51 protein-coding genes and 2 tRNA genes are annotated in these 57,671 nt (G+C 71.8%); 31 read left to right on the top strand and 22 right to left on the bottom strand.

Features of this window, described 5'->3' with window-relative positions:
- Positions 1-306: 306 nt before the first annotated feature.
- On the top strand, positions 307-960 hold the full coding sequence (locus tag ACGFZ2_RS29545; protein ID WP_393459196.1) for a hypothetical protein: 654 nt from the start codon (positions 307-309) through the stop codon (positions 958-960).
- A gap of 91 nt (positions 961-1,051) precedes the next feature.
- Positions 1,052-1,750 carry a class F sortase gene (locus ACGFZ2_RS29540; RefSeq protein WP_393269116.1) on the top strand — a complete coding sequence of 233 codons (699 nt, stop codon included), beginning with the start codon at positions 1,052-1,054 and terminating at the stop codon, positions 1,748-1,750.
- Positions 1,751-1,897: 147 nt separating this feature from the next.
- Here the strand turns inward: ACGFZ2_RS29540 and ACGFZ2_RS29535 are convergent, their stop codons facing one another.
- Positions 1,898-2,752 carry a phosphotransferase family protein gene (locus ACGFZ2_RS29535; RefSeq protein WP_393459194.1) on the bottom strand — a complete coding sequence of 285 codons (855 nt, stop codon included), beginning with the start codon at positions 2,750-2,752 and terminating at the stop codon, positions 1,898-1,900.
- 645 nt (positions 2,753-3,397) lie between these two features.
- On the opposite strand from ACGFZ2_RS29535, the gene ACGFZ2_RS29530 reads away from it, so the two are divergent.
- Positions 3,398-3,874: a MarR family winged helix-turn-helix transcriptional regulator gene (locus ACGFZ2_RS29530; RefSeq protein ID WP_393269125.1), complete on the top strand. Its 477-nt coding sequence runs from the start codon at positions 3,398-3,400 to the stop codon at positions 3,872-3,874.
- A gap of 108 nt (positions 3,875-3,982) precedes the next feature.
- Here the strand turns inward: ACGFZ2_RS29530 and ACGFZ2_RS29525 are convergent, their stop codons facing one another.
- The 6 genes from ACGFZ2_RS29525 to ACGFZ2_RS29500 all read right to left on the bottom strand — a co-directional run bounded on the left by ACGFZ2_RS29525 (position 3,983) and on the right by ACGFZ2_RS29500 (position 7,769).
- Positions 3,983-4,399: a nuclear transport factor 2 family protein gene (locus ACGFZ2_RS29525; RefSeq protein WP_393459191.1), complete on the bottom strand. Its 417-nt coding sequence runs from the start codon at positions 4,397-4,399 to the stop codon at positions 3,983-3,985.
- Between the two features lie 102 nt (positions 4,400-4,501).
- Positions 4,502-5,488: a DUF817 domain-containing protein gene (locus ACGFZ2_RS29520; RefSeq protein WP_393459188.1), complete on the bottom strand. Its 987-nt coding sequence runs from the start codon at positions 5,486-5,488 to the stop codon at positions 4,502-4,504.
- 103 nt (positions 5,489-5,591) lie between these two features.
- A complete protein-coding gene (locus tag ACGFZ2_RS29515) occupies positions 5,592-6,083 on the bottom strand; it encodes a hypothetical protein (protein ID WP_393459185.1) in 492 nt (163 codons plus the stop codon).
- A gap of 101 nt (positions 6,084-6,184) precedes the next feature.
- A tRNA-Pro gene (locus ACGFZ2_RS29510) sits at positions 6,185-6,256 on the bottom strand.
- A gap of 10 nt (positions 6,257-6,266) precedes the next feature.
- A tRNA-Lys gene (locus ACGFZ2_RS29505) sits at positions 6,267-6,339 on the bottom strand.
- A 20-nt stretch (positions 6,340-6,359) separates the two neighbouring features.
- Complete coding sequence (locus tag ACGFZ2_RS29500) at positions 6,360-7,769, bottom strand: hypothetical protein (protein ID WP_393459182.1); 1,410 nt, start codon at positions 7,767-7,769, stop codon at positions 6,360-6,362.
- A gap of 323 nt (positions 7,770-8,092) precedes the next feature.
- Here ACGFZ2_RS29500 and argS point away from each other — a divergent pair, with 323 nt between their 5' ends.
- From argS to ACGFZ2_RS29470, 6 genes are all read left to right on the top strand, one after another.
- Positions 8,093-9,811 (top strand): arginine--tRNA ligase, encoded by a 1,719-nt coding sequence (argS, locus tag ACGFZ2_RS29495; RefSeq protein ID WP_393459179.1) that lies wholly within the window; start codon positions 8,093-8,095, stop codon positions 9,809-9,811.
- Positions 9,812-9,900: 89 nt separating this feature from the next.
- Positions 9,901-10,914, top strand: coding sequence for an S-methyl-5-thioribose-1-phosphate isomerase (gene mtnA / locus ACGFZ2_RS29490; RefSeq protein WP_393459176.1), 1,014 nt, complete (start codon positions 9,901-9,903; stop codon positions 10,912-10,914).
- 35 nt (positions 10,915-10,949) lie between these two features.
- Entirely contained in the window at positions 10,950-12,908 is a 1,959-nt protein-coding gene (locus ACGFZ2_RS29485) for a bifunctional aldolase/short-chain dehydrogenase (RefSeq protein WP_393459173.1), read from the top strand.
- A 514-nt stretch (positions 12,909-13,422) separates the two neighbouring features.
- Positions 13,423-14,322, top strand: a complete 900-nt coding sequence (locus tag ACGFZ2_RS29480; protein WP_393459170.1) for a hypothetical protein — start codon at positions 13,423-13,425, stop codon at positions 14,320-14,322.
- Between the two features lie 455 nt (positions 14,323-14,777).
- Positions 14,778-15,413, top strand: a complete 636-nt coding sequence (locus tag ACGFZ2_RS29475; RefSeq protein ID WP_393459167.1) for a hypothetical protein — start codon at positions 14,778-14,780, stop codon at positions 15,411-15,413.
- 176 nt (positions 15,414-15,589) lie between these two features.
- Entirely contained in the window at positions 15,590-16,114 is a 525-nt protein-coding gene (locus tag ACGFZ2_RS29470) for a hypothetical protein (protein WP_393269151.1), read from the top strand.
- A 36-nt stretch (positions 16,115-16,150) separates the two neighbouring features.
- Here the strand turns inward: ACGFZ2_RS29470 and ACGFZ2_RS29465 are convergent, their stop codons facing one another.
- The 6 genes from ACGFZ2_RS29465 to ACGFZ2_RS29440 all read right to left on the bottom strand — a co-directional run bounded on the left by ACGFZ2_RS29465 (position 16,151) and on the right by ACGFZ2_RS29440 (position 21,595).
- Complete coding sequence (locus ACGFZ2_RS29465; protein ID WP_393459164.1) at positions 16,151-16,402, bottom strand: hypothetical protein; 252 nt, start codon at positions 16,400-16,402, stop codon at positions 16,151-16,153.
- Positions 16,403-16,417: 15 nt separating this feature from the next.
- A complete protein-coding gene (locus ACGFZ2_RS29460; RefSeq protein ID WP_393459161.1) occupies positions 16,418-17,908 on the bottom strand; it encodes a mannitol dehydrogenase family protein in 1,491 nt (496 codons plus the stop codon).
- On the bottom strand, positions 17,905-18,966 hold the full coding sequence (locus ACGFZ2_RS29455; RefSeq protein ID WP_393459158.1) for a dihydrodipicolinate synthase family protein: 1,062 nt from the start codon (positions 18,964-18,966) through the stop codon (positions 17,905-17,907). The genes ACGFZ2_RS29460 and ACGFZ2_RS29455 overlap by 4 nt, the downstream gene beginning before the upstream one ends.
- A 72-nt stretch (positions 18,967-19,038) precedes the next feature.
- Positions 19,039-19,695 (bottom strand): SGNH/GDSL hydrolase family protein, encoded by a 657-nt coding sequence (locus ACGFZ2_RS29450; RefSeq protein ID WP_393459155.1) that lies wholly within the window; start codon positions 19,693-19,695, stop codon positions 19,039-19,041.
- Between the two features lie 15 nt (positions 19,696-19,710).
- A complete protein-coding gene (locus ACGFZ2_RS29445; protein WP_393459153.1) occupies positions 19,711-20,718 on the bottom strand; it encodes a Gfo/Idh/MocA family protein in 1,008 nt (335 codons plus the stop codon).
- A gap of 13 nt (positions 20,719-20,731) precedes the next feature.
- Positions 20,732-21,595 (bottom strand): Gfo/Idh/MocA family protein, encoded by an 864-nt coding sequence (locus ACGFZ2_RS29440; protein WP_393269165.1) that lies wholly within the window; start codon positions 21,593-21,595, stop codon positions 20,732-20,734.
- Positions 21,596-21,810: 215 nt separating this feature from the next.
- On the opposite strand from ACGFZ2_RS29440, the gene ACGFZ2_RS29435 reads away from it, so the two are divergent.
- The 8 genes from ACGFZ2_RS29435 to ACGFZ2_RS29400 all read left to right on the top strand — a co-directional run bounded on the left by ACGFZ2_RS29435 (position 21,811) and on the right by ACGFZ2_RS29400 (position 34,765).
- Positions 21,811-22,770: a dienelactone hydrolase family protein gene (locus ACGFZ2_RS29435; protein ID WP_393459150.1), complete on the top strand. Its 960-nt coding sequence runs from the start codon at positions 21,811-21,813 to the stop codon at positions 22,768-22,770.
- Positions 22,767-23,771: a hydroxyacid dehydrogenase gene (locus ACGFZ2_RS29430; RefSeq protein WP_393459147.1), complete on the top strand. Its 1,005-nt coding sequence runs from the start codon at positions 22,767-22,769 to the stop codon at positions 23,769-23,771. The genes ACGFZ2_RS29435 and ACGFZ2_RS29430 overlap by 4 nt, the downstream gene beginning before the upstream one ends.
- 261 nt (positions 23,772-24,032) lie before the next feature.
- On the top strand, positions 24,033-25,259 hold the full coding sequence (locus tag ACGFZ2_RS29425; RefSeq protein WP_393459144.1) for an ABC transporter substrate-binding protein: 1,227 nt from the start codon (positions 24,033-24,035) through the stop codon (positions 25,257-25,259).
- 67 nt (positions 25,260-25,326) lie between these two features.
- Positions 25,327-26,262, top strand: a complete 936-nt coding sequence (locus ACGFZ2_RS29420) for a carbohydrate ABC transporter permease (protein ID WP_393269176.1) — start codon at positions 25,327-25,329, stop codon at positions 26,260-26,262.
- Entirely contained in the window at positions 26,259-27,143 is an 885-nt protein-coding gene (locus ACGFZ2_RS29415; protein ID WP_393459141.1) for a carbohydrate ABC transporter permease, read from the top strand. The genes ACGFZ2_RS29420 and ACGFZ2_RS29415 overlap by 4 nt, the downstream gene beginning before the upstream one ends.
- Positions 27,144-27,239: 96 nt before the next feature.
- Positions 27,240-29,312, top strand: coding sequence for a hypothetical protein (locus ACGFZ2_RS29410; RefSeq protein ID WP_393459138.1), 2,073 nt, complete (start codon positions 27,240-27,242; stop codon positions 29,310-29,312).
- Between the two features lie 84 nt (positions 29,313-29,396).
- A complete protein-coding gene (locus ACGFZ2_RS29405; protein WP_393459135.1) occupies positions 29,397-31,874 on the top strand; it encodes a hypothetical protein in 2,478 nt (825 codons plus the stop codon).
- Entirely contained in the window at positions 31,871-34,765 is a 2,895-nt protein-coding gene (locus tag ACGFZ2_RS29400) for a hypothetical protein (RefSeq protein WP_393459132.1), read from the top strand. Before ACGFZ2_RS29405 ends, ACGFZ2_RS29400 begins: the two co-directional genes overlap by 4 nt.
- On the opposite strand, the gene ACGFZ2_RS29395 is transcribed toward ACGFZ2_RS29400, so the two are convergent.
- Genes ACGFZ2_RS29395 through ACGFZ2_RS29385 form a run of 3 tightly spaced genes read right to left on the bottom strand, consistent with a single transcriptional unit; the run spans position 34,670 to position 38,805 of the window.
- Positions 34,670-36,241, bottom strand: a complete 1,572-nt coding sequence (locus ACGFZ2_RS29395) for a DUF4127 family protein (protein ID WP_393459129.1) — start codon at positions 36,239-36,241, stop codon at positions 34,670-34,672. The two genes, ACGFZ2_RS29400 and ACGFZ2_RS29395, sit on opposite strands and share 96 nt — an antisense overlap.
- Positions 36,242-36,274: 33 nt before the next feature.
- A complete protein-coding gene (locus tag ACGFZ2_RS29390; protein ID WP_393459126.1) occupies positions 36,275-37,573 on the bottom strand; it encodes an enolase C-terminal domain-like protein in 1,299 nt (432 codons plus the stop codon).
- Positions 37,570-38,805: an AGE family epimerase/isomerase gene (locus ACGFZ2_RS29385; RefSeq protein WP_393459123.1), complete on the bottom strand. Its 1,236-nt coding sequence runs from the start codon at positions 38,803-38,805 to the stop codon at positions 37,570-37,572. The genes ACGFZ2_RS29390 and ACGFZ2_RS29385 overlap by 4 nt, the downstream gene beginning before the upstream one ends.
- A 103-nt stretch (positions 38,806-38,908) precedes the next feature.
- Here ACGFZ2_RS29385 and ACGFZ2_RS29380 point away from each other — a divergent pair, with 103 nt between their 5' ends.
- The 3 genes from ACGFZ2_RS29380 to ACGFZ2_RS29370 all read left to right on the top strand — a co-directional run bounded on the left by ACGFZ2_RS29380 (position 38,909) and on the right by ACGFZ2_RS29370 (position 41,944).
- Entirely contained in the window at positions 38,909-39,883 is a 975-nt protein-coding gene (locus tag ACGFZ2_RS29380) for a LacI family DNA-binding transcriptional regulator (RefSeq protein ID WP_393269196.1), read from the top strand.
- A gap of 79 nt (positions 39,884-39,962) precedes the next feature.
- Positions 39,963-40,736 (top strand): 6-phosphogluconolactonase, encoded by a 774-nt coding sequence (locus ACGFZ2_RS29375; protein WP_393269198.1) that lies wholly within the window; start codon positions 39,963-39,965, stop codon positions 40,734-40,736.
- Positions 40,733-41,944 carry an N-acetylglucosamine-6-phosphate deacetylase gene (locus tag ACGFZ2_RS29370; protein ID WP_393459120.1) on the top strand — a complete coding sequence of 404 codons (1,212 nt, stop codon included), beginning with the start codon at positions 40,733-40,735 and terminating at the stop codon, positions 41,942-41,944. Before ACGFZ2_RS29375 ends, ACGFZ2_RS29370 begins: the two co-directional genes overlap by 4 nt.
- Before the next feature lie 90 nt (positions 41,945-42,034).
- Here ACGFZ2_RS29370 and ACGFZ2_RS29365 read toward each other — a convergent pair whose 3' ends face one another.
- Complete coding sequence (locus ACGFZ2_RS29365) at positions 42,035-42,790, bottom strand: GAF and ANTAR domain-containing protein (protein ID WP_393459117.1); 756 nt, start codon at positions 42,788-42,790, stop codon at positions 42,035-42,037.
- 247 nt (positions 42,791-43,037) lie between these two features.
- On the opposite strand from ACGFZ2_RS29365, the gene ACGFZ2_RS29360 reads away from it, so the two are divergent.
- The gene (locus ACGFZ2_RS29360; protein ID WP_393459114.1) at positions 43,038-43,400 is read left to right on the top strand and encodes an STAS domain-containing protein; all 363 of its coding nucleotides are present in this window, start codon (positions 43,038-43,040) and stop codon (positions 43,398-43,400) included.
- Positions 43,401-43,579: 179 nt separating this feature from the next.
- On the opposite strand, the gene ACGFZ2_RS29355 is transcribed toward ACGFZ2_RS29360, so the two are convergent.
- Together ACGFZ2_RS29355 and ACGFZ2_RS29350 are read right to left on the bottom strand one after the other, a co-directional pair.
- Positions 43,580-43,993: an MmcQ/YjbR family DNA-binding protein gene (locus tag ACGFZ2_RS29355; RefSeq protein ID WP_393269208.1), complete on the bottom strand. Its 414-nt coding sequence runs from the start codon at positions 43,991-43,993 to the stop codon at positions 43,580-43,582.
- Between the two features lie 93 nt (positions 43,994-44,086).
- Positions 44,087-44,851 (bottom strand): hypothetical protein, encoded by a 765-nt coding sequence (locus tag ACGFZ2_RS29350; RefSeq protein WP_393459111.1) that lies wholly within the window; start codon positions 44,849-44,851, stop codon positions 44,087-44,089.
- A 203-nt stretch (positions 44,852-45,054) separates the two neighbouring features.
- Here ACGFZ2_RS29350 and ACGFZ2_RS29345 point away from each other — a divergent pair, with 203 nt between their 5' ends.
- The 3 genes from ACGFZ2_RS29345 to pdxY all read left to right on the top strand — a co-directional run bounded on the left by ACGFZ2_RS29345 (position 45,055) and on the right by pdxY (position 48,825).
- Positions 45,055-46,494 (top strand): sugar porter family MFS transporter, encoded by a 1,440-nt coding sequence (locus ACGFZ2_RS29345; protein WP_393459108.1) that lies wholly within the window; start codon positions 45,055-45,057, stop codon positions 46,492-46,494.
- Positions 46,495-46,977: 483 nt separating this feature from the next.
- Complete coding sequence (locus tag ACGFZ2_RS29340) at positions 46,978-47,808, top strand: hypothetical protein (RefSeq protein WP_393459105.1); 831 nt, start codon at positions 46,978-46,980, stop codon at positions 47,806-47,808.
- A 165-nt stretch (positions 47,809-47,973) separates the two neighbouring features.
- Entirely contained in the window at positions 47,974-48,825 is an 852-nt protein-coding gene (pdxY, locus tag ACGFZ2_RS29335; protein ID WP_393459102.1) for a pyridoxal kinase PdxY, read from the top strand.
- A 114-nt stretch (positions 48,826-48,939) separates the two neighbouring features.
- Here the strand turns inward: pdxY and ACGFZ2_RS29330 are convergent, their stop codons facing one another.
- Positions 48,940-49,338 carry a hypothetical protein gene (locus tag ACGFZ2_RS29330; RefSeq protein ID WP_393459099.1) on the bottom strand — a complete coding sequence of 133 codons (399 nt, stop codon included), beginning with the start codon at positions 49,336-49,338 and terminating at the stop codon, positions 48,940-48,942.
- An 88-nt stretch (positions 49,339-49,426) separates the two neighbouring features.
- On the opposite strand from ACGFZ2_RS29330, the gene ACGFZ2_RS29325 reads away from it, so the two are divergent.
- From ACGFZ2_RS29325 to ACGFZ2_RS29315, 3 genes are all read left to right on the top strand, one after another.
- Positions 49,427-50,284 (top strand): GyrI-like domain-containing protein, encoded by an 858-nt coding sequence (locus ACGFZ2_RS29325; protein WP_393459096.1) that lies wholly within the window; start codon positions 49,427-49,429, stop codon positions 50,282-50,284.
- Positions 50,281-51,270: a BtrH N-terminal domain-containing protein gene (locus tag ACGFZ2_RS29320; protein ID WP_393459093.1), complete on the top strand. Its 990-nt coding sequence runs from the start codon at positions 50,281-50,283 to the stop codon at positions 51,268-51,270. Before ACGFZ2_RS29325 ends, ACGFZ2_RS29320 begins: the two co-directional genes overlap by 4 nt.
- 138 nt (positions 51,271-51,408) lie before the next feature.
- Complete coding sequence (locus tag ACGFZ2_RS29315) at positions 51,409-52,065, top strand: SGNH/GDSL hydrolase family protein (protein WP_393269229.1); 657 nt, start codon at positions 51,409-51,411, stop codon at positions 52,063-52,065.
- 161 nt (positions 52,066-52,226) lie between these two features.
- Here the strand turns inward: ACGFZ2_RS29315 and ACGFZ2_RS29310 are convergent, their stop codons facing one another.
- A complete protein-coding gene (locus tag ACGFZ2_RS29310) occupies positions 52,227-52,472 on the bottom strand; it encodes a hypothetical protein (RefSeq protein ID WP_393459090.1) in 246 nt (81 codons plus the stop codon).
- Positions 52,473-52,638: 166 nt separating this feature from the next.
- Here ACGFZ2_RS29310 and ACGFZ2_RS29305 point away from each other — a divergent pair, with 166 nt between their 5' ends.
- From ACGFZ2_RS29305 to ACGFZ2_RS29295, 3 genes are all read left to right on the top strand, one after another.
- The gene (locus tag ACGFZ2_RS29305) at positions 52,639-53,121 is read left to right on the top strand and encodes a GNAT family N-acetyltransferase (protein WP_393459087.1); all 483 of its coding nucleotides are present in this window, start codon (positions 52,639-52,641) and stop codon (positions 53,119-53,121) included.
- A gap of 54 nt (positions 53,122-53,175) precedes the next feature.
- Entirely contained in the window at positions 53,176-53,820 is a 645-nt protein-coding gene (locus ACGFZ2_RS29300; protein ID WP_393459084.1) for a hypothetical protein, read from the top strand.
- Between the two features lie 130 nt (positions 53,821-53,950).
- Positions 53,951-55,273 carry a hemolysin family protein gene (locus ACGFZ2_RS29295; RefSeq protein ID WP_393459081.1) on the top strand — a complete coding sequence of 441 codons (1,323 nt, stop codon included), beginning with the start codon at positions 53,951-53,953 and terminating at the stop codon, positions 55,271-55,273.
- Between the two features lie 33 nt (positions 55,274-55,306).
- Here ACGFZ2_RS29295 and ACGFZ2_RS29290 read toward each other — a convergent pair whose 3' ends face one another.
- Complete coding sequence (locus ACGFZ2_RS29290; protein WP_393459078.1) at positions 55,307-55,717, bottom strand: PaaI family thioesterase; 411 nt, start codon at positions 55,715-55,717, stop codon at positions 55,307-55,309.
- Positions 55,718-55,796: 79 nt separating this feature from the next.
- On the opposite strand from ACGFZ2_RS29290, the gene tyrS reads away from it, so the two are divergent.
- A complete protein-coding gene (gene tyrS / locus ACGFZ2_RS29285; RefSeq protein WP_393269245.1) occupies positions 55,797-57,083 on the top strand; it encodes a tyrosine--tRNA ligase in 1,287 nt (428 codons plus the stop codon).
- Positions 57,084-57,671: the final 588 nt, after the last annotated feature.

Genomic DNA, 57,671 nt, shown 5'->3' with positions numbered 1-57,671 from the left:
CGGAAGCGGTTCCTCAGTCGTCGCGATCAGCAGGCCGGCGGCTCCCCCGCCAGCGGTGCGTAGGTGCCACCGCGAGCCGCGCAGGTGGCAGCGCCACCGGGCAGCATCTAGCCGCTACCGGACCCAGGCGGACAGACCGGTCCTTACGCCCCAGAGAATGTGAATCAACTACTTATAGCACCTCAAGTGCTACATGTTGCGAAACCCGGAAAAGACCTCTTGTTTCACATGAATCGGCCTAACGTTCGTCATGGCTCGTCCTCCTGAGCCGACCAGAAGGGAGTGAGGAACATGTCGATGAGGTTTTTGACCAAGCTCGCCGGCGGGGTGGTGCTGGGCAGCGCCGCCCTGCTGCTCGCTGCGCCCGCCACCGCGCTCGCCGCGACCGACGAAGGTCCCAAGGAGCCCACGGCCTCGAACCAGGGGCAGGCGAAGAAGAAGTCAGACGACAAGCCGAAGACCTTCAGCCTGCACGACAAGAAGGGTAACGGGGTCACTTGCGCCACCAACAAGCAGATCAACGAGCAGAACATCACCCAGATCATCAAGGACAACACCATCACGAACAGCATCGTCACCTTCAACCTGTCCGCAGCGCAGTCAGCGTCGAACGACAACAGAACCCAGCCAAACAACATCGTCGTCTGCATCCGCGACCTCGACGTGGAGGTGGATGTCGAGACCGATCTGCTCGCCGACCTCCTCGGGATGGTCGAGGCCGGTATCGGCAAGGCTGGTTCGTCGGTGGGCCAGCCTGCCGGCGCCAGCGGCGCGTACGCGGGTCCGGACGGAGCCTGGGTGTTGCCGAAGACGGCCGGCGTCGCGGCCGGTGACGGTGGCGCGCTCTCCGGCACCAACACCGGTGCTCTGACGGCGGCCGGTGCCAGCATGATGGGCGTTGGCGTGCTCGGTGGCATCGCACTGCTGCGTCGGCGGTCCGCCAATGGCACTGTCGCCTAGGGCGGCCAGGAGCGCCAGCGGCCGCCACGGATTCCCGTGGCGGGCCGCTGGCCTCGTCCTGGTCGTCCTCATCACGCTTGCCGGAGCAGGGTTGATCACGCTCGCGGCCACGGCTCCTGATCCGGTCGGGCCGCCGCAGCCCGACCCCGCCGCCGCACCGCAGTCCCTGCTTTCACCGTTGGCGGACGAACCCACCACACCAGAGCCGACGCCGAGCGAAGCCAACGCGTCGCCGGCGACCCACGGCGAGGCGCACAGTGCTCGCGGCCGCCTCAAAGCCGATCCCGGGTCCACGGCGACCCGCCCGTCTCCCGCGCCGAAGATGGCCGGGATGCCGCGATCGCAGCCCACCCGCATCAGGATCCCGCGGATCGGCGTCGACGCGCCGACGGTTCCGCTCGGGCTGGACCGGAACCAGCAGATCGCGGTCCCACCGCTGGATCAGCCCAAGACGGCCGGATGGTACAAGCTGGGACCAAGCCCCGGCGAGGTCGGGACCGCGGTGGTGGTGGGCCACGTCGACTCACGCGCCACGGGTCGGGCGGTCTTCTTCCGCCTGGGCGCGCTGAAACCCGGAGACACCATCGAGGTGCCCCGCCAGGACGGCAAGAAGGCCCGCTTTGTCGTCGACGGGGTGGCCCGCTACCCGAAGAAAAAGCTCCCGCTGAGCCTGGTCTACGGTCACACCGGCAAGGCGCAGCTCCGCGTGATTACCTGCGGTGGCGCCTACGACAAGGCAGCGAAGTCGTACAAGGACAACATCGTGGTGTTCGCGACGCTGGCGCCCTGACCACCACCGTTCGCTGTGTTGGTGGCACGCCGGCCTCAGTGGCGGCCCGGGCGACTGCCGGGGTCGTGCGGATCCGGACGCTGCCCCGTGTCGGTCGTCAGCCATCAGTGTCCCGGTCGCGGTCCCTTCCCTCGCGGCCCTCTCACGCTACTGACGGAACAGCCATGTCATAGCCTCCAGGCTCTTGCTCATGTATGCGTTCTGCCCGGTGTCGACTCCGTACATCATGTCCTCGAACAGGGTGCATCGGGCGTAGAAGACCGCCCGGTCGTGCAGGCCCGTGCGGTCGGGCCCAGGTGCGTCGTACCTGGCTAGGGCGAGGTCGAGTGCGTGTGGGCCAAGGTCGCGGCAGATCAGGCCGAAGTCGTAGGCAGGGTCGGCGATGGCGGCGTCACTCCAGTCGATGATGCCGGTGACCTCACCGTTGTCGGGGTCGACGAGGACATGTTCGATGCCGAGATCATTGTGGGTGAACACCGAAGTGTGTGGTTCTGGCGGCGGGGTGGACTGGAAGAAGGCGTCGACGGCTGGCCGATGTCGAGGTGGGATGTGCCCGGTGACAACGGAGTAGAACTCCTCGGCCTCGCGGTGCCACTCGGTCAGCGGCGTGTCGTCGATGTCGACCAACCCGGCCACGCGGTCGGCGGGGATGGCGTGAAGGGCGCGGAGAAGTTCACCCAGGGCGGTCGCGACCGACGGGATCAGCGCCGCGCGCGATGCCTCACGAATCGACAGGAGTGGGCGGCCGCGCAGTTTGGGGTACGCCAGAACACCGGTTTCGGCCGCCGTGAGCAGTGGTTGGGGCACCGGCAGAGGTGATGCGGGTGCGACCACCTGTAGTAGCTGACATTCACGGATCGCGCGGGCGGTGCGCTCGTCAGAGTCGGGGTCTTTGGAGATCCGGACCACGAGGTTGTCGTTCACCTCGTACGAAATGTTGTCCAGGCCTGCCCCGAGCGGGACCACCGACGTGACATGAATGTCGGGCAGGTGGGCGGACACCGTTCGCAGTGCGGTTTGTTGATCGTCCCACTCGGATACGGCTGGGCCGGCTTGCCCGGGCATGGAGCCTCCAGGGTGTGATGCGATGACTGACGTCGGGGATGAAAGGCTGAGGTGGTCTTGGATGTCTCCGCGTGTGCAACGGTGGCCGGTGGACGATCTATGCGCGACACCGTTGGCGTCGGCGTGGCAGGAAACCCACCACAGCGAGGCCGACAATCACGGTGACCACGCCGGCGGCCAACCAGCCGGGTGACCCACCCGTGACGGGTTGACAGTCGGCGACGCACAGGATCGGCCTTATCCGGATCAGGTCGGTCCCCTGCAGCATCCATAACAGGCCAAGCAGGACGAGGGTCATTCCGGCGACCACCCTCGCGGTCCTACGCCATCTCACAGCCACGCCCCTTCCGGTTGGGTGAGGGATGGGATGCGCCAGGGGCGTCCCGCAGTCGGTGTCGCTGTCGCAAGGCCGGCAACCGGCGCGAGTTGCCGGCCCGGTGCCACCGGTCGGGATGGGGGATGGCAGTGGTGAAGCGCTGGGTGGGCACCGCCTCGGAGGTGCCGACGAGGTGGGGCTGGGGCATGCTGCTCCGTTCGGCTAGGCTCAAGTAATCAAGCAACCTTAGAAGGCGAGATTATAAGGTGCCCGAAGGATCCACAAGTGACAAGCCGTTCCTCCCGCAGCTCATCGGTCAGGCGTTCAACCTGATCCTCGACCAACTTCACCACCACCTCGTCGAGACCGGACACGGCGACCTGCGACCCACCCACTACCTCAACGTGTTCCGGTTCATCGACTGTGACGGCACCCGGCCCACCATCCTGGCCAGGCGAGCCGGGATGACCCCTCAGGCGATGAGCGAACTCGTGGGTTACCTGGAACAACGCGACTACGTGCGGCGTGTCCCTGACCCCACCGACGGCCGCGGTCGCGTCGTCGTCTACGCCGACCGCGGCACCCGGGCCGCCGAGGTCGCCACGAGATTCTTCGCGGACCTGGAGGCCCGCTGGGGTGCCGTGGTCGGACACGACCGCCTCCAGGACGTGACGTCCGCACTCGCTCAGATCCTCGACGCCTCTCCTCGCGGAGCCGACACGTCGAGAGCCTCCGCACCATGACACCGTCGCCCCGACACTCGCCGACCAGCGGGAAGCCCCAGCTTCCACCACGACACGAGGACGGCTGGCGCCAGCGACGTGCAGCCCAGCCGTTACGGCTCGGCGCGGTCAGCAGGCCGGCGGGATCTTCCAGACCTCGTTGAAGGCGATGCTGTCGAAGAACGCCGTCCCGTCGGCCACCTTGCCGTCGCGGAAGGTCAGGAACCAGGCGACGGTGCTGTCGTGGGTGGTACCGGCGACGGTGACGCCGGTGCCGTCGAACACGGCGATGACGGTGTTCGCGTCCGGGTCCTCGTAGAGCGCCCGCACGCGCACCGGCCGGTACGGGCTCTCCGGCCTGAATCGCGCGTCGAACGGCCGCAGCGCCTGGGTGACGAAGTCGTCGACGCCGTGGTACGTGCGCGACACCGCCGAGTTGCCCACGATCTCCCACCGCACGTCGGGAGCGAGGATGTCGGAGATGGCGCCGGTGCCGGCGGACCAGTTCGCGAGGGCGCGGGAGACGATGTCCCGGTTCGTCGCCATGAGGCGGACCGCCCTTCTCCTGTCGCGCGGGCGCCGCAGCCGGGCCCGCTCGGCGGCTCGATCGTTCGTGCCGTCAGGTGTTCGGGCTCACTGTATCGACGGTCAGGTCGACCGAGGCCAGGTCGGCGGATCGCGGAAGTCGTACGGCTGCGGCCCGCTATGGTTGCGGCCGCGACGACTGCTGCGAGCACGCACCCCCGCCGGGAGGGGCCGCCGGCGCCGGTCGTCGGGCGGCTGCGGCGGCGAGATCCAGGTGACCATCACCACCGAGATGATCATGAGGAGGAACCACGACGCGAGCTTCTCCGGCGAGACCGGGTGCCAACCGCTCATCTGGCTCGGGTAGAGCCAGGCCTGCGACCAGGTGGCGATGTTCTCCGCGAGCCAGATGAAGAGGGCGACGAGGAGGAAGGCCAGCAGGAGCGGCATGCGCAAGCGGAACCGGAACACGCGGAACTGCATGACACAGCGCCCGAACACCAGCGCGACGACGGCGATGAGCACCCATCGCACGTCCAGGACGTAGTGGTTGCTGAAGAAGTTGGCATAGATCGCGGCGGCCACGACAGCCGTCACCCAGCGTTTCGGGTAACGCGCGAAACGCAGGTCGAACAGCCGGTTGACCCGGACCATGTAGGAGCCGACGGCGGCGTACATGAAGCCGCTGAAGAGGGGCACCCCGGCGAGTCGCAGGACCCCGTCGGGCGCGTAGGACCACGAGCCGATGTGGGTCTTGAACAGCTCCATGGCCGTGCCGACGAGGTGGAACAGGACCACCACTCGCAGTTCGCGCAGGGTTTCCAGGCGTCCGGCCACCATCCCGATCTGGACGGCGACCGCGGTGAGAGTCAGGAAGTCGTTGCGGGCGAGTGCCGCGTCTGCCGGGTACCAGAGGTGCGCCGCGAGGATGACCGCCAGCATCGCCGCACCGAACACGCACGCCCAGGCCTGTTTGAGCCCGAAGACCGCGAACTCGGCCAGCCAGCAGATCGGCCCACGCTCAGGCAGCCGTGCCAGGACCGCGCGGAAGCGGGCATCGATCGCGCGTTCGGCCGTGGTCAGGCCGGCTGGTCCGGACGGGGTACGCATCACCGCGACGCTATCGGCCGGCCCAGCCCGAGCCGGCGCCGGTGGGCGGTGCGCGCCTGCTCGTCATGCGGCAAGCGGGACGCGAAGCGACGAACCCCGTGTCTCAGTCCTCGTCCGCGGCCAGCACCGCGACCAGGACGCCACCGCCAGCGGCGATGACGAGGGCGTCCATGACGTGCCGGCTCACCGGGTTCCATGCTTCCAGATCGGTGTTGGTCCACCAGTGGGTGCCGTGACCCAGCAGACTGATCGTCTTCTGGAACACGTCTCGAGCCTGCCCGATCGGGTAGCGGCCCCGTGTGCGGTAGGCGAGCGTGCGTGCGGTCATCCCCACCAGCACGGCCGACGCGGCGTCCTGGTCCACCTCGCCCATGCGTGCCGACAACTCCGCGGCATCCTGTGGCGCCTGCGACGCCGTGCCGTACGGGCTGCCGGAGCCGATGACGGCAGCCTCGGTCAGGAACGCGAACGCCGCCGGGAACGGATCTTCGGCGTCGCTGGACCGGACGAGGGTCCAGAGGCGTCCGTTGCCGTACGGCCCCGGCAGCCCGGCCAGCAACCGCCGGAGCCGTACCAGTCGCTCAGCGGAGTCCACCGCAGGTCACCCCGTCTGCTTAGCCGGCCGGAACTCGTGCACCACCTTCGGGACCGACGAGGTGCCGGATTGGCTGCCCTCGGCCGATCGGCGGGGCGGAGATCCGTTGACCGGGCTCGAACCGGCGTCCTGCCGGACCCTAGCCGGCTGCTCTACCGCTGAGCTACAGCGGATCTCCGCACGTCCCGATCGGCTGGGCTCGAACCAGCGTCCACCCGGTTAAGAGCCGGGCGCTCTACCACTGAGCTACGACGGGCCGCCGACGATGTTCTCCGATCACTGCGGGCCCTGTCCACCGCGTTCCGGCAACGCGCTGGTCACGACGCCGGCGGGTACCTGGTGCTGTGCCCGGCCGGCCTTGGCCGGCTTGCCGGAGAACACGCCGTCGGAGCGCAGCACGGATGCCCAGACCGGGTCGGCGATCGACACGCCGTGCACCAGTTCCGGCGTCGGCCGGAACACGCCGGTGTCGCCCACCGACCGCGGCCCCACCCAGCCTGATCTGGCGGGGTCGACACCGGCGTCCGCGCACGCCGCTTCCACGTCCCGGCGGGTGCAGGCTGCCGCCCCGTCGAGGACGTCCCAGGGCAGCGGCAGCCGCGTCCACACGCCCACGTCGGGGTGCAGTCCGCCGCCGGTGGAGCGGTGCCACGCGGCGAGGTCAGCGGCGATCAGCATCATCGCCTTGCCAGGGCAGGACACGTCCAGCAAGCCGGTGCTGCCCGACGCGTCCAGCGTGTTGATCCAGGCCGCTCGGGCGGTGTTGTAGGCGCCGCACAGCAGATTCCACGTGGACGAGTCGTTGCCCCGACGGACGATCATGGTGGCGCGGTCGAACTCGCTGGCCGCCCACACCCGCTTGAGTAGACCCGCGACCTGCCGCATCGTCGCCCACCACCGGCCCAGCAGCTCACCCCGCCGCGCCTCGGACAGTCGCGCGAGCACCTCCGGGCTCGGCCAGACCTGCGCGACCATCCACCAGTCGGTGCCCGGACTGTCGACGCAGCGGCGGAACAGCAGGTCAGCGATCTCGTCGTAGGGGTTCTCCCGGCCGGACAGGGTGAACTCCCGCCGTAGCTTGCGCTTTGCCGTGAGGTAGGCGACGAAGCATCCCGCCCAGGGGTCGGCGACGAACGCGCCCCGGTCGATGTCCGCCGCGAACCCGGCCCGCGCGATCATCGTCAGCTGCCGCTTACTCCACTCCGTCTCCAGTCGCCCCGCTTTCGCCGCCACCCGCTGGGTCACCCGGAAACGCCGGTTGTACTGCCGCTTCGAGATCTCGATCCCCGCCGCGGCCCGCGCCTCCCGGTTCAGCCGGTCCCGCAGGAAGTCCAACCGCCGCGCGTCGACGGCGCCGAGGGACTCGCTGAGCTGGACGCTGAAGTCCAGCAGCGAGGCCGGATCGTCCGCGTCGACATCGACACCAGGCAGCTCGAACAGCCGCAGCGCCGCGTCGACCTGTCGTCCGCCGCCAACGGGACGGGTGAAGTCGGTCGACATCGAACTCCAGCCGTTCCACCGGGACGCGGCCCGGGCCACCCGGCCCAACACCGTCCGCTCGCGCAGTCCCAGCTGGCCGCCGACAGCTTGCCACACCAGAAGCGCGACCTCCTCCGGCCGGCGCCGCTCGTCGAGCGACGCGTGCAGCGCGGTCAGCGCTTCGTCAGCGGACACCTCAACAGACATGACCGCGATCCTGACAGCGGCCGACACGTGCGGCAATCGCATTCGTACGACCGCCGAGCGCGGCGGAATCGGGGTGTCCCCGACCCGGCCGGCCCACTACGCTGCCGTGCATGACCAGCGCGACCGCTCAGTGCACCGGAACGTCGTATGACGTCCAGGTCGGTGCGCAGCGACGCCGGCGATCCGTCGCCCGCCCGCGCTGACCTGTTCCCGGCGACCGGCGGATCGAGCCGCCGGCCATCGCCGATCGTCCTCGGTCTGCCCGCATCTCCCCGTCCAACGGCCCGCGTGACAGCGCGGGTCCGAGCGAGATCGGCGTACCCATGGATCTTGAAAGGCTGCTCTCCGACCGGCTGGCACCAGCGTTCGCGACCGTGGCCGGCACCCCGGTCGACCCGACGGTGCGGCGTTCGCCGCGCGCGGACTTCCAGTCCGACGCGGCGCTGGCGCTGGCCCGGCGGCTCGGCCGCTCGCCGCGCGACCTCGCCGCCGAGGTGCTGGAGCACGCGGCGCTCGACGACGTCTGCGCGTCGGCGGAGGTCTCCGGGCCGGGCTTCCTCAACCTGACCGTGGCCGACCGGACGCTGGCCGACCTGGTTTCCCGGCTGGCCGGCGACGACCGGCTCGGCGTGCCGCCGGCGGCGGTGCCGGAGACCGTGGTGGTCGACTACTCGGCGCCGAACGTGGCCAAGGAGATGCACGTCGGACACCTGCGCTCCACCGTCATCGGCGACGCGGCGGTACGGCTGCTGGACTGGCTCGGGCACCGCGTGGTGCGGGTCAACCACCTGGGCGACTGGGGCACGCCGTTCGGGATGCTGATCGAGCACCTGACCGACCTCGGCGAGGTCGAGGCGGCGCACGGGTTGTCGGTGGGTGACCTGGACTCGTTCTACAAGGCGGCCCGGGCGAAGTTCGACGCCGACGAGGCGTTCCGCGAACGGTCCCGGCGGCGGGTGGTCGCGTTGCAGGGCGGTGACGAGTCGACCCGACGTCTGTGGCGGCTGCTGGTGGAGCAGTCGGAGCGGTACTTCCTGTCCGTGTACGACCTGCTCGACGTGACGCTGACGGGGAGCGACTTCCGGGGCGAGAGCGCGTACAACGAGCTGCTCGCCGACGTCGTCGACGACCTGGACCGGCTGGGGCTGCTGGTGCCCAGTGGCGGGGCGGACTGCGCCTTCCCGCCCGGGTTCACCGGCCGAAGCGGTGAGCCACTGCCACTGATCGTGCGCAAGAGCGACGGCGGCTACGGCTACCCGGCCACCGACCTGGCCGCGCTGCGGCAGCGCACCGGGGAGCTGGCCGCGACCCGGTTGCTGTACGTGGTCGGGCTGCCCCAGCAGCAGCACTTCGCGATGGTCTTCGCCGTCGCCGGGGCGGCCGGTTGGCTGCGCCCGCCCGCCCGGGCCGAGCATCTCGGCTTCGGCTCGATCCTCGGCGCCGACGGGCGGATGCTGCGCAGCCGGACGGGCGAGTCGGTGAAGTTGGTCGGCCTGCTCGAAGAGGCGGTGGCCCGCGCCACCGACCTGGCCCGGGCCAAGAACCCCGACCTGGACGCCGCAGCCGCCGCCGAGATCGGCCGGGCCGTCGGCATCGGCGCGATCAAGTACGCCGACCTCTCCACCGACCGCGCGCGGGACTACGTCCTGGACTGGGAGCGGATGCTGTCGCTCGACGGCAACACCGCGCCCTACCTCCAGTACGCGTACTCCCGCATCCGGTCGGTGTTCCGGCGGGCCGGGACGGCCCCGCGGCCCGGCGCGCCCGTCGTGCTCGCCGAGCCGTCGGAGCGGGCGTTGGCGATCGAGCTGCTCGGCTTCGCCGGGGTCGTCGGCAAGGTGGAGCGGAGCCTGGAGTTCCACCACCTCGCCGGCCACCTGCACCGGCTCGCGACCACGTTCAGCGCGTTCTACGAACGCTGCCCGGTGTTGCGCGCCCCCGACGAACTGCGGCAGAGCCGGCTGCTGTTGGCCGACCTGACCGCCCGGACACTGCGGCAGGGGCTGCACCTGCTCGGCATCCGAACCCTCGAACGGATGTGATCCCACGGCGTGGTCACCGACCAGCAGGCAGGTAGCGGGGGAGCGGGCGGCCACCGTAGGTTATGGGCTCCGGACAGTGAGGGGTGTGGATGCGGACCATCGACTGGCGGGACGGTCTGATCATCGCGATCGACCAGACCCGGCTGCCGCACGAGGTCAAGTTCCTGGAGATCGGGACCGTCGAGGAGTTGATCGCGGCGATCCGGTCGTTGGCGATCCGGGGCGCACCCGCGATCGGTGTCGCCGGGGCGCTCGGCGTGGCCCTCGCCGCCCGGCTGTATCCGGACGACCCGGCGGAGTTGCGGCGGGCCGTCGACGCGATCCGGGCCGCCCGCCCCACCGCCGTGAACCTCGCCTGGGGCGTCGACCGGGTACACGTCCGGCTCGAGGCCGAGGGCGCGGAGGCCGCCCTCGCCGAGGCTCTGACGGTGCTGGAAGAGGACGTCCGCTGCTGCCGTGCGCTCAGCGAGCGGGGTGCCCGCTGGCTGGTCGAGACGGTGGGGCCGCAGGTGGCGGTGCAGACCCACTGCAACGCCGGGGCCCTGGCCACCGTCGAGTGGGGCACCGCGCTGGGCGTGGTCCGTTCCCTCCAGGAGTACGGGGCGCTGGCCCACGTGTACGCCTCGGAGACCCGCCCGCTGCTGCAGGGCGCGCGGCTGACCGTGTGGGAGCTGGCCCAGATCGGCGCGCCGCACACCCTGGTGGTGGACTCGGCCGCCGCGTCGGTGCTGGCCCAGGGTCTGGTCGACGCGGTCGTGGTCGGCGCGGACCGGATCACCGCCAACGGCGACGTGATCAACAAGGTGGGCACCTACCCGCTGGCCCTGGCGGCGGCCCGCGCCGGGGTGCCGATGGTGGTCGCCGCCCCGGAGTCGACCGTCGACCTGGCCACCCCGACCGGCCGGGACGTCCACATCGAGGTACGCGCCCCCGAGGAGATCACCGCTCTCGGTGCGGCGGACCTGGCCCCGAAGGGCACCGGTACGCTCAACTACGCCTTCGACGTGACCCCGGCGGACCTGGTCACCGCCATCGTCACCGAGCGTCGGGTCATCCTGCCGACCGCCGGCGGCCGCCCCGACGACCCCACCGACCGGGCCTGACCGACCCCGACCCCTCCCGCGAGGAGCCGCCTCCCATGCTCGACCGCTGGTCCGCCGCCGACGCCCCGGACGCCTCCGATCCGATCGCGCGACTCGTGTACGCGTCCCGGCTGCTCGGTGCCGACACCGACCTGGTGCTGCACGGCGGGGGGAACACCTCGGCCAAGACGACGGTCACCGACCTCACCGGGGAACCGGTGGAGGTGCTCCACGTCAAGGGCAGCGGCTCCGACCTGGCGACCATGGACGCGTCCGGCTTCACCGCGCTGCGGCTCGACCGGCTGCGGGCGCTGCTGCGGCTGGAGCGGCTCGCCGACAGCGACATGATGAACGAGCTGCGCTGCGCCCGCCTCGACGCCACCGCGCCGGACCCGAGCGTCGAGACGCTGCTGCACGCGCTGCTGCCGTACCCGGCCGTGCTGCACAGCCACGCCGACGCGCTGCTCGCCCTGACCAACCAGCCGAAGGGCGACCGGCTGGTTGAGGAGGTCTACGGCGACCGCGTCGTCGTGGTCCCGTACGTCATGCCCGGGTTCGACCTGGCCCGGCTCTGCGCGGAGCTGTACCCGGCACGCGCCCACGCCGGTACGGTCGGCGTGGTCCTGCTCAACCACGGGCTGTTCACCTTCGGCGCGGACGCCGAGGAGGCGTACCGCCGGCACATCGAGCTGGTCACCCTGGCGGAGGAGAGGATGGCCCTGCCGCGCCCCCGGGTCGCGCCGGCCAAGCCCCGTCCGGTCGACCGGCTGCGCCTGGCCCGGCTGCGTCACGAGGTCTCCACCGCGGCGGGCGCCCCGATGCTGCTCAGCCGCTACGAGGACCCGGCCGTGCGGGCGTTCCTCGACCGGCCCGACCTGGCGGCGGTCGCCACCCGCGGCCCGGTCACCCCGGACCACGTGCTGCGCACCAAGCGGATCCCGCTCGTCGGCACCGACGTGGCCGGGTACGCCGGCGACTACCGCCGGTACGTCGAGCAGAACCGCTCCCGGGCCCGGACGGCGCTGACCACGCTCGACCCCGCGCCCCGGGTGATCCTCGATCCGGAGTTGGGGATGCTCACCGCCGGCCGCCGGGCGGCCGAGGCCATGATGGCCCGGGACATCTACCGGCACACCGTCGACGTGATCGAGGCGGCCGAGGCCGTCGGCGGCTACCAGGCCCTGTCGGCGCAGGACATCTTCGACCTCGAGTACTGGGAGCTGGAGCAGGCGAAGCTGCGGCGGGGCGGCCCGGTGCCGGAGTTCGCCGGCGAGGTGGCCGTGGTGACCGGGGCGGCCTCGGGCATCGGCCGGGCCTGCGCCGAGGCGCTCCTGGCCCGGGGGGCCTGCGTGGTGGCCCTGGACCGGGACCCGTCGGTCGCCGCGTCGGACGGCCCGGCCCGGCTCGGCCTGACCGTCGACGTCACCGACTCCGCAGCCGTCGACGCCGCCCTCGACACGGCGGTGGACCGGTTCGGCGGAGTCGACATCGTCGTCGCGGCCGCCGGGATCTTCCCGGCCAGTCGGGAGATCGCCGGGCTGGACCCGGCCGACTGGCAGCGCACGATGGCGGTGAACGCGGAGTCGGTCGCGTACCTGTTCTCCCGGACCCACCCGCTGCTGGCGCTCGCGCCCCGGGGCGGGCGGGTCGTCGTGGTCGCCTCGCGCAACGCCCTGGCCCCCGGGCCCGGCGCCGTCGCCTACTCCGCATCGAAGGCGGCGGTGACGCAGGTGGCCCGGGTGGCGGCGCTGGAGTGGGCGACCGACGGCATCCGGGTGAACGTGCTGCATCCCGACGCGGTCTTCGACACCGGGCTGTGGAGTGCCGAGTTGCTGGAGGCTCGGGCCCGGCGCTACGGGCTGACCGTGGCGGAGTACACGCGCCGGAACCTGCTCCGTACGGAGATCACCAGCGCCCGGGTCGGCGACCTGGCCGCCACGCTCTGCGGGGAGACGTTCGCGGCCACCACGGGCGCACAGATCACCGTGGACGGGGGGAACGAGCGGGTGATCTGAGGCGCTGACGCCTCGGCCCCGCAGCGGCATCAGGTCCGCTCGGCATCATCCGTTCGGGTTACCGGGGGTCGGCTGTTCGGTGGCGGCGATGGTCAACCTTATGGCAGACTCCCAGCGGGTTGTTTGACACGTATGTGTCACGCGGCGAGGGGATTGAGAGGTGCGGGCGCCAGCCGGTGTAGGACGGCCGGAGCCCGCACCTCTCTTCACCGGTTGGGCGTAGCCGGAGGGGTCGAGCCCTGTTCGGGCTCGCCGTACCGCTGGTGGGGTTCAACGCCCCGGGCGGATTCGCCGACGCGAGCAGGCCCGCCTCGACCGGCCCGGGGACGTCGCCGTGGCGGCGGGTGCCGTCCGTTCGCGTGTCGGAGCGCGTCGATGCGTTCACTGTTGGCACAATCGGCGTGGTCGGGAAGAGCAGTCCCCGGAGGTGCGTGTGGTGCGGGTTCGCGGCCGATTTGCCCGGACGATGCTGCGGGGGGCGCTGGTGGTCGGTGGCGTCCTCGGAGCCTGGGGTATGGCCGAGGCGACAGCGGAAGAGCCTGCCTACGCTGCCGGACCGCCTCGCCTGTGTGCGTTGGGCGACCTGCTTGACAGCGCCGGAGCCATCGCGGACGGTTCGCTGTCCTGCACTGCCTCGTCGGCCGCCGACCGTGGATCCCCGGCCATCGTCGCTGTGGGCGTCGGCCCGGCGGCGCGGGGGAAGGCGCCGGTGGGCGCGATCCCGTCCGACGGAGTGGACTCAGTCACCGAGGTGGCCGAACCGGTGACGCGTCGGGTCGTGGGCGATGCCCCGCCCGCCGTGCGGGAGGCCGCCGGGGCCGGCCCGCTCGAGCCGGTCGGCGCGGTCGTTCGTCCGGTGGTCGAGCCGGTCGGCGCGGTCGTTCGTCCGGTGGTCGAGCCGGTCGTCGAGGCCCTGGCGCCCGCCCTGGCGCCGGTGCTCGAGCTGACCCAGCCGATCGTCGGCCCACCCGTCGCGCCCCGGCCCCCGGCCGGCGATCCGGCGGATGTCGTGCCTGCGCCGGCCGAAGACGTGCCGGCCGTCACGGCACCCGCCACCGATGAGGGCCCGATGCCCGTGCGGCCGATGATTCCCGGCGTCATGCCACACATCCCGAGCAGCGCGGCAACCACGTCACCCGCGACGGGGGAGTCGACGCCCGCCGGTGCGCCGGGCGTCGGCGCAACCGAGGCGAGCCACCCGATCCGGCAGTCCTCGCCGGCCCACGTTCCCGGTGTCACGCCGGCCGCGTCTGGCAGCTCGGCGGGCAACAGCTCCGCCGGCGGGTGGACCGGCACCGCCGTCGGCACCGCGCTGGGTTCGTGGGCCCCAGAGCCCGAGTCCCAGGGCTGGTGCGCCAGCCGCGGCGAGGAACTCGCGGACCGGCCGCGCCAGCCCGATACCCGACCCGCCTGAGCCCTTGCGCCCGGCCCCGGACGCATCGTCGCCGTCACCACCGGAAGTCATCGGAGGCGGAAAGACCCAACGGACGGCGTACGGGTAGCGGTTCGCCATGTCGGCAACCCGCTTCGGGCAGTGGTGGTCGCTGTCGCGATGACGAGCGGTACCGCTGGCGGCGTCGGCATCACCACGATCGCCTGGACGGTCCGCTGACGGGTCGTCGCTGTGGCCACCGGACTCGGGGGCGGGCGAACGACCAGATGCCGTGTCCGCACGACGAGGGGCGTGGGCCCGCGTCCGGGCGGGGGAGCGATGCCCTGCATCGACCCGGCGCCTTCCGTCGTACTGATCAAGCCGCCTGGACTCCCGGCACCGTTGTCGGCCGGCGCGGGCCGGGCCTGATCGAACAAGTCCATCTGCCTGCGGCTGCTCCGTCTGTCGACCAGCCGTACCCGTGAAGAGGAGAAGTCATGAAGGAAACCCTGCCGCTCGGACGTGCCCGGTGGTGCGACATCGGCGAGGTCGTCCACCTCGTCGCCGCTGCCCTCGCCACCAGCGCCATCGGGGCATGGCTCGTACCCGACGAGTGCCGTCGACACGACGTGCTCCGCGCCGTCACCCGGATCTGGACCGAACACGCGCTCCTCTTCGGCGAGGCCTACCTCCTCGACGACCACTCCGCCGCCGCGGTCTGGTTCCACCGGTACGGCCAGATCCCGCCACCGACCGGATACGGCGAACGGCTCGCCGTCGCCTGCGGCGACCACCTCGATCGTTTCCTCTGCCTCGACGGCGTCCTGGCCGCCCATCGGCCCACCGGCCCCCACAACCACCTGGCGTTCTTCGCTGCCACGCCGGACCGGCGAGGCGTCAACCGCGCCGGCGCCCTGCTCACCACGAGCCACGCCCGGATGGACCACGCCTTGCTGCCCGCCTACACCGAGGCAACCACCCTCACCGAACGTGACCTCTACACCCGGCACGGCTACGTCGCCCATGAGCCCTTCACGCTCCCCGACGGGAGCACCGCCTACCCGATGTGGCGCAGCCCAGGAGCGGGCGGGACGCCGGCGCAGCTCACCCGACGCGAATCTGTCGGCGGCTGACCTCTTCCCGTCACCGCCGTGCCTGTCTGCCTTCCGCATGCGTACACCGTCAGAAGGGATCACTCCGGTGTCGAAACCAGCTACGACACGGCCGCAGCGAAGCGGTGCCGGTCATTCGCCCCGCCGTGGCGCTGGCGGGGAGTCGGTCGTCGACGCCCCGCAAGGCTCGGGCCGGCGTGGCGCACCGCATCGTCGTGGAGGCTGAGGTGCCGGCAGACCGGGTTTCTCCTCCGCGCCGCCTGAACGGCCTCCCGATCCGGGTGATCCTCGACTCCTCGGCGATCCTCGCGTTCGCCGAGGAGTCGATCGACGTGGGCGAGGTGATTGCCGAGGTGGCCGACGAGGGGTGCATGTTCGGGCTGCCGGTGGCGTGCCTTGCCGAGGCGTTTCGGCTGGCCGACGCGGACCGCCTCGACATGGTCGTCAACCATCCGGCCGCCGCGGTGCTGACGGTCGACCCCCTCAACTGGCGGGCGTGCGCCATGGCGCACCTCATGCTGGGGCGCTTCGACGCCGCGAGCGCTCTGCTCGCCGCCGTCGACAACGAGTGCCACCTGCTCACCGGACAGCCCGACCGGTATGCGCCTCTCGCCGACGGGGGGCCGATCATCCCGCTCCAGGTCGGAAGGCGGCCAACTGGTTGGCAGCACGGCTCGCCCGACTGGAGCGAGTGCCAGGTGCCGTTTCTCGAAGGGTCGTGACGCCCGATGACGTAGCCGAAGGCGCCCGTGCGACCGTCACGAACGGGCGCTGTTCGGCACGCGCGTGATGTCGTGCAGCAACACGGCGAGTGCGACGCCGTCGACGGCGGCGGCCGCGTACAGCGCGCACGCCAGGGCCAGGAGGACGCCGCCGGCGGCGACACCGCGTGCGGCGGTGCGCAGTCCATGTGTGCCGCGCGCGGACCGGACCTGAAGCAGGGCGACCAGCACGGTGTGCGGCCCCGGGGCGGCTGGCTCACCGCCCCGGGGCGGCCATGCTTCCAGCACGGCGGTCGCCGAGCCCTACGCCGGAGCGGTGGTGTCGCACCGCAGGCGGGCGACGTGGTCGACCAGGGCGGCCCGCAGACCGTCGTGGTCCCGGAGGTCAGCCCCGAAGATCTCCCGGACGTCCAGGAAGGAACTGACCAGGCGGTGCGGATCGCTGCCGCCGGCCACCACCGCGGCGCACAGCCGGTCGGCCAACGGGTCCTCCAACGGCACCGCCCTGTCGCGGACGTCGGCGACGTACGTCATCCACGCGGCGATCGCCAGCGCGGCATGGTGGGGCACCACACCGGCGGCGAGGCGGTCCCGAACGGTGCCCACCAGCCGGACCGGCAGCTTCTGGGACCCGTCCATCGCCACCTGGGCGGTGCGGTGCCGCAGCGCCGGGTTGGCGAAGCGGGTGAGGACCTCGCGTCGGTAGCGGTCCAGATCCAGTCCCCGCGGGACGCGCAGCGTGGGCGCGACGTCCTCGGCCATCAGCGCGTCGGCGGTCGCGGCGAGGTCGTCGTCGGCGAGCGCCTGCGCGATCGTCTCGTGTCGGCGCAGCGCGCCCAGATAGGCGAGCAGGGAGTGGGTGCCGTTGAGCATGCGCAGCTTGACGGCCTCCCAGGCGGCGACGTCATCGGTGAGCACCGCTCCGGCCAGTTCCCAGGCCGGTCGGTCGGCCGCGAAGTCGTCCTCGATCACCCACTGCCGGAAGGGCTCGGCGACCACGAGGCCCTCGTCGCGCAGACCCAGGATCGCCGCGGCCTCGGCACGGTCCCGGGGGGTGGTGGCCGGGACGATCCGGTCGACCACGCAGGACGGAAAACGGGCCGCCCCGGCGATCCAGTCGGCGAGCACGTCGCCCTCGGCCGACGGCAGCGCGGCCAGGAAGTCGTGCACCAGGTGGCGCAGGACCCTGCCGTTGCCGACCAGGTTGTCGCAGGACAGGATCGTGACCGGACCGGCGTCGAGTGCCTGCCGTCGTCGCAGCCCGCGGACGAGTTGACCGACGGCGGTGCGGGGCGGGCGGCCCCGCAGGTCGGCGACGACCTCCGGATCCGTCAGGTCCAACCGGCCGTCGCCGCCTCGCCGGTAGCCCTTCTCGGTGACCGTGAGGGTGATCAGCCGGACGGCGGGATCGGCGAGGCGGTCGACGACCGCCGCCGGATCGTGCGGCCCGGCGAGGACCTCCCGGACACTGCCGACCACCCGCAGGGGCGCGGCTGCCGGCCCGCGCTCCAGCACGGAGTAGAGGCCGTCCTGCGCCGTCAACTGGTCGCGTACGGCCGTGGAGCGTTGCGTCACCGCGGTGATACCCCAGTCGTCGCGGCCGGCGGCGGCCGCGGCCAGTTCGGTGAAGGTCGCCTGGTGTGCCCGGTGGAAGGCACCGATGCCGAGGTGCACCATGCCGACCCGCACCGCGCGCGGGTCCACCGCCGGCCCGATCCAGCCACCGCACCCCCGCGGTGCGGCCGCGAGGCTGCCCAGCGAGAGCCGTGGCCCCGACCCTGCCGTGGCGCTCACGACAGCCAGCGGTCGAGGTGCTCGGCGACGAAGTCGTCGTCGCGCAGTTGCGGGTACGCCCGCCACACCCGGTCGATCTCCGCGAGCTGACCCGGGCTGAGCGATTCGCGCTCGTCCAGGCACCACAGCCCGGCGAGCAGCCCCTGCCGGCGCAGCACCTCGTGGATGCCGGAGAGGCAGCCGTGGAACCTGCCGGCGACGTCGAAGATGGCGGCATTGGCGTCGGTGAGGGCGAGTTCGGTGGCGAACGCCTCGCGCAGCGCGTCCGGGTCGCCGGCCTTCGCCCGCCGGGCGGTCCGGTGCAGGTGCACCGCGCGCTGCGTCCACACCGACCACTGACCGAGCAGCCCACCGACGAACTCGATTTCCCGGGAGCCGTCGACGGGGTAGCGCGAGAGCAGGTCGCCGACGATGTGGTCGTCGTTGCCGGTGTAGAGGGCGATGTCGGTGCTGCGCCCCGACGCGGCCACGCCGAGGATGACGTCGAGCGACGCGTACCGGTCGAACGGGGCGACCTTGATGCCGATGACCGACGGCAGGTCCGCCAGGCTGGTCCAGAACGACCGGGACAGAACCCGGCCGCCGACGGCCGGTTGCAGGTAGAACCCGATCACCGGCAGCACCTCGCCCACCGCCGCCGCCCGCTGGACCAGCTCGTCCTCGGTGAGGTCGCCGGCGCCGTACGGGGCGAGCAGGATCGCGTGGTAGCCGAGTTCGGCGGCCAGCTCCGCCTCGGCGACGGCGTGTCGGGTCGGCCCGCAGGCGCCGGCGACGAGGATGGTGTCGGGGGTCTCGTACTCGGCGGCGGTGGTGGCGGCCAGTTCGAGGACGGGCCGGAGCAGGCCGTGGCGGGGCTCGTGGATGGCGAACTGGGTGGTGTGTACGGCGACGGCGACGCCGCCGGCGCCGGCCTCCAGGTAGTAGCGGGTGAGGGCGCGTTGGCGGCGTTCGTCGAGTTTGAGGTGGGCGTCCAGCGCCAGAGGATGCGCGGGAATCACCGTGCCGGTACGGAAGAGTGTCAGCGGGTCGGTCGTCCTGGCCTGCACCGTCGTGGTCATCGGCACCTTCCATTCCGCGTCTGGGATCGAGTGGGTCCTGCCCGGCACGCTGCTGCTGCCTTCGTCCGTGGGTCAGGGAATCGTGAGGCGGCCGGAGCGGCTCGTGGGATCCCAGGCCCCGAAGGCGTCGAGCAGGGTGCGGGCCATGGCCCGGTGACCGTGCTGGCCGGGGTGGCACCCCATGGCGTACCAGTGCTCGGGCGCCGGCCGGTCGGTGTCGGTCCACACGGCGTAGTGGTCGACCAGGGGCGCCGCGGTGTCGGTGGCGACGGCCCGGATCGCGTCGACGTAGCGGGGGAGGTGCTCGACGACGTGCTCGGGAGCCGTCGGCAGGGTGTCGTTCGGGGTCTGGGCCACGACCAGGCTGTCCGCCCCGGTGCGGAGCCGCTCGACGACCGACCGGTAGGTGGACGAGAACGCGGCCAGGCCGGCCTCGCCGTGCTTCGTGTCGTTGAGTCCGATGCCCACCACCACGACGTCCGGCCGGAAGCGCAGGGCGAGCCGGTCGAGACGCTCGTCGAGGTCGGTGACGGTGTAGCCGCTCACGGCGGTGTTGACGAACGCGTCCGCGGTCCGACCCAGCTCGCGCAGGCGTTCGGTGAACAGCTCGGGGTACGACCGGGCGCCGTAGGTGTGCCAGGTCCCGGCGGTCACGCTGTCGCCGATGAACGCCCAGGTCAGCGGCGTCTGCCGGGCGATGACGGCGGTCAGTGCGGGGTGCGGGTCCACGTTTCGCTCCTTCGGTCAGTGGATGCGTACCGGTTTCCCGGCCCGACCCGACTGGTAGACCGCCTCGATGAAGGCCACGGCCGCCCGCGCCTGGGCGGCGGTGACCAGCGGCGGGCCACCGGTGCGGGCCGCGGTGACGAAATCGGTGAGCTGGGCCAGCTGCTGGTCGGTCGGTACGCCGTCCGGCCCGGGTGGTTGCCCGCCGTGCCTCGAGGTGTAGTGGGTGAGTTGTTCCGCCTCCACCACCACCGAGCCGCCGTCACCGAAGACCGCGTAGCGGATCGGGACGGTGTCGTAGGCGGCGGTGGTCGCCAGGAAGGTCAGCAGGGCGCCGCTGCGCAGCCGGGCGGTGATGGTGACGGTGTCCTCGACCTCGATGCGTTCGTGGGCGAGCAGGTCGGTGTACGCGAACACCTCGTCGACCTCGCCCAGCAGCCACAGCGCCAGGTCCACCAGGTGCACACCCTGGTTCATCAGGGCACCGCCGCCGTCGAGGGCCCAGGTGCCACGCCAGTCGCCGGCGTCGTAGTACTCCTGGCTGCGCCAGAGCGCGACCTCGAAGGTGGCGGACGTGATCCGCCCCAGGTGACCGTCGCGGATGGCGCGGAAGACGAACTGGTTCGCCTCGGCGAACCGGCGTTGGCTCACGACGCTCAGGGTCCGGCCCGACCGCTTCTCCGCGTCGAGGATCTGATCAGCGGCCTCGACCGTCACGTCGATCGGCTTCTCCAGCAGCACGTGCTTGCCCGCTTCCAGCGCGGCGACCGTGACGGCCGCGTGCAGGCCGCTCGGGATCGCCACGATCACGGCGTCGACGTCCGGGCGGGCGAGCAACTCCGGCACCGACCGGGTGGCGTCGACGCCGAACTCGGTTGCGACGGCGTCGGCGTGTCCGGTGTTCTCGTCGGCGACCGCGACCAGCGTCGCGTCGGCGGCGCCGCTGACCAGGCGCTGGACGTGGGCCCTGCCGATGACGCCGACCCCGATGACGCCGACGCGGAGCGGACCGTGGGGTGGGGGCATGTTCCGTCCTTTCCTAGGACCGGCTGGTCAGCGCGTCGGTGATCGCCGCCATGACCACGATCGGGGAGAGCAGGGCGCGCGGATCGACCGGTGACCGCCCCTGGTCGCAGGCGTCGACGAACCGGGCGAGCGCGGGGGCGTTGTAGTCGGGGCCGATCGTCGGGGACTCGGTCAGTACGCCGCGCGTCCCGGTGGCCACCACCTGGAACGGGACGCGGTCGTCGGTGGGCGTGACGAAGGTGAAGGTCACCACGACGTCGCCGATCCGGGTGAGGGCCACCGTGGTGTCGCCTTCGCGGACCAGGTCGACCGATGCCGACTCGGGCTCGACGTGCGGGTCGCCGAGTAGTTGGAGGGCCAGTTCGACCTGATGGATGCCGTAGAAGAACAGGCCTGCCCACTCGCTGTCGGGATCGGCCGGGCCGATGACGGCGAGCTGGCGCAGCCGACCGATCCGTTCCTGTGGGTCGGTGAGCCGGGCGACCTCGGGGACGAACCGCAGGGCCGAGCAGGACACCAGCGGCGCGTGGCCGCGCGCGGCGGCCGCGAGGATCGCCTGGGCGTCGTCGACCGATGCGGCCAGGGGCTTGTCGACCAGCACCGGCAGCCCGGCGTCCAGCAGTGGCTCGGCCTGTTTCCGGTGGTGGCGTCCGTCGCGGCTGCTGACGATCGCCGCGTCGACCCGTCCGATCAGGTCGCTCGGCTCGTCGACGACGAGTTCGATGCCGCCGGTCTCGGACAACGCCGCGTTGCGGTCGGTCGGGCCACCGGCCAGGGCCACCACCCGGTTGCCGGGGTGCCGCTGCTCGGTGTTCAGAAAGCGAATGAAGTGGTCGACGTGCGAGTTCTCGGTGCCGATGATTCCGATCCGTCTCACGCGACTGCCCCTCTTCGACGTCGACACCCAACTGCCCCAAGCCTCGCCTGCAATCGGTTGCACGTCAAGAGGTCTTCCCGCCCGCCGAGCGGTCCTACCTGAACGGACATGCTGCACCTGAGCCGCACCCGATCGGCGTGCCGTGCGCGGGGGCCGTGAGATTTTCCGCGAGCAATCGATTGCAGTCGAGCTGGGCATGGCCTTACCCTGGCCCGGTGAACCCGGATGGTGCCACTGACGAGCATCACGAGCCGGAGCAGGGCCGGAACTGGTGGCGGCGGTGGCTGGGTGCGGTCCGCGATCCGGACGGGTCGTGGGAGATCGGCTCGGCGCGGCGGACCGCTGAGGGGACGGTGCGCTGTCCCGTCGACCTGACCTCGTACGGGACGACGATGCGGGCGGAGCTGGTCCGGCCGGCGGGTGAGGACGTCCGCCCGGCCGTGGTCGTGCCGTTCTACGAGGTGGCCACCCTGTTCGGTGAGCCCTGCGCCCGCACCGCCGGCCAAAGCGTCGCCCGACGGCGATCCCAGGCGTACGCCCGGCACCTCGTCGCGCGGGGCTTCGCGGTCCTCGCCGTGCCATGGTGGTTCGAGTACGTGCTCGACCCGGCGACGGGAACGGCCTCGCTGAGCGAACGGTACGGACCGAGCGCCGCGTCGCACGCGGACTCGTTGGCGATCACCGGTCTGGGCCGCAGCCTGGCCGATCTGTTCCTCGCGGTGGACGCCCTCGCCTGCGTACCGTGGGTCGCGCCCCGGCGGATCGGTGCCTTCGGCCACTCGCTCGGCGGGAAGCTGGCGCTGCACCTGACCGCGTTGGACACGCGGATCGCCGCGGGAGTCGCGCACGAACCGGGCCTGGGCCTGGCGTACTCGAACTGGGCCGATCCCTGGTACCTCGACGGCGCGGTGCCGCCCGACCGCGACCACGACGACCTGCTCGCCCTGGTCGCGCCCCGACCGTTCCTGCTCGCCGGCGGCGGCGCCTCGGACGGATGGCACAACCACCGTCTGGTCGAGCGGGCCGCCCGACGGTGGCCTGGACCGCCCGGCCTGGAGACCCTCTACCACAACACCGGACACGCCCACCCCGACCACGTCCTGGACGCCTGCTACGCGTGGTTGCGCGGGCGCCTGGCCGCTGTCGACACCCCCGAGGAGACCTGCCCGCCATGACCAAGCCGACCCTCTGCGTCGTCGTCGCCCCCGACGAGTACGACCTGCTGTTCGCGCCGGAGTCCCAGGAGCGACTCCACGACCACGCGGTCGTCGAGTTCGGCGACGGCGACCGGGGGACGGTGCTGCCGCCGGCCGCCGCCGACCGGTTCGACGTCGTCGTCACGTCGTGGAGCACGACGCCGTTCGACCCGGCTCGACTGCGTGGCGAGCGGCTGCGACTCGCCCTGCACTCGGCCGGTTCGATCCGCCGGCTGTTCCCGGCCGCGGTCCTCCGGTCCGGGCTGCGGGTCTGCCAGGCCGGCGCGGCAGCGATGGCGCCCGCCGTCGCCGAGATGGCGCTCACCCTGACCCTCGCCCTGCTGCGGAACCTGCACCGGCACGACCGCGCCCTGTGGACGGGACGTGACTGGGCGGCGGCACGGCAGCCCGTACTGGGCCGGGCGCTGGCGGCGCGCAACGTCGGGATCGTCGGTTTCGGTCGCACCGGACGGGAGTACGCGCGGATGGTGCGGGCGTTGGGCGCGTCGGCGCTGCGCGCGTACGACCCGTACGCCGACCCGGCGGTGGCCGCGGGGCACGGGGTGGAGCTGGTCGGGTTGGCGGAGCTGTTCCGGTGCAGCGACGTCGTCGCCGTGCACGCGCCGTCCACCCCGGAGACCCGGCACCTCGTCGGCCGGGGCGAACTCGCCGCGCTGCCGGACGGCGCGATCGTGGTCAACACGGCCCGCTCCTGGGTCGTCGACGAGGAGGCCCTGCTCGCGGAGCTGGTGCCGGGCCGGCTCTCGGCCGGGTTGGACGTGTTCGACACCGAGCCGCTGCCGGCGACGAGTGCGTTCCTGGGGCTGCCGAACGTCGTCGTCACGCCGCACGTCGCGGGCGGCACGGTCGAGGCGCGACAGACGCAGGGTCGGATCGTGGTCGACGAGCTGTGCCGGTTCGTGGCCGGCGCACCGCTCGAACACGAGGTGAGCGTGGAGTCCTACGACCTGCTGGCGTGACCGGGCCGGCGGGCGCGTCGCGGTGCGGGCCGGGTGCGGACCCCGGCGGGACGGTGGCCGCTCGTCGGTCGTCGACCGGCCACCCTGCACCGACGACCCCCGCGCGCCGGGAACGGTTCGGCCTATCGATGCCCTTGACCGGTGGCGGTGCCGACGCTAGGTTCTCTGCAACCGATTGCACGATAAAGAGCAGGCGGGGGCAGGCTGTTTCAGAAAAGAGGGGGCGGCATGAGCGGTAATTCCAGACTCCGATTGGGCGCCATGGTGCTGACGGTGACGCTGGCCGTCGCCGGCTGCAACGGCGGGGACAGCGCGATGCCGACGGATCCGGGTGCCGTCGAGGGTTCGGTGACCTTCTGGACCTACCCCATCGGGGACAGCGGCAAGGACAGCTACTGGGATCCGGTGGTCGAGCAGTTCAAGCAGAAGTACCCGAAGGTCGACGTCGACGTCGTGGTGCAACCGTTCACCAACCGCGAGGAAACCCTCGTCACGGCGATCGCCGGCAAGCAGGGCCCCGACGTCGTCTACTTCAACCCCGACTTCATCCCCAAGTTCGCCGTCGAGGGCGTGCTGGAGCCCGTCGAGGACGTCATCGCCGACGACCGGGACGACTTCACGCCGGCGGCGCTCGACGCGATGTCGTGGGACGGGAAGCTCTACGGTGTGCCGCTGCTGATGCAGGCGCTGATCGGCGTGTGCAACAAGCGGGTGCTCGCCGCGTCCGGGGTGGAGAAGTGCCCGGAGACCTGGGCGGACATCGAGCAGATGGCGCCGAAGGTGAAGGCGGCCGGATACGTCCCGACCGACTACGTGGCCGCCCAGACCCTCACCCTCAACCACAGCTTCTACCCCTACCTCTGGCAGGCCGGCGGTGAGGTCCTGACCGCCGACGGCAAGAAGGCGGCGTTCAACAGCCCCGAGGGGCTGCGGGCCCTGGAGTTCGTCAAGAAGCTGGTCGACAACGGGTGGACCTCGCAGCAGAGCCTGACCACGGCCGAGACGCTGGAGCAGAGCGCGCTGGGGCAGGGCAAGCAGGCCTACTCGCCCAACAACACGACCGCCAGCCTGGCGAAGCTGTTCAAGCCGGAGGAGTTGGTGGTCAGCCAGCCGCTCACCGACAAGGTGCAGGTCGCCGCCGGCTCGGTGGGTGGCCTGTCGGTGCTGGCCGGCAGCGACGCCAAGGCCGCGTCGAAGGCGTGGATCGACTTCCTGACCAGCCCGGAGCACATGCGGTCCTTCGACCAGAAGAACGGCTACTACGCGCCGAGGAAGTCCGTCACGGGGCTGTACGCGGACAACCCGGGGATGGCCGAGGGCGAGAAGCACCTGGACGTCATCCGGTCGGGCGTCATCCACCCGAAGGCGCGGGAGATCATGAACCTGATCAAGCCGCACCTGCAGGCCGTGCTGCTCGGCAAGACCGCACCCGGGGATGCGCTCGCCGCGGCCGAGAAGGACGTCAACGCGCTCCTCGAGCGCCGCTGATTCACATACGACGGTCGCAGGCGTGGCCGCATCCGGCACGCCTGCGACCACCGGCGAAGGAGGTGTGGTGAGCGAGCAGGCCGTAGGGACAGTCCAGCCAGTGCCGCAGTCGGGGGCACGACGCGCGAGAAGGCCCTGGTGGCGCTCGCGGGCCGCCTTCGCCGGCTACCTGTTCATCCTGCCGTACGTCCTCTTCTTCCTGGTGTTCCGGATCATCCCCGCGGTCATGGGCATGTTCCTCAGCCTGGGCGACTACGGGATCGCCGGCACCTTCACCTTCGTGGGGACGGAGAACTTCACCCGCCTGTTCGGCGATTCGCTGTTCTGGAACTCGCTGAAGGTCACGGCCTACTACACCCTGCTCACCATCCCGCTCAGCATGGGTGTGTCCCTGGCGATGGCGACGCTGTGCGACCGGACCCTGCGCGGCATGAGCATCTACCGCTCCGTCTTCTTCCTCCCGGTCGTCACCAGCACGGTCATGTCCGGCATCATCTGGGTGTGGATCTTCGAGGTCGACGGTCCGCTCAACTGGCTGCTCAACCTCGTCGGCATCCCGAGCGTGGGCTGGTTGCAGAGCGAGGCCATGGTCATTCCCGCGCTCGCGATCGTGAGCGCGTGGAAGGGCTTCGGCTACAACATGCTCATCCTGCTCGCCGGAATGCTCGCCATCCCCAACGAGTACTACGAGGCCGCCCACGTCGACGGGGCCGGGTGGCGGCGCCGTTACTGGCACGTCACGCTGCCGCTGCTGAAGCCGGCCCTCTTCTTCGTCCTGGTCCTGGAGATCATCGGATCCTTCCAGGTGTTCGACACCATCTACGTGATGACCGGCGGCGGCCCGGTACGCGCCAGCTACTCGCTGACGTACATGATCTACGACCAGGGCTTCGGCTACTTCGACTTCGGTTACGCGAGCGCCGCCGGCGTCGTCCTGCTGGTCATCACCCTCATCACCTCGCTGATCCAGCACCGCCTGATGAACAAGGGGAAGTCGGCATGAGCACCACGGTCGCGCAGGCCCCCGCCCCACCGGCGACCAGCACACCGCAGCCTCCCGTGCGGCGGCCCGACCGGCGGCGGCGCCGGGCCCTGTGGATGCACGTGCCGCTGGCGCTCTGCGCGGTGGTGACGTTCTTCCCCTTCTGGGCGATGCTCGTGCTGTCCCTGCAACCGAAGCAGGGCGTGGAGCTGCCGGGCTCGTTGCTGCCGGACAGCGTCTCGTTCGACGCGTACGCCGACGCCCTCGGCAGCAACCAGGTGTACGAGTGGGCCCTCAACTCGGCGGTCTACTCGTTGGCGTCGGTGGTCCTCGTCCTGCTCTTCGCCTCGATGGCGGGCTACGCGTTCGCCAAGAAGCGGTTCCTGGGCAGGGAGTTCGTCTTCTGGTTGTTCGTCGCGATGCTCATGGTGCCGGGGCACCTGACGCTCATCCCGCTGTTCATCATGGTGTCGGAGATGGGTGGCCTCGACACGATGTGGGGGATGGTCGTGCCCACCATCGCCAACGCCCAGGCCATGTTCCTGATGCGGCAGTTCATCCAGGAGATCCCGGACGAGCTGCTCGAGGCGGCCCGCATCGACGGGGCGAGCGAGTTCCGGGTCTACTGGTCGATCATCCTGCCGCAGACCAAGCCGATCATGGCCACGCTCGGCACCTTCGTCTTCCTGTGGCACTGGAACGACTTCCTCTGGCCGCTGGTGTCCCAGCGCAGTCCCGGCAACTACGTGCTGACGGTGGGTCTGAACAGCCTCCAGGAGCAGGACACCGAACTGGCCACCACGATGGCCGCCTCCGTCATCACCTTCGTCCCCACCGTCGTGGTCTTCGTCCTCCTGCAGCGGTTCTTCGTCCGCGGCGTGATGATGAGCGGCCTCAAGTAGCGGCGTCACGCGCTCAGCGGCACGCCCCTCCCCCTGTCTATGCCATCGATTGCAGTACCGCGAGGCGCAATCCGGACGAACAGAAGAGGTGCCCTCATGCGATCGCTCCTGCCCAGCGGACTCCGGCGAGGCTCGGTCGTCCTCGCCGCCTGTCTCCCGCTTCTCCTGCTGACGACCACCGCCGCCCCGGCGGCACCCCCCGCTGTCGTGGCGACCGCCGGCCAGGTCACCGACCTGGGGCCGGCGCTCTACACCGTGAACGTCCGCAACGCCGAATTCGGCACACTGCCCGACGGCACGCCGGTGGCCTACGCGATCTCCAACGGCACCCCGGCCAGCTTCACCGTCGTCGACGCCCGCGACGGCACGCGGATCACGGCCATCCCGCTCGACGGCTACACCGTCGGCGGCTGGGTGGAGCTGGCGGCCGACGGCACCGTCTACTTCTCCGTACGCGCCCCCACGCCGGCGGCCGTGTTCCGCTTCCACCCGGACACCATGCGGCTGGAGCAGCTCGGCGGGATCGCCGGGGAGACCGCCCTCTACTCGGCCACCTTCGACGCGAACGGCGTCCTGTACTTTGGCACCTACCCGCACGCGAAGCTCGTGTCGTTCGACCCGGCGACCGGCCGGTTCCGCGACTACGGCAGCCTCACCACCGACGCCGCCTACGTCTTCTCGGTCGGGATCGTGGCAGGCAAGATCTGGGCCGGCACCGGACCGGTGCCCCACCTCTACCAGGTCGACCCGCGATCCGGTCGGACCACCGAGATGTCGGTGCCCGCGCCCCTGCTCGAGAACACCGACTGGTTCATCGGCATCGAGCCCCGCGACGACCTGGTCTTCGTGCGGCTCTCGCCGCGAGGCACGTACGACATGGCGGTGTACGACCTGAAGCGCGAGCGGTGGCTCGACCAGGTCATCGGCAACACCTTCGGTGCGGAACCCACCGCCCAGGGGCGCGACGGCACCTTCTACCTGATGGCCGGCGGAACCCTGACCGGCTACCAGGTGCCCGCCCGCCGCAGCGTCTCGACCGGATTCGAGGACAGCGCCCTGCCGGCCCAGCTGGCCGACGCGGTGGGCACGTACGGGATGAGCCTCGTCGACCTGCGCGAACCGCTCTTCCCCGGTGAGACCGTGGCGGGCATCGACACCGACGGCCGCCTCTGGCACTACAACCTCGCCACCAGACGGTCCCGGATCGTCCCCGCCGACGTGCTGGGCTCACCCGCCGGGGCGCACAGCATGGGCGTCGGCCCCGACGGCACCGTGTACCTGGGCGCCTACCTCAGCAGCGGCGTGATGAGCCGGATCGACCAGGAGTCGCAGCAGGTCGAGCAGATCCGTGGGCCCAAGCAGGCGGACGCGATCGTCAGCCACAACGGGACGATCGCGGTGAGTTCCTACCCCGGCGCCGTCGTGCACACCGGCGATCCGGCGCAGCCCTGGGCCTGGGGCACCAATCCCCGCGAGGTGCTGGAGCTCGGCCGGGGCGAGCCGCACTTCCAGGACCGGATCTTCGCCATGACCTCGGCGGGGGAGCGGCTCGCGGTCGGCAGTGTCCCGGACTACGGGCAGCTCGGCGGCGCGCTGACCCTCGTCGACCCCGCCACCGGGGCCGCCGAGGTCCACCGCGACGTCGTCGACGACCAGAGCGTCGTCTCGCTCGCCTACCGGGACGGGGTCGTCTACGGCGGCACGTCGATCCACGGCGGGCTGTCCAGCGAGCCGACGCAGGACCAGGCGCGGCTGTTCGCCTGGGACGTGGCGGCCGGCCGGCTGGCGTGGAGCGACGTGGTCGTGCCGGGCGCGACGGTCATCCACGAGCTCGAGTTCGGCCCCGACGGCCTGCTGTGGGGGATGGCCGACGACGGCACCGTCTTCGCGTACGACCCGGGTCAACGGAAGGTGGTCCGGTCGGTCGCGTCCGGCCTGCGCAACACCAACACCTGGGGCCGGGTCTCGTCGCTGTACCACCGCCCGGCCGACGGGCTCTTCTACGGCAACGCCGGTGGCCGGCTCTTCCGGTTCGACCCCGGGACGCTGGCGATCGAGGTGCTCGTCGAGACCGGCGTACGGGAGTCGGCGATGGACGGGCAGGGCCGGATCTACTTCGCCGACGCCACCCACGTCTACCGATTCGATCCCGCGACGACACACCAGTAGCGCCCACCCGGCCCGCTCGCCTCGGCGAGCGGGCCGGCCCGTTTCGCCCATCGTCCCGTCCCGCGTCGACCGAAAGGTGCCACCATGCCAGGTTCATCCAGACCCGGCCCACGCATCCGTCGCAGGGCCCTGCTCGCCCTGCTCCTGGGCGTGACGTTACTCGCCACGTCCGCCGGGCCCGCACACGCGTCGCCCGCCTCCGATACGAGCGGCGCCGCCGCCGCGCAGCACGACCCGATGGCCGAGTTCGTGGACCTCGGCTCGATGTACACGGCCAACGTGCGGCTCGCGGCGATGGACGTCCGCCCCGACGGCACGCCCGTCGTCTACGGCTTCAGCGACGGTACCCCGGTGAGCTTCAACGCCATCGACGCCCGCACCGGCGAGCTGCTGCACACCACGACCTTCCCGGGCTACACCGTCGCCAGTTCCATCGTGGTGGACGACTCCGGGCTGGTCTACTTCAGCGTCCGGGCGCCCAACGACGGCACCCTGTGGCGGTACGACCCCGCGACCGACCAGGTGACCAAGATCGCCACGGGGGTGGTCGGTGAGGGGATGCTGCGGACGCTGCTGATCAGGGACGGCATCCTCTACGGCACCACCTACCCGGACGCCAAGGTCTACTCCTACGACCCCGCCACCGGTGCGTTCCGCGACTACGGCGGTATGACGACCGACGGGGACTACGCCTGGGGCTTCGACGAGGTCGACGGCAGGCTCTGGGTCGGCACGGGCGCGGTCCCGCACCTGTTCAGCCTCGACCCGGCGACCGGCGGGAAGACCGAGATCCCGCTGCCGGAGCCGGTGGCGTCCAGGGCCAGCTTCATCAACCGGGTCACCCGGCACGGCGACCTGGCGTTCGTGCAGTACTCACCGAGCCTGGACGGCCGGAACCACCTCGTCTACGACCTGTCCGCCGGGCAGTGGTGCTGCACCGGCACGATCGGGCAGCCGATCGCCTTCGGCCACATGACCCGCGGCGCCGTGGACGGCCGCTTCTTCTACGCCTCCGGCGACAAGGTCCAGGGCTACGACACCGCCACCCGGCAGACGACCTCCATCGGGTGGGAGGACAGCCCCCTCGCCGCGGCGCTCGGCACCACCCGCGCCTTCGAGCCAATGCAGCTCGGCACGCCCCAGTTCCCCGGCACGACCCTGGTGGGCATGCGCGGCGACGGCACGATCTGGCGGTACAACCTGCAGAACCGCACCGGCGACATCCTGCCGAACGTCATCCGGAGCACCCCGGCGACGGTCCACTCCGTCGGCGCCGGCCCCGACGGAAACGTCTACTTCGGCGCCTACCTCAGCGCCGGCGTCATGGCCCGCGTCAACCGCGGGACGGGCCAGCTCGAGCAGTTGTCGGGGCCGAAGCAGGCGGACAGCATCACCACCCACGGCAACCGGATCGTGGTGGGCAGCTATCCCGGCGCGGAGTACTACGCGGGCGAGGTCGGCGGCGACGCCGCCTGGGACTGGGGCAGCAACCCCCGGCACCTGTTCTCGCTCGGCCGCGCCGAGCTCGGGCAGGACCGGCCGGTGACCCTCGTGTCGGCGGGGAACGTGGTGGTCGGCGGCACCGTCCCCGACTACGGGGAACTGGGCGGCGGCCTCGTGGTCTTCGACCCGGCCAGCGGGGCGTACCAGTTCCACCGCGACGTCGTACCGGACCAGAGCGTGACCGCGCTGACCACCGTCGGCGGGCTCGTCGTCGGCGGCACCTCGATCCACGGCGGGCTGTCGAGCACCCCCACCCGGGACCGGGCCGAACTCTTCGTCTGGGACGTCGAGGCCGGTAAGAAGGTCTGGAGTGCGCCCGTGGTGGGCGGCGGCGCCGTGGTCCAGGCGCTCACCGTCGGCCCGAACGGCATGGTGTGGGGCCTGGTCGGGGACGGCACCGTCTTCGAGTTCGACCCGCGTACCCGCACCGTCACCCGGTCCTTCGACCCCGGATTCGCCGACGGCAACCTGTGGGGCTTCCGCACCGAGCTGTTCTACCGCGCCGCGGACGCCCGCTTCTACGGCAACGCCGGCGGGAAGCTGTTCTGGTTCGACCCGCAGACCCTGGAACACGGGCTGGTCCTGGCGCAGGACGTCCGCATCGCCGGCATGGACCGTGACGAGACGATCTACGTCGCGAACAACACCAACGTGTTCCGCTGGGAGCCCGCCGACGACCCGCGCGACTGCGACGCGACGGTCACCGGTACGCACGACGGCCCGCTCCGGGTCACCGAAGGCAAGACCTGCGTCACCGGCGCGGTGGTCGACGGTCCCGTCCAGGTCGGCGCCGGGGCGAGTGTCCGGATCGAGGACTCCCGCGTGCACGGTGGCGTCACCACGGACCAGGCCCGGGTGGTGAGCATCGCCCGGTCCCGCGTCGACGGGGCGGTGTCGATCACGCGTACCAGCGGACGCGTGCTGCTGTCCGGCAACACCGTCGACGGCGTGCTCGCCTGCGCGGAGAACGGCTGGGCGCCGACCGACGACGGCGTCCGCAACGCGGTGACCGGGCAGGTGTCAGGGCAGTGCGTCGGACTGAAGGGAGAGTCGTCGTGAGCGACAACCGACGGAGCCGGGCCTGGGCCCGGTGGATGCTGAGCGCGGTGGTGCTGGCGCCGGTCGCGCTCGTGGCGCCACCCGCGAGCGCCGGTGCGACCGGCGTGACCGCGGGCACGAGCGGGAACCTGCTGGCGAACGCGAGCTTCGAGGAGGTGGGTCCGGACGCCCTGCCCACGGGCTGGGCCCCGGTGTGGCCCGGCTCGGAGAAGTACTACTCCCTCGACGACACCGACGCCAGCGACGGTGCCCGGAGCCTGCGGGTGCGCGACGCGAGCACGACTGCCGGCGCCGGCCTGCGACCCGCGCGGGTGCCGGTGACCGGGGGCACGAGCTACACGTTCTCGATGGACCTCAAGCTCGCCAGCGGCGTCCTGCAACCGACGGTCTACTTCTACGACTCCGCCGGTGCCAGGGTCGCCCAGCCGTACCAGGTGCTGCGCCCGGCACCCGGGGCGTGGGACCGTCAGGCGGCGACGTTCGCGGCGCCGGCCGGCGCGGTGAGCGCGGAGCCGGTCATCTACTCCAGTTCGGTCGGCACCGTCGACGGCCTCGTCGACTCGGTCGCGTTCGCCGCCACCGGCCCCGGTCCACAGCCGCCGGCCGGTGTCGAGCAGGATCTGGGCGAGCCGATCGCCGGCATCACCAACGCCGGGGCGGGCTACACCACCGACTCGGCCGGACGGGACATCGGGGTGGTCATCGGCGGTGGCAGTCCCTCGACGTTCAGCGCGGTGGACATCGTGACCGGTGCGCGGTTGATGAGCCGGACGATGCCGAACGTGATCATGTCCTGGTCGTTCGTCACGACCCCGGACCGCGACATCTACATCGGCACCCAGACCAAGGGGGAGGTGTGGCGGTTCGACCCGGACGACCTCACCCTCGAACTCGTCGCCACCGCGCCGTTCGGTCAGACGCACCTGTGGTCGGCGACCCTCGACGACCGCGGCCGGCCGGTGTGGGGCACCTATCCCGACGGCAAGGTGATCGCCTACGACCCCGCCACGGGGCAGTGGCAGGACTACGGGGTGCAGGTCGACGGCAACATCTACGTGCGCAGCATCGACTCCGACGGTCGGTACGTGTACGCCGGTGGCGGCGCGCTGCGGGCCAGCCTCACCCGCCTCGACACGCACACCGGCGAGATCCGGGAGATCCCGCTGCCACCCGGGCACGACGCCGACACCTTCCTCTACGACGTGACCGTCTCCGGCGGGCTGCTCTTCGCCCGGCCGACGCCCTCGATCGACCTGCTCGTCTACTCGCTGGCCGAGCAGGCGTGGGTGGACGTCGTACCCCAGGTCGTGGGTCTGGCCGTGTCTCCCGAGGTGAGCACCGAGGACAGCGGCGTGCGCCGGCGCGAGGCGCTGATCGCGCCGATCGACGGTGCGGTGATCGCCTACGACCTCGACACCCGGCAGCAGCGCCGGATCTCCATGAACCTCCAGGGATCCGCGGCCCGTGGCTGGGCCCTGATGGAGTTGGGCACCGACGGGTTCCCCGGCACCTCCGTGGTGACCGCGACCAGCAAGTCGATCTTCCACGCCTGGAACCCCGCCACCGGGCGGACGGCCGCGGTACGCGGCGACGCGGAGCTGACGCCGTTCCTGATCCGGTCGATGGCGACCGGCCCGCGCGGCGACGTCTACGTCGGCGGGTACGGATCCCCGCCGGGGATCGCCCGGGTGGACGTGGACAGCGGCGCGACCGAGCCGCTCAACGGTGTCGGACAGACCGAGGGGCTCGTCGCCCACGGCGACCATCTCGTCTTCGGCACCTATCCCGGTGCGCGGATCTACGCCTACGACACCACCCGGCCGTGGGATCCGGCGACGAACCCGGTGACGGACCGCGACCGGGTCGTCTCGCTGGGCAGTCACCAGGATCGACCACTCGGCTGGGTCAGCGCCGGTGACGTCGTGGCCATCGGCTCGATGCCGGACTACGGGCAGCTCGGCGGAGCGCTGTCCCTGTTCAACCCGTCGACCGGTGACCTGCGGGTGTTCCGCGACGTCGTCAAGGACCAGACCCCGCTCGCCCTGGCCTACCGGGACGGCCTCGTCTACGGCGGCACCGGCATCTGGGGCGGCATCGGCATCGAACCGACCACCCGCGAGGGCAAGCTGTTCGTCTTCGACCCGGCGACCGGGAAGGTGGTGTTCGAGACCGTGCCCGTCCCGGGGGAGGAGAACGTCTCGGCCCTCACCTTCGACGACGACGGCAACCTGTGGGGCTTCACCGCGAACGCGCTGTTCAAGTTCGACCCGGACACCCGCACGGTGGTGCTCCGCAAGACCTACTTCGGCGTGGACGACAGCAAGATCTACGCGACCGGCCGGGAGCTCTTCTGGCACCACGGGAAGCTCGTCGGCACCTCGACCGGCCGGCTCTTCGAGATCGACCCCGCGACTCTGGAGATGACGGTCCTGCAGAGCGGGACGCAGAACCTGGCCATCGACCGCAACGGCACCTACTACTACAACCGGGGCAGCACCCTGTACCGGTGGGTGCCGGAGCCCGTGGCGCCCGCCTGCGACCGGACGGTCACCGGAACGCACCACGGCGACCTCGCGGTCGCGGCCGGGACGACCTGTGTCCGGAACGCCGACGTCCGGGGCGACATCGTCGTAGGCCCCGGCGCGGGCGTACTCGTGGAGGATTCACAGCTGCAGGGCGGGGTGGAGGCCGACCACGCGCGCGCCGTGTGGCTCCGCCGGGCCCAGGTCCGCGGCGCGGTGAGCGTGGCCGGCACCGGCGGCTGGGTGGTGCTGTCGGGCAACCGGATCTCGGGATCACTGACCTGCACCGGGAACGACAGCGACCCGACCGACCGGGGCGAGCCCAACAGCGTCACCGGCGACAGCCTGGGGCAGTGCGCCGGCATGTGACGGCGGCGTCAGGTCGAAGTCGACGGTGAAGGTGTACGACCAGGGCAGCCGCGCGTTCGTCACGGTCCAGCCGGACAGCGTCCGGGTGCCGGTCGCCCACCGGTGCAGATCCCGCGTGATCCGCGCGTGCACGTCGGGCAGCTCGTCGAGCGGTGGGTCGGTCAGTCCCCGCCGCGTCGCCTCCTGTTGCAGGCGTCGCCGCACGACCGGCAGGTAGTGCCCGTCCTCGATGATCTTGCGGGCGAGGAACCGGTCGCGGGCGTCCTGCGAGCGCGGGGTGACCGACAGCGCCGGCGTGACACCGGCGGCGAGGGTGGTGCCGATCGTGTTGCCCGCGGTGTTCCAGCCGCCGTAGGACACGAGCCGGCCCAGCAGGCCCCGGTCGTCGAGCCCGGCGAGCAACTGGGGGTCGCTGCCGTTGGCGAAGCGGATGTCCGCCACGGCCACCCGGCGCCCCGCGGCGACGTGGGCCGCGACCGCGTCCGCCACGGCCGTCCAGCCGGTGTCGGCGGACGCGTCGGGTGGGTCGAGCACCCAGTCGCCGGGCTCCGGCGCCGGCGGGTGCACGACGACCACCAGGTCGGCCTCGTCGGCGTCCGCGACCTCCACGGCTCCGAGGGCACGAACCTGGTTGGCGAGGCCGAGCCGCACGGGCCGGTCCTCGTACGGGGCGATCCGGTCCAGGCCGTCCGCGTCCGGGCAGTCGACGGCGATCTTCGGGGTGATTCCCCGGACCTGAGCCGCCACGCGCGCCACGAGCACGCTGGGCACCTCGTCGGCGCCGGGGTAGGTGAGGACGTCGACGCCGAGCCGCTCGATCCAGCGCTGCAACTGTCGCCGCTCCGCCGCCGGCAGCCCCCGCGGCGCGGTGTCGTCGGACGAGATCACGAGGGTGTCCAGGACCCCGTCGGAGGCCATCTCCAACGCGGCCAGCAGCACGGCGTGGTTGCGCGCGCGCCGGCGCACCAGGTCGGTCACGTAGGCGTCGGGCACCTGCCCACGAGCGGCGGCGACCGCCTCGGCCGTCGCCTCGCCCAGGTCGTGCGCGTCCCAGACGGTCGACAACGCGCCGAGCCGCGCGCCGTGCGTGGCCCAGTAGGCCGGTTCCTGGCGGGAGCGGGCGGCGTTGTCGTACGACGGCAGTCGGGTCACCACGCCGAAGGCGGTGACCGGCACGTCGATCTCGCGTAGGACGTCGAGGCGGGGCAGCACCTGCCCGATCCGGTCGTCGGTGTTGCGCGACGGGATCAGCCCACCGTGGACGAGCAACTCCAGGGAGACGACGACGTGGTCGACCTCCGTGGAGATCTCCCGGAGCCACCGCGCCAGGGCTGCGGTGTCCGCCGGCCGCCGGAACGACGGCATGGCGGCGGGAGGTGGGGTGACGACGTCCAACCCGGCGCACGCCCCGATGGCGACCGCGTAGCCACGGGTGTTGGGTCTCTCGTCCGGCGGCAGCAGGGCGACGCGGGTCATGTGGTCCTCCTCGGGATCGCGGTCGGTGCGGCGTCAGTAGATGCCGGGTGCTGGTTGGTCGAGGACGACCACGCCGTCGTCGACGGTGACCAGGGACGGCTGCCGACCGGCGAGGTCGCGGTTGCCGGTCGGCGCGTACTGGCGGCTGTTGTACTCCAGATGCGGGGCGGAGAGGTCGAACACGCTCGCCAGGCGGGCCGAGTGGGCGAGGGCCGCGTCCACCGCCGTGAGGTCCTGCATCGTCACGAAGAGCCCGCGAGCGCGGGCGAAGGCGTACGTGAGCAGGGCGGGCGTCTGGCCCTTGCCGGCCTTCACCACGACTCCCGACCAGCCGTCGCTCCGCACGTGGCGAAGTTGCGCCGGGTCGTGCAGGCTCTCGTCCATCAGTACGGGCCTGCGCCGGCTCTGCTCCCGCACGGCGGCCGGATCCGGGTTGCTGTCCCGGGGCCAGGGCTGCTCGACGAAGGCCACGGCCTGGAAGGCGTCGGGTGCCGTCGCCGCCAGGGCGTCCAGCATCGCTCCGAGTGCCGCCGGCCCGGGGTAGCCCTCGTTGGGGTCCACCGACAGCATCACGTCGGCCGTCCGGGCCGATGCCACCCGATGCACGTCTGCGATCCGCCGCGCGTCGGCGTCGGGATCGCGACCCGTCACCTTGATCTTCACATGGCGTACGCCGTCCCGGCGCAGCCACTCCTCGAGCGACCACTCGCGACCGGCGTCGCCGGGCCGCAGCGGGTCGGAGGTGCCGACCACGTGCTGGACCGGCAGCCGCCGGCGCGGTGCGGTCAGGAACTCACCCGGGTAGCGGCCGGCCAACGTCGGATCCACGCACGCGCCGAGGTCGTGGGCGAGGTGGTCGCGGGTGTACATGGTGTGCGCCGGGCGGCCCGCCGCGCGTGCCCACGCGTCGTGCAGGGCGTTGTCGACCGCGCCGAGGCACAGCAGCGCCGCCAGCCGGGGTATCGGGGCGTCCTCGACGGCGGCACTGGTGTCGGCCACCGTCCCGTGCAGCCGGAGCCACATGCCGACGGGGTCGGCCGGCTCGGCACCCAGCGCGGCGTGCGCGAACCGCTCGGTGAGGCGGCGCAGGGCGGCGTCCCGTCCTCTGACGTCCAGCCGCGATGTCGGCCAAGCCCACGGGACAGAGAGCACCGAAGCACCCCGGCCGGTCGCGGCCTCGCCGCGGCGGTTCGTGGCGACCACGTCGACCAGGGCGAGGGTGAACCAGGTGATGGCGCGACCGCTGATCATGAACGGCTGGTCCAGGTCGATCTCCCGGAAGCGGACCCGGGCGTCGCGGACGGTGATGTCGGTGTCAGCGGTGGCTGTCAACTCCGCACCTCGGCACCGAGTTCGACCAGTTGCATGAGGTTCCGGGCGATGTGGAAGGGGTCCTTGACCGGCAACGCCACGACCTGGTCCAGCGGGCGTCCGCCGCGGTCGCGGATCTGGACCCACTCCTCGCCCTCGTCCCGGCCGGGGAACGTCGCGAGGGTGTAGTCCCAGATCAGCTCCGCCCACCGACCGGCGTCGCGGTCGCCGTAGCGGCGTGCGGCCAGCGCGGTGGTGTACGCCGCCTCGGTGTGCACCCACCACAGCTTCGTGCTCCAGGTCGAACGGACCAGCCTCTCGTAGGGCGTGTCGCCCCCGGTGCCGCGCGGCTCCGTGGCGCCCTCGGCGTCGACGTAGCGGAAGAGCCCCCCGTGCCGGCTGTCCCAGGCCGATGCGCAGAGGGCCTCGATGCTGGTCAGCAGCTCGGCGTCGGTGACCTCGTCGCTCTCGCCGAGGAGGTCACCCGCCTCCAGGGCGACCCAGACGCCTTCGAGGGCGTGCCCGGGAACCCGGTGCCGGGCGACGAGGGACGTGTCGTCGGGCCGGTCGGGAATCATCTCCCGGAAGGTGCCGTCGGGCGTGCGGTGGCGGAGCATGGCGTCGCGGTCGGCGGCGAGGTCGGCCAGCGTGTCCGAGGTCATCCGGTCGAGGTGGAGCAGGGCCCGCGCGTGTTCCAGGCGGGTGTTGAGCAGGATCATCCGGGGGCCGAAGGCGGCGTGCCCGTCGGGGACGGCGTACGGCGGCGTCGCCGCGCGGTTCGCCCGGATGTCCGCGGTCGCCCGGGACAGCAGCGGCTCGGCGACCTCCAGCCACGCCGTCGACCCGGTCGTGCGGGCCAGTTCGGCCAGTCCCATCACGACGAAGCAGTCCGCGTAGACGCTGTGCGTCTCGCCGGCCGGACCGTGGGTGGGGGTGCCGTCCGTGGTGACCACGAAGTGGCAGGTGCCGTCGGGTCGGATCACATGGTCGGCGAGGAACCGGGCACCGCGTTCGGCCAGTGCCACCAGGCGGTCGGCGTCGACGTCCAGCAGCCCGTCCGTGGCCAGCCGGGCCGCTCGCGCGAGCAGCCACACGAACCGCCCCTGCGACCAGGTGAACTTCTCGGTGGAGACGAGCCGGCGGCCGCGGTTGTCGAAGCAGGTGTGGAAGCCGCCCCGCCGCTCGTCGACGCCGTGGCGCAGCCAGAAGGGCAGGATCACGTTCTCGAGTTGGACCCGGGCCTCAGACGTCATCCGACCCCTCCTGGTGCAATCGCTTGCATGCCGTGTCGGTGGCTAGAGTAGCGGCACGCTTCACATTCAGCGAGCGCGGCGACACCCGAAACAGGAGGACCGAATGAAGCGGCCGACGATCTACTCGATCGCAGAGGCGTGTGGCGTGTCCGCGTCGACCGTCTCGCGTGCCTTCAGCCGGCCGCACGTGGTCAACGCCGAGCTCCGGGAACGCATCCACGCCGCGGCCCGCGAGGTGGGCTACCAGCCCAACAAGGCCGCGCGCGGCCTGGTGACCGGGCGGACGGGCCTGATCGGGCTGCTCGTCCCGGACATCACCAACCCCTTCTTCCCGCCCCTGGTCCGGGCCATCCAGCAGGCGGCCGACAAGCTGGACTCCTCCGTGCTGCTCGTCGACACGGAGGAGAGAGCCGCCGCGGAGCCCCAGCTCATCCGTCACCTCGCCGGCCAGGTCGACGGCCTGCTGCTGGCGTCGCCCCGGTCCTCGTCCGGGCTCAAGGACAGGGTGAACGACCTGCCGTGCGTCGTCATCAACCGGCGGATCCGGGGGTTGCCGGGCGTGACCTGCGACAACACGCGCGCCCTGCGGGCCGCCGGCCGGCACCTGGAGCAGCTCGGTCACCGCCGGGTCGCCATGATGCGCGGTCCCTCCGCCTCGTGGGCGGCGCGTCAGCGGGCCGACGCGATCCACGCGTGGGCGGTCCGGTCCGACGTCACGCTGGTCGACCTCGGGCCCTTCGCGGCGTCCTTCGAGGGCGGGCTGGCGGCGGCGAGGGCGCTGCTGGACACCGACTGCACCGCCACCTTCGCGTTCGACGACCTGATGGCGTGTGGCGTCCTGGCGGGACTTGCCGACGCCGGGGTGCGGGTGCCGGAGGAGCGCAGCGTGATCGGCTGCGACGACGTGCTGCTGGCGCGTACCGTCACGCCCCGCCTGACGACCGTGACGGCCCCGGTGCAGCGGCTGGGACACGTGGCCGTGGAACTGCTGCAGCGCTGCGGCTCGGGTGAGCCGACCGCGGAGATCCGCCTCGACGGCGAGCTCACCCTCCGCGCCTCGACCGGTCCCGCCGCCTGACCGCCGCCGCAACGTGTTGACCCGCCGACGCTTCGTCGTTAGGGTCTGTGCAACCGATTGCAGAGCCTGAGGAGACGGAATGGGCATGCCGGCGGGGCTGAGCGCGGACGACGTGACCCTGCACGTGACAGCGGATCCAGCTGGCGCCGGCGCCGGCGCCGCACGCGTCGCCGCAGACGTCATCCGTGGCGCGATCGCGTCCCGTGGCAGCGCCCGGATCGTGCTGGCGGCGGCGCCCTCGCAGCAGGAGATGCTCGCGGCGCTGGTACGCGATGCCTCGATCGACTGGTCCCGGGTGCACGCCTTCCACATGGACGAGTACGTGGGACTTCCGCAGACGCATCCCCAGGCGTTCGGGCAGTGGTTGCAGGAGCGGTTGTCGGTCGCCGGGCTCGGGTCGTTCGCGCGACTGCGGCCCGAAGCGGACCCGGTCACCGAGGCCGTCCGCTACGCCACGCTGCTGGCGCAGGGCCCGATCGACCTCACCTGCATGGGCATCGGCGTGAACGGACACATCGCCTTCAACGAGCCCGACGCCGCCCGCTTCGACGACCCGGCCGCCGTGCGAGTGGTCGAACTCGACCCGGTCTCGCGTCAACAGCAGGTCGACGAGGGGTTGTTCGCCCGCCTGGAGGACGTGCCGGCCCAGGCGGTCACCTTGACCGTGCCGACGCTGCTGAGCGCGAACTCGATCGTCGTCACCGTGCACGGCCGGCACAAGGCGGCCGCGCTGAGGCTCGCCCTGACCGGACCCATCGGCCCGGCCTGCCCCGCGAGCGCGCTCCGGACGCACCGATCGGTGTCGGTGCACGCCGACGCGGCGGCCGCGAGCGGCCTGGACGAGCTGACGTGATCCCACCGGGGCAGCAGACGCGCATCGAGGGCCGGCTCGCCGACGGTCGCCCCGTACGGCTGCGGATCTCCGGCGACCGCATCTCGTCCATCGAGGAGACCGAGCCGACGCCGGACCAGCCCACGATCCTTCCCGGGCTGGTGGACCTGCAGGTCAACGGATTCGCCGGCGCGGACGTCAACGCCGACGACGTTTCGGTCGCCACCGTGGTCGAGTTGACCCGGTCGCTGTGCCGCCGGGGCGTCACGTCGTACTGCCCCACGATCATCACGGCCAGCCAGGAGAAGATCCTCTCCGCCCTCGACGTGATAGCCGCCGCCCGCGCGAGCGACCCCCTCGTCGCCGACGTCGTCGTCGGCGTACACGTCGAAGGCCCCTACCTGGCCGACGCGGACGGCCCCCGTGGCGCGCACGACCGGCAGCACGTCCGCGACCCGGACCCGCGGGAGCTCACGCAGTGGCTCGACGTCGCCCCGGGCCTGGTACGCCTCGTCACGCTGGCGCCCGAACGGCCGGGCGCGACGCGGTACGTCCGCGCCGCCACCGAGGCCGGGATCGTCGTCGGCCTGGGACACACCGCCGCCACACCCGAGCAGGTGCGGGCGGCGGTCCACGCGGGAGCACGGCTCTCCACCCACCTCGGCAACGGGTCGCACGCCGTCCTGCCGCGGCATCCCAACCACCTGTGGGCGCAACTGGCGGAGGAGGCCCTGACCGCGAGCTTCATCGCCGACGGTCACCACCTCCCCGCTGACACGTTCACCGCCATGGTGCGGGCGAAGGGCGTCGAACGCTCGGTCCTGGTCAGCGATTCGGCGGCCCTCGCCGGCTGCCCGCCCGGCGAGTACCACACCCCGGTCGGCGGCTCGGTCACCGTGGACGCCGACGGCCGGCTCAGCCTGACCGGCACCGACTTGCTGGCCGGCAGCGGCCGTTCGCTGTTCGACTGCGTCCGGTGGGCGCTGCGGCAGACCAGCTTCGGTCTCGCCGAGGTGTGGTCGATGGCGTCGACCGTGCCGGCGCGGCTGCTCGGATCAGCCGAGCGGGGAGTCGTCGCCGTGGGGGCTCGGGCCGACCTCGTGCTCGTCCGCGGACCCGACGGCCCGCCACGGCAGGCGGAACCCGGGCTGCTCGCCACGGTCGTCGGCGGCGTGGCCGTCCATGCCGGCAACAGCCCATCTGCTGAGTGCGCCGGGGCCGCCGGATGACGACCGATGCGGCTGTCGACCAGGGCCGGCCACCGGGCTGATCGGTCAGCCGCCCCCTGGCCGTGCTGCCGAACCTGCCGCCCTGCGCGGTCAGGTGTGCGGGCGGGGCGCCACGAATCCGGGAGCCGGCTGCGGGGACGTGCCGGTCACCTGCTTGATGATCTCCGCGGCGACGTCACGCAGTTTGCGGTTACGGTGCTGGGACGCCTGCCGGAGCAGGGCGAAAGCCTCCGCGGCGGTGCATCGCTGCTGGCCCATCAGCACACCGAGGGCCTGGTCGATGACGCTGCGGGAGGCCATCGCGTCGGTGAGTTGCCGATGCAGTAGTGCCTGGTCGGCCTGGCGGAGCATGACGGTCAGCGCGGCTGTTGCCTGGTCGGTGAACGTCACGGCCTGCCGGCGTGCCCGCTCATCGAAGGCGGCGGGATCGGTGCCGTACAGGTTCAACGCGCCGACGGTCTCGCCGTCGACCGTCATCGGCAGTGACAGCGAGCTGACAATGCCGAGCCGGAGCGCGTGTTCCCGGTAGCGGCACCAGCGGCCGTCCTCGCGCAGGTCGACGACCTCGACGGCCCGTCCACTGCGCAGGGCCTGGAGGCAGGGACCCTCGTCGGCGCCGTACTGGATCTCGTCGGCCTGGGCGGCGAGGTCGTCGCTGGCGGCGACGGTGAAGTCGCCACCGTCCCGGCGCACCGTCAGCCCGCAGGCCACGGCGGGGGTGACGACCTCGGCCGCGACCCGGACGACCTGGTCGAGGAACACGTCGACGTGAGGCGAGTCGACGAGCAGGGCGAGCAGCCGGCCGTACGCCGAGGCCAGGTGCGAATCAGCAGCATCGGACACCACCGCTACCTCCTGAAACCGTGTCCGTGGGTTCCCACTGAAGTGACGTACCGTCCTGGCCCGCTCCCTGAGGAGCGCCGGTCGGGTGTGTCTGATCAACGAGCGCACGCGCTCGGACGAGGGGGGTGCGCATCGGACGGGACGCCGCTAGGGTCGACGTGGGTTCGGACATGAGCCCAGGACCAGTGCCGCCCACCGACGGTGGGCCGAGCACCGACCCGGTCCGGACATCCTCACCGAGGAGCAGCTCATGTCCGTCCATCAGGCGCCGCACCCGGCACCGTCGGAAATCACCCGCCAGTCCATCCTGTCCCTCGCGGTCGTCGCGGAGGGCCCGGTGACGGTGGTGGAGGTCCGCGGGCCCATCGACATGGGCACCGTGGACCTGCTCGTCGACCTCGTGGACCGGGTGACGTCCGGCCGACCGCTTCCGGTGCTGGTGCTCGACCTGAGCGGGGTGAGCTTCTTCTGCGCGGCCGGGATCACCGCGCTGCTGACCGTGCGCCGGCGAGTCGCCGCACGGGGCTGCTCGCTGGTCGTACGCAGGCCGTCCCGGATCACCGTCGCCGTCCTGAACATGGTCGGCCTCAGGGACGAATTCACCACCGAGTGACCTGCCTTTCGCTCCGCTCTCCGGTCGTACGCCGGGCTGGCGGACCCGTGCTGCCCCTCGGCCACGGGTCAAACTCGCCTGCCGGCAGACGTACCCGAAGTTGATCAACCTAAACCTGGCGGATCGCCGAGCGGTCGCGCAGCGTTGCGCAGGCTCCGCCTGCGGCATTGGGGCCAGTGCTACCTGGCCTCCTGGGCGGCCTTTCTCAGGTCTGGGCTCGACGAATCCGTGTCGTCGAGGTCGCCGGCGAGCGAGTCCGGGGCGCGCATGCGCCACGCGTCGGTGACGAGTTCCGTCAGGCGGTCGACGGTCACCTGCGCCAGGCGCAGCATGACCAGGGGCAGCCCGTCGTACGCGGGCGTGGTGAAGAAGACCTCGGGCTCGCCGAGGAGCAACGCCTGCTTCTCCGCTTCGTCGCCGACGTACAGCACCGCGATGTCGGTGCGGATGAGGCGCGGCGCACCGGGCCTGCGCTCGGGGTAGGACCAGACGAAACCCTTGTCGGCCACCCGGAAGTCGAAGCCGTCACTGTCGATCTCGGCCACGTGAGGCAGCGCCAGTGCCAGGCGACGGACGTCGTCTGCGTCAGCCATCGAGGTTGCTCCCGGACATCGCCTCCCGCACCCGCGCAGACTAATCGCTGCGTCGAACGCGTTCGCCGCCGGCCCGCCGGATCCCACCTTCGGTCAGCTTGCCGAGGTGGTCAACAGGTTCCGGATGGCGGCGGCGATCACCGGGTCCACCGGGAACCGCGCCTCCAGCCATTCCAGGGTGACCCGGGCGGCCGCACGGTTCGCCCGGTAGCCGGGCACCATCGCGGCCAACGGCAACGCCTCCGCCGGATACGCCTGTTCCACCCGCCGGGCAGGATCGAACGGGTCGCGCCGGTGCGGGATGCCGGGGGAGGTGAGCCGGAGCAGGGCGATCACCCGGTCCACGGCGTACGACTGGATGAACCGCGACGCGGACAGCCGTTCGCCACGCAGCTCGCGGTGCAGGCCGACGTAGAGGTTGGTCAGCGCCTCGTTGAGGTGGAAGTCGGGCGTGTCGTACGGCGGGGGGACCGAGGGCTGCCCGCTCTCGGCGAGCCCGGCGGGCGCGTCGGGATGCTGCCAGACGACTCGGGCGCCGGCATAGGGCAGCCGGGTCAACTCGTCGACGGTGAAGACCGCGTACTCGACGAAGATCCCGTCGGCGTAGAGCGCCTTGCGACCGCGGCGGTCGTTGGCGAAGCTGTACGCCACCGGGCAGGGCACCGCGAGCCAGTCGATCGAGTCGACGTAGCGTGGCACGGCGCCGTCGGCGACGACCAGGAAGAAGTCCAGGTCGGAGTGTGCGTCGAACCGATCGTGTTCGTCCCCCGCGGAACCGAGACCGAGCAGGGCCACCGTGTCCGGCAGGGTGGCGAGGTAGGCCGCGAGGTCGTCCAGCCGTCGTAGCGTCGGGTGCACGCCGTCGTCCCTTCCGTGAAGAGTCGACGTTTCAGCCCGTACGGCCGTGGCCGCCGCCGGGGTCGCGACACCGATGTCGCGATGCTATGCCGAGTGGCGGGCGGCGTTCAACGGCGAGTCCCGAGTCGATCAGGCCGTCTCGGCAGCGGCACCACAGCCAACTCAGGCATAACCTCGGGCAAGAATGGTTCAAATCGGGCAATATGGGCAGCGTGGATCAAGGGGGCCCTGCGTCCGGCGATGATGCCGCCAAGACCCCACCCGAGAAACGAGGCGGCGCGCTGTCGATCGCCGCGGCCGCAGCGGTCGGAGGCTTCCTCTTCGGTTACGACACGGCGGTGGTCAACGGCACCGTGGATGCCGTGCAAGCCAGGTTTCACCTGTCCTCCCTGGTCCTGGGGGCGGCGGTCTCCACGGCGCTGCTCGGCAGTGCGGTCGGCGCGTGGTTCGCCGGACCACTGTCGGATCGGATCGGCCGGGTGCGGATCATGCTCATCACCGCGATCGTGTTCGCGGTCAGCGCAGTCGGATCGGCGTTGGCGGTAGGCCCGATCAGCCTCACCGTCTGGCGGGCCGTTGCCGGCATGGCGGTCGGGGCGGCCAGCGTGATCGTGCCCGCCTACATCGCCGAGATCGCTCCTGCGGAAAAACGAGGCCGATTCGGCTCGCTGCAACAACTTGCCATCGTGACCGGGATCTTCGCCGCGCTGCTTGCCGACTACGCCCTGGCAGCCTCGGCCGGGGGTGCCAGCAAGGACGTTCCATGGGGTGGCGAGGCATGGCGGTGGATGTTCGCCTCGGCCGCCGTCCCCGCAGCGGTCTACCTTGCCCTGGCGCTGCGGATCCCCGAGTCACCGCGCTATCTGGTCCGGCGCCGCCGCGGCGAGCAGGCCCGTGAGGTGCTGGAACGGTATGTCGGTGACGGTGTGCGGCTGCGCGAGATCGAGCGATCACTAGCCGGCACGAAGGAGACGATAGACCTGTCCGACCTGCGCGGCGCCACGGCTCGTGACCGCCGCTTCGGGCTGTTGCCGATCGTCTGGACCGGGATCATTCTGGCGGCGCTGCAGCAGTTCGTCGGCATCAACGTCATCTTCTACTACTCCACCACGCTCTGGCGCGCCGTCGGCTTCACCGAGAATGAGGCCTTGGTGACGAGCGTGATCACGAGCGTCATCAACATCGCCGGCACCTTCCTCGCGATCGCCCTCATCGACCGGGTCGGTCGCAAGCCGTTGCTCACCGTCGGTGCTGCCGGCATGGTCGTCACCCTGGGGACCCTCGCCTGGTGCTTCAGCCGCGCCTCCGGCACCGGGGAGAGCCTCACTCTCCCTCCCGGCGTGGATGTCGTCGCCCTTCTCGCGGCCAACCTCTACGTGGTGTTCTTCGCGGCAAGTTGGGGACCGACACTGTGGGTGCTGCTCGGCGAGATGTTCAACAACCGCATCCGCGTCACCGCGGTCGCGGTGGCGGGGTCCGCGCAGTGGATCGCCAACTGGCTGGTGACCATCACCTTTCCGAGCCTCGCCTACGTCAGCCTCCCACTCACCTACGGCATATACACCGCCTTCGCGGCCTTCGCCCTCGTCTTCGTCCGACGCTTCGTCCGCGAGACCAGGGGACGGGAACTGGAGACGATGTAGCGGCCTGAGCCGCCACGGGTGCTGCCGTCGCTGGCGCGACGAGGACGGTCACCAGGGCCAGGGCGATCATGATCGGCGAGGCGCCCAGGGGCAGGCGCGGTCCTGGAAACCGGCGGACACCGGCGTTCCTCCGCTCATGAGTCGGTGGCCTGGCGTACGGGCCGACGACCCGGCGCCGCCTGGCGCGTCCGCGCTGGTCAGGCCACCGGCTGTCGGCGGCGCGCGGGGCTTGGACGGATCGGCGGGAGGACGCCGGTTCGGTGACCGACCATGGGAACCGAAGCATGCCGCCACCCGTCTCAGCGGTCAGACGCGGGAGAGGCGGTACGCATGCGGACGGTTGGCAGGGGAATACTGGTCGCGCTCGTCGGAGTGGCGCTGACCGGCTGTGCCGCGGCGCGGACGGACTCGACCCAGGGAGTCCCGTCCGGCGATTCCGGCGGACAGGGGCGGTGGACCTCGTGCGCCGAGGCGGCACCAGAGATGGCCACGCCAGGATTCACGATCACCGCCAGGGACGCGGCCGTCCTGCCCCGCCTCGGTGGCGACCTCACCCCGGCCGCGGTCGTCATCTGCGGACACGAGCCGCAGCGACGCGTCGACGGAGGTGAGGACATGGTGGCGACGGAACGTCGTAGCGACGACGTCGCCGCCCTCGTCGCCGCACTCCGCCTGCCGGACGAGCCGCGCACCGACGGGCCATGCACGTCGGAGATGCCGTTGGCGCCCTGGCTGGCGGTCGTCGACGCCGACGGCCGGTGGATGCGGCCCGGGATACCCCTCGACCCGTGCCGAAAGCTGCGGGCCGAGGTACGCGCAGCCCTCGACGCGCTGCCGCTGACCACCGTGGCGACCCGGGCGGTCGCCGAGATCGAGTCGGCCGAGGCCGCCGCGGCCGGTTGCAGCCAGCGCTGGGCCGACATGGTCTCGGTGGAGACGACGGCGAACCCGGACGCCCGCCGCGGAGCGCTGCCGAGGCCGTTCCCCGCCGGGCAGCAGGTCCGCCTCTGCGTCTACGACGTGCCGAAGAGTGAGCGGGGGAACGGCAAGCCGGCCGGCGAGTTCGCGCACGGGACGGTGCTGCCGGCGGACCGTCGGACGGCGATCGAGCAGGCTCTGCGGGCTGCCGGCCCGGCGGAGGCGTGCCGCACACACGCCAGCCGCTTCGCGCTGCTGTGGTCCGTGGCCGGTGGCGACCCGCAGACGTACGTCGAACTCGACGGCTGCCGCCGGATCATGGTCGTCGCCTATCCCGGCGGCCCGGTCATCGCCCAGGGCGACGCCGCTCTGGCCGAGCTGATCGACGAGCCGTGACCTGTCGGCGCGGCCACGCCGGCGACCCGCCCGGCCGGAGCCGCCCCCGATGGGGTGGCCGACCGGTACCCGCGATTCCGCTATGACGGAAGGCCCGGAGTGGGTCACCCGACAGAAACGGTGGGCAGTACGGGTGGCACCGGCGGGAACCGGCATGATGAGCCGGTGAAGATCCTGTCCATCCAGTCTTCGGTCGCCTACGGCTACGTCGGCAACTCGGCGGCGGCCTTTCCACTTCAGCGGCTCGGGCACGAGGTCTGGCCGGTCCTGACGGTCCATTTCTCCAACCACACCGGGTACGGCGCGTGGCGAGGGCCGCTGCTGGCGCCGGCCGACGTGGCCGAGGTGATCGCGGGCATCGCGGACCGAGGGGTCCTCGGCAGCGCTGACGCGGTGTTGTCGGGCTACCAGGGCGACCCGGCGATGGGCGCGGTGATCCTCGACGCGGTGGACGAGGTCAAGGCGGCCAACCCGGATGCCGTGTACTGCTGCGACCCGGTGATGGGCGACGCCGGCCGCGGGATGTTCGTCCGGCCCGGCATCCCGGAGTTCATGCGGGACGTCGTCGTCCCGCGTGCGGACATCATCACCCCGAATCACTTCGAGCTGGACTTCCTCGCCGGCCGTACGACGAACTCGTTGACGGAGTTGCTGGAGGCGGTCGACGTGGTGCGGGAGACGGGGCCGCGGCACGTCCTGGTCACCAGCGTGCTCCACGGCGACGTGCCGGAGGGGTCGCTGGAGGTGGTGGCCGTCTCGGACGAGGGCGCCTGGGCCGTGACGACGCCGCTGCTGCCGATCAGCCCGAACGGCGGCGGTGACGTCACCGCGGCGCTGTACCTCGCGCACCTGCGGACGACGGGCTCGCCCGCGACGGCACTGGAACGCACCATCGCCTCCGTCTTCGCCGTACTCGAGGCGACCCTCGCGGCGGGCACCCGGGAGATCCAGCTGATCGCGGCCCAGGACGCGATCGCGGAGCCGCCGACCAGGTTCACCGCCCGGCGGCTGCGCTGACTGTGCGCATAGCGTCGTACGTCTGACGCCTCGCCGGCGGTTCGTGGCCCGGCCACCGGAGAACAGCCGGCCGGACGGGCCAGAGCCCGTCCGGCAGGGATCGGAAATGGCAGGTCATCGAGCAGCGCCGACGAACGGTCGCGCAGACCCGGTGGCCGGCGACTGCGTGCCGGAGCGGCGCGGGAGCAGGAACGGCGTGGCCAGGAGCAGTACGCCGGCGACACCGATCGCGACGCGTACGTCGGTGGCCCCGGCCAGAACGCCCCACAGCGCGGTGAGCACCGCGATCACCAGGACCACGCCGGCCGCGCCGGGCATCACGAAGAACAGGCCGATCGGCCACAGCGCGCGCAGCGCCCCCGAGACGAGCAGGACCCGGCGGCGCCCGTAGCGGGCTTCCAGACGCGGGGCGTTGCGCGGACCCGTGCCGACCGGTTCAGCCCACATGACGTCGAGCTGCCGGCGCGCGGCCCGCGAGGCGCGCCGGTACGTGGCCGGCCCGGCCCGTTCCATGATGATTCGTTCCGTGGTCGGTGCGGCAGGGGCCGGGCCGGGGTTGACCCTCTCCCAGGGGGAGGGGCGAGGCTGGTTGGAGGCGTCGGTGACGGGGTTGATGCCGATCGGGGTGTTCGCGCGAGCGACCCGGTTGTCCATTCGAGTGCTGCGTAACTATGACCGGCTGGGTCTGCTCGTCCCGGCGTCGGTCGATCCGGACACCGGCTTCCGCCGGTACAGCGTCGACCAGTTCCCCCGAGCGGGACTGGTCCGGCGGCTGCGAGAGCTGGAGGTGCCGTTGCCCGAGATCGCCGAGATCCTGGCGGCCGAAACCCCGGAGCAGACCCTCGCCGTCATCGAGCGGCACCGGGAACGCGTGGCCGCGCGGGCGGCCCGGCTCGACGAGATCGCCGGGCGGTTGGGGGCCGTGCTGGCCGATCCGGGCCGCGTGCCGGGCTGGCTACACGTGTACGAACGGTGGCGCGATGCCCAGCCCACCGCCCGCATGCTGGTGCGTACCCCGCTGAGCGGACTGGCCGAGGCGCTGGCGCCCGGGTTCGCGCGGCTGTTCGCCGGCCTCGCCGCGCAGGGGATCGCCCCGGCGGGGCCGGTCGGGACCCGATACCTCAGCGACGACCTCGACGCGGCGGAGTTGGAGGTGGAGCTGTTCGCGCCGGTGGCGCGCCCGCCCCGGCCGACCGCGACGATTGCGCCCGGGGAACTGCCGGGCTGCCTGCTCGCCGCGAGCGTCCACGAGGGCGGCTACGACGACATGGAGACCGCCTACCGGTCGCTGGGACGCTGGATCGCCGAGCACGACCGGGCGCTGGCGGGCCCAGCCGAGGAGCGCTACCTCGTGTCGCCCGCACCCGGCACACCCACGGCCGCGCTCCGCACGGAGATCGCCTGGCCGGTCCGACCCCCGTCCGGCCCGTCCCGACCAGCAGACCAGGAGACCGAATGATCATTGAGAACGTGGCGTTCCCCGCCGGTCGGCACTGCGAGACCACCACGCTCGGTGCCCTGCTGCGCCACGAGGGCGTCGACCTGTCCGAGCCCATGCTGTTCGGCCTCGGCGAAGGTCTGGGCTTCGTCTACTGGGATGCCAAGAGCATGGACTTTCCGTTCCTCGGCGGCCGCACCAAGCCGACCACGATCACCCGAACCGTGGCCGACCGGCTGGGCCTGACGCTGCACATCCAGGAGACCGCCTCGCCCCGTAAGGCCTGGCAGAACGTGGTCGCCGCCCTCACCGCCGGACGCCCGGTCGGCCTGCAACTGGACTCCTACCACCTGGACTACTTCAGCACGAAGGTCCACTTCGGGGCCCACTTCGCCGCGATGTACGGCTACGACGACACCCGCGCCTACCTGATCGACACCGCTCAGCAGGGCGGCGCCGTGACGACCACGCTGACGAGCCTGGAACGGGCCCGCAACGAACGCGGACCGATGACCGCCCGCAACCTCTCCTACACCATCGCCAGCCCCACCGGCCGGCCCGATCTGGGCCACGCCATCCGGGCGGCCATCCGCAACAACGCACACGCCTTCCTCAATCCACCCATCGCCAACCTCGGCCATCGAGGCATCGACAAGGCGGCCCGACAGGTGACACGGTGGCTCGACCGCTCCCGCGACCCGTCCCGCGACCTCCCGCTGGCCGCAACGCTGATGGAACGCGGCGGGACCGGCGGCGCCCTGTTTCGCGCCATGTACCGCGACTTCCTCGCCGAATGCGCCACGATCGTCGACGACGACGACGTCCGCCTCGGTCACCGGCTGTACGCCGAGATCGCCCCGTCATGGACCGAGGTCTCCCACCACATCACGGCCGCCGGAGAAACCGGCGACCCGGACCACCTGACCCGAGCCTCGGTACTCCTCACCGAACTCGCGGCCAGGGAGCGCCACGCCATGCAGATCCTGGCCGGCCTTCGCACCGACTGACCACCGTGGGACCGTTCGGAGTGGGCGGAACGGACCGGCCCCCTACCACGATTGCCCAGCCGACCTCTCAGCCGGGCACGCGTACGATCGCCCTGCCCGGCTCCGGCACCGACCCACGCGAAGCAATGGAGGCTCGTGATGACAGAAGAGATCCCACCCGGCGGACGGGTGCTGTTCATCGGCGACAGCATCACCGACGCGGGACGCAACCGCGAGCGGTCCGACGACCTCGGTGGCGGATACGCCATGATGGCCTCGGCCTGGTTCACCGCCCGGCACCCGCAGCACGCCGTCACCTTCCTCAACCGGGGCGTCAGCGGCGACCGGGTCCGCGACCTGCGTGCCAGGTGGGACGACGACTGCCTGCGGCTCGCGCCGCAGGTGGTGTCGGTGCTGATCGGCATCAACGACACCTGGCGCCGGTACAGTGCCGACGACCCCACCACTGTGGAGGAGTTCGAACGCGACTACCGGCACATCCTCGACCTGACCCGACGGCGGCTCGACGCCGCTGTCATCCTGATCGAGCCCTTCCTCATCCCGCTCGACGACGGACAACGGGCATGGCGCGAAGACCTCGGGCCGAAGGCCGACGTGGTGCGCAAACTGGCCGTCGACTTCGACGCGACGTTGGTGACGGTGGACCACCTGTTCGGTGCCGGAACAGCCGACGAGCAGGTCTGGACGGCGGACGGCGTGCACCTGACGCAACCGGGTCACGCCCTGCTGGCCCAGCAGTGGCTGCGGGCGGTCGCCGCCCGGGACCTGGCAACCGCCCCGACAGCCGTCCCGTGACGATCCGCGAGAGGAGACGGCGGGACCAGGGATGTCCGCCGACGACCTCTCCACCGGGCTCGTCGGCTGGCGGGCGCTGACGGGATCGCTGAGCGGATGGACGACGACCAGCGCGGAGTTCATCACGTCTCGGTCGACAGCCGCGCGTAACCGTCGGGCCGCTACCCGTCGCCGGCGGGGCGCTCGCGCACCACCAGTTCGTCGATCTCCAGCCGGCCGATGCGCAACTCCCGCACGACGGCCCGGCGGATCGCCAGCCGACCGATGGCCAGCGCCCCGACGGCGACGGCCCCGACGGCCAGCGCGCCCACGGCAAGCGCCCCGAGCGACGCCGCGCCCGCCGCCCGCGCGCCCGCCGCCGTGCCGACGGGCCCGCCCGCCCGCCTGCCCCGTACCGCTCGTGTCATCCGCTCATTGTCCGTGCGGCGCCGGCCCGGCGCGCCCGAATCGCGCACCGACGGGCGTCCGTGTCCGCCCTGGGCGTTATCGGGGCGCGGCCGGGCCTGGCGAACGCGGCGGAGCGGACGTGACGCGAGGTCCGCGATGTCACCGCCTGGCCCTATCCTCGGGCCCGTGACCGCCGACCTGCGCCTGCGCCCCGTACGCGACGACGACCTGCCCCACTTCTTCGACCACGAGCAGGACGTCGAGGCCAACTGGATGGCCGCCTTCGGCCCGGAGGACCCGACCGACCGGGCGCGGTTCGACGCGCACTGGCGCCGGGTCCGCGCCGACGAGCGGATCGTCGCCCGCACGGCCGTCGTCGACGACGAGGTGGTCGGCCACGTGACCGCCTTCCCGGTCGGCGACAAGACCGAGGTCAGCTACTGGATCGACCCGCGCCGCTGGGGCCGGGGCTACGCCACCGCCGCGCTCGCCGCCCTGCTGCGCGAGCTGCCCCAGCGGCCCGTGCACGCCCGCGCCGCCAAGGACAACCGGGCCTCGCTCGCCGTGCTGCGCAAGTGCGGCTTCGTCGTCATGGGCGAGGACAGGGGGTACGCCAACGGCCGCGGCGCCGAGGTGGAGGAGTGGGTGCTGGAGCTCGCCGACCGCTGACCCGGCCCCGCGCCCACCGAGCGGGCCGACCCGGGTGACCACTACTCTCGCGGGGTGGACTGGCTGGAACTCATCGGCTGGACCGGCTCGGCGCTGCTGGTCTGGTCGTTGCTGCAGACGCGCATCCTCCGGCTGCGTGCCCTGAACCTGCTCGGGTGTCTGATCCTGATCGGCTACAACGCCGCGGTGCAGGTCTGGCCGATGGTCGGGCTGAACGTCGTGCTGGCCGTGATCAACGTTTGGTACCTGCGCGCCATGCTCGCCACCCGCCACGACGAGGCGACCTACCAGGTGGTCGAGGTCGGCGTGGACGACCAGTTCCTCGCCCACACGCTGCGCGTCCACGGCACGGACATCGCCCGCTTCAACCCCGGCTTCCGCTGGCCGCCCGGCACCCCCGCCGAGCGCTCCGCCTTCCTGGTGCTGCGGGCCGACGAGGTGGTCGGCGTGGTGCTGTCGCACGCCGAGCCCGACGGCGTGGCGCAGGTCGACCTCGACTACGTCACCCGGCGGTTCCGGGACTTCACCCCGGGCGAGTTCGTCTACCGGCGCAGCCGCCTCTTCACCGATCGGGGGTTCCGCCGGGTGGTCACCCCGCCCGGCATGGTCGCCCCCTACTACCACCGGCTCGGCTTCCGCCCCGAGGGCCGCTCGTACGTGCTCGACCTGACGGCCCCGCCGGTCGCCGAGCGAGCCTGACCACTTCCCCGGCCGGGCGAGGATTCACCGGCCGGCCCGGTGGGCACAGACTGGCCTACGCCGGCCGGGTCCTTCGGCCGGCGGTGCCGGTCGTGCGACGGGCACCGGTGGCGCGTGAGGAGAGCCGGGCGTGCAGAGCATCTGGAGCCAACTGGCCCTGGTCGGTGTCCTGGTCGTCCTCAACGCGGTCTTCGCGGGCAGCGAGATGGCGCTGGTCTCGCTGCGGGACAGCCAGGTCCAGCGGCTGGAACGCACCAGCCGCGCCGGCCGGGTGCTGGCCCGCCTCGCCAAGGACCCGAACCGGTTCCTGGCCACCATCCAGATCGGCATCACCCTCGCCGGCTTCCTGGCCTCGGCCGCCGCGGCGGTGTCGCTGGCCAGGCCCCTGGTGCCGCTGCTCGGCGCGCTGGGCGGCGCCGCGGAGACCGTCGCCATCGTGGTGGTCACCCTCGCGCTGACCTTCGTCACCCTGGTCTTCGGCGAGCTGGCCCCCAAGCGGATCGCCATGCAGGCCGCCGAGCGGTGGGCGCTGCTGGTGGCCCGCCCGCTGGACCTGCTGGCCACCCTCACCCGGCCGGCCGTCTGGGCCCTCGGCGCCACCAGCGACCTGGTCGTACGCCTGGTCGGGCTCAATCCCGAGCACGAGCCCGACGAGATCGGCCCCGACGAGCTGCGGGAGATCGTCTCCGGCAACCACGGCTTCACCAAGGAGCAGCGGACGATCATCGCCGGGGCGGTGGAGATCGCGGACCGCCAGCTGAAGGCGGTGCTCGTACCACGGTTGCAGGTCTTCACGCTCGACAGCGGTACCACCGCGGAGGCCGCGCGGCTGCTGCTGGCCGCCACGGGCCACTCCCGGGCGCCGGTGGTCCGGCACGGCGGCCTGGACGACGCGGTCGGGGTGATCCACCTGCGCGACCTCGTCGGCGTCCGCGACGACCGGCCGGTCGACGAGTGCCTCCGCCCGCCGATGCTGCTGCCGGACTCGCTGCCGGTGGTCGACGCGCTGCGCCAGTTCAAGGCCGAGCGTCAGCACATCGCCCTGGTGGTCGACGAGCGGGGGGCGGTCGACGGGATCGTCACCCTCGAGGACATCCTGGAGGAGATCGTCGGGGAGATCTACGACGAGACCGACCGGGACGTGCGTGCCGTGCGCACCGAGCCGGACGGTGCCATGCTGCTCCCCGGCACCTTCCCGGTGCACGACCTCACCGACGTCGGGGTCGAGCTGCCCGGCCGCCCCGGCGGCGACTACACCACCATCGCGGGCCTGGTGCTCACCTGCCTCGGCCACATCCCCACCGTCGCGGGGGAGAGCGTCGCCGTGGACGGCTGGGAGCTGGAGGTGGCCCGCATCGACCACCGCGCGATCACCGGCGTCCGGCTGCGCCGGCCGGCCGCGCCGCCGCGCGACGACGCCGGGGAGCCGGTGCTGGACGAGGTCCGCGGCTGAGCGTCGCCACCGCGCCCCTGGCCGGGGTGCGGGTCAGGCGGGGGAGAGGTTCTGCAGTCGCACCTGGCCGCGGGCGACGAGCTGGGCGTCGGCGTCGGTGATCTCCACCTGCCAGAGCTGCTGGCTGCGCCCCCGGTGTACGGGGGTGCCCACGGCGGTCAGCTCGCCGTCGCGGACCGCGCGCAGGAAGTCGGTCTGGTTCGACACGCCGACGACCCGCCCCCGGTCGCCCAGCCACACCGACCCGCCGACGCTGGCCGCGGTCTCGACCACCGAGCAGTACACGCCGCCGTGCTGGATCCCGAACGGCTGGTGCAGCTCGGGGCGGACCTGCCAGCGGATCACCACGCGGTCCCCGCTGACCTCGTCGAACTCGAGGCCGAGCAGGGCGACGAAGCCGCCCGTCAGATCCGGCATGTCCACGGCGTTCCCCTTCCCGATCATGGCGTCGCCAGCCTACGCCGCCGCCCGCTGCGTAAACCCGCTACGGCGGGTGCCCGGTCATGGGGGAGAATGGGTGACCGTGACCGACAGCAGCCTCCCGCCGCCCGGGCGGGACTCCCTGACCGATGACCTGCGGTGGCGCGGCCTGATCCAGGACTCCACCAACCTCGACGAGCTGCGTACGCTGCTCGACGGGAGTGCCGCCACCTACTATGTGGGTTTCGACCCGACCGCGCCGAGCCTGCACGTCGGCCACCTCATGCAGGTCACCACGGCCCGTCGGCTCCAGCTCGCCGGGCACCGGCCGCTGCTGCTCGTCGGCGGCGCGACCGGCCAGATCGGCGACCCGAAGGAGAGCGCCGAGCGGACCCTCAACCCGCCCGAGGTGGTCGCCGGCTGGGTGGCCCGGATCCGTGACCAGCTCGCCCCCTTCGTCTCGTACGAGGGCGAGAACGCCGCGCAACTGGTCAACAACCTCGACTGGACCGGCGAGATGTCGGTGGTCGAGTTCCTCCGCGACGTCGGCAAGCACTTCCCGGTCAACAGGATGCTGGCCCGGGAGGTGGTCAAGGCGCGGCTGGAGAGCGGGATTAGCTTCACCGAGTTCAGCTACCAGCTGCTCCAGGCGAACGACTTCTTCGAGCTGCACCGCCGGCACGGCTGCCAGCTCCAGTTCGGCGGCTCCGACCAGTGGGGCAACATCGCGGCCGGGGTGGACTACATCCGCCGGCGCGGCGCCGGCCCGGTGCAGGCGTTCACCACCCCGCTGGTCACGAAGTCGGACGGGACGAAGTTCGGCAAGACCGAGGGCGGTGCCATCTGGCTCGACCCCGAGATGACCAGCCCGTACGCGTTCTACCAGTTCTGGGTCAACGTCGAGGACCGGGACGTGAGCCGCTACCTGCGCTACTTCAGCTTCCGTTCGCGGGAGGAACTGGAGGCGCTGGAGAAGGAGACGGCGGAGCGGCCGGCCGCCCGGGCGGCACAGCGTGCGCTCGCCGAGGAGCTGACCACGCTCGTGCACGGCGAGCGGGAGATGGCACAGGTGGTCGCCGCCAGTCAGGCGCTCTTCGGTCGGGGCTCGCTGGAGGAGCTCACGCCGGCGACGCTGCGCGCCGCGCTGACCGAGGCCGGCCTCGTCCACCTCGACGAGCTGCCCGACGTCGCCGGGCTCCTGCGCGATTCCGGGCTGGTCCCGAGCCTGAAGGAGGCCCGCCGGGTGATCGCCGAGGGCGGTGCCTACGTCAACAACAACCGGGTCACCGAGACCGACGCCACCGTGAGTCCGGAGGCCCTGCTGCACGGCCGGTACCTGGTGTTGCGCCGCGGCAAGCGGTCGTTCGCCGGGGTCGAGCTGCGCAGCTAGCCGTACGCCCGTGCCTGTGTGACGGGCGACGCCCCCGGCGGATTTGACGATCAATCCGCCGGGGGCGTAACTTTCTCTCTGCCAGCGCGGAACGGACGAAACGGGGCGAAAGTCCTGGAGGCCGGAGCGTGGCAACGAGCTTCCGGTTCGAGGGGTTGCACTCCTCGGGTTCGGGACCGGGCGGTGCCCCGGATTCGCCGCGAGGCGGATTTGGTGAGGCGGAGTCGACCGGGTAAGGTTCGACGCCGGCAGGAAACCGGGCGAGTTCGCGGGAGACCGCGGCGGCCGGTCTGTCGGAAGCCGCGATCGGAAACGGTGGAAGCCGGTCTGGTCATGGTGCCCGGAAATTGGGTTGAAGTGGTGCGGGTCGCGACAGAGCGGTTTGACACGGCGGAAACCGCCGGGTAACGTAGTAAAAGTGCCCGGCGCGAGAGCGGCGGGGATGTGAACGAAATGCCCCGGGTCGGGGCTCCACGGTGTGGGGTTTCCGGGCGGTGTGTGGTTGTTCTTTGAGAACTCAACAGGGTGCTTGATAAGCCAGTGCCAAATTGATTTATATCCCGGGACTGGTCAGGCCTATTGGTTTGG

It is taken from the genome of Micromonospora sp. NPDC048063 (assembly GCF_043202855.1).
Taxonomy (GTDB): Bacteria; Actinomycetota; Actinomycetes; order Mycobacteriales; family Micromonosporaceae; genus Micromonospora.
This window is presented reverse-complemented; position numbering and strand designations above follow the sequence as displayed.

Coding starts and splice junctions, on each gene's coding strand:
- ACGFZ2_RS29525 (WP_393459191.1), bottom strand. CDS start 4,399: ATGGCGACGAACCGGGACATCGTCTCCCGCGCCCTCGCGAACTGGTCC.
- ACGFZ2_RS29520 (WP_393459188.1), bottom strand. CDS start 5,488: ATGCGTACCCCGTCCGGACCAGCCGGCCTGACCACGGCCGAACGCGCG.
- ACGFZ2_RS29500 (WP_393459182.1), bottom strand. CDS start 7,769: ATGTCTGTTGAGGTGTCCGCTGACGAAGCGCTGACCGCGCTGCACGCG.
- argS (WP_393459179.1), top strand. CDS start 8,093: ATGGATCTTGAAAGGCTGCTCTCCGACCGGCTGGCACCAGCGTTCGCG.
- mtnA (WP_393459176.1), top strand. CDS start 9,901: ATGCGGACCATCGACTGGCGGGACGGTCTGATCATCGCGATCGACCAG.
- ACGFZ2_RS29485 (WP_393459173.1), top strand. CDS start 10,950: ATGCTCGACCGCTGGTCCGCCGCCGACGCCCCGGACGCCTCCGATCCG.
- ACGFZ2_RS29480 (WP_393459170.1), top strand. CDS start 13,423: ATGGCCGAGGCGACAGCGGAAGAGCCTGCCTACGCTGCCGGACCGCCT.
- ACGFZ2_RS29475 (WP_393459167.1), top strand. CDS start 14,778: ATGAAGGAAACCCTGCCGCTCGGACGTGCCCGGTGGTGCGACATCGGC.
- ACGFZ2_RS29455 (WP_393459158.1), bottom strand. CDS start 18,966: ATGACCACGACGGTGCAGGCCAGGACGACCGACCCGCTGACACTCTTC.
- ACGFZ2_RS29445 (WP_393459153.1), bottom strand. CDS start 20,718: ATGCCCCCACCCCACGGTCCGCTCCGCGTCGGCGTCATCGGGGTCGGC.
- ACGFZ2_RS29430 (WP_393459147.1), top strand. CDS start 22,767: ATGACCAAGCCGACCCTCTGCGTCGTCGTCGCCCCCGACGAGTACGAC.
- ACGFZ2_RS29425 (WP_393459144.1), top strand. CDS start 24,033: ATGGTGCTGACGGTGACGCTGGCCGTCGCCGGCTGCAACGGCGGGGAC.
- ACGFZ2_RS29415 (WP_393459141.1), top strand. CDS start 26,259: ATGAGCACCACGGTCGCGCAGGCCCCCGCCCCACCGGCGACCAGCACA.
- ACGFZ2_RS29410 (WP_393459138.1), top strand. CDS start 27,240: ATGCGATCGCTCCTGCCCAGCGGACTCCGGCGAGGCTCGGTCGTCCTC.
- ACGFZ2_RS29405 (WP_393459135.1), top strand. CDS start 29,397: ATGCCAGGTTCATCCAGACCCGGCCCACGCATCCGTCGCAGGGCCCTG.
- ACGFZ2_RS29395 (WP_393459129.1), bottom strand. CDS start 36,241: ATGACCCGCGTCGCCCTGCTGCCGCCGGACGAGAGACCCAACACCCGT.
- ACGFZ2_RS29385 (WP_393459123.1), bottom strand. CDS start 38,805: ATGACGTCTGAGGCCCGGGTCCAACTCGAGAACGTGATCCTGCCCTTC.
- ACGFZ2_RS29380 (WP_393269196.1), top strand. CDS start 38,909: ATGAAGCGGCCGACGATCTACTCGATCGCAGAGGCGTGTGGCGTGTCC.
- ACGFZ2_RS29375 (WP_393269198.1), top strand. CDS start 39,963: ATGGGCATGCCGGCGGGGCTGAGCGCGGACGACGTGACCCTGCACGTG.
- ACGFZ2_RS29360 (WP_393459114.1), top strand. CDS start 43,038: ATGTCCGTCCATCAGGCGCCGCACCCGGCACCGTCGGAAATCACCCGC.
- ACGFZ2_RS29355 (WP_393269208.1), bottom strand. CDS start 43,993: ATGGCTGACGCAGACGACGTCCGTCGCCTGGCACTGGCGCTGCCTCAC.
- ACGFZ2_RS29345 (WP_393459108.1), top strand. CDS start 45,055: ATGGGCAGCGTGGATCAAGGGGGCCCTGCGTCCGGCGATGATGCCGCC.
- ACGFZ2_RS29340 (WP_393459105.1), top strand. CDS start 46,978: ATGGCCACGCCAGGATTCACGATCACCGCCAGGGACGCGGCCGTCCTG.
- ACGFZ2_RS29330 (WP_393459099.1), bottom strand. CDS start 49,338: ATGGAACGGGCCGGGCCGGCCACGTACCGGCGCGCCTCGCGGGCCGCG.
- ACGFZ2_RS29320 (WP_393459093.1), top strand. CDS start 50,281: ATGATCATTGAGAACGTGGCGTTCCCCGCCGGTCGGCACTGCGAGACC.
- ACGFZ2_RS29315 (WP_393269229.1), top strand. CDS start 51,409: ATGACAGAAGAGATCCCACCCGGCGGACGGGTGCTGTTCATCGGCGAC.
- ACGFZ2_RS29310 (WP_393459090.1), bottom strand. CDS start 52,472: ATGACACGAGCGGTACGGGGCAGGCGGGCGGGCGGGCCCGTCGGCACG.
- ACGFZ2_RS29290 (WP_393459078.1), bottom strand. CDS start 55,717: ATGATCGGGAAGGGGAACGCCGTGGACATGCCGGATCTGACGGGCGGC.